The organism is Myxococcus dinghuensis (assembly GCF_024198235.1).
GTDB lineage: Bacteria > Myxococcota > Myxococcia > Myxococcales > Myxococcaceae > Myxococcus > Myxococcus dinghuensis.
In genome coordinates this window covers 115,042-172,712 of record NZ_JAKCFB010000018.1, presented here as the reverse complement: position 1 = coordinate 172,712, position 57,671 = coordinate 115,042, and the positions used below count along the sequence as shown (strand labels likewise).

Below are 57,671 nucleotides of genomic sequence, written 5' to 3'. Positions count from 1 at the left end.
CGGTGCACCTGCCCACGCAGGTCAACACCATCCTCGCGCAGATGTACGAGGCCTGGGACGGCTCCGGCACGCCCCAGGGCGCCAAGGGCGAGGACATCACCCTGGGCGCGCGCATCATCGCGGCGGTGGACAGCTTCCTCGAGCTGACCAAGAACCCCGGCAACGCGCTGGGCAAGGCGCTCCCCAAGGAGCAGGCCCTGGAGCACCTGCGCACGAACGCGGGCGTGCTCTACGACCCCGTGGTGGCGGACCTGGTCATCCAGCTCCAGAGCGGTGAGCTGCTCCGGCACCGGCTGGAGAGCGAGGGCCGCCAGGTGCTCGTCGTGGAGCCGGACGAGACGGCGCGCGGAGAGCTGCTGGAGGCCGTGCTCAAGCAGGGCCTGGTGGCGCACGCGCTGTCCACCCAGGAGGGCGCGAACGACGGCCTGGCCCGCCAGGACTGCGACGTGCTCGTGCTCAGCCTCCGGCTGGGACAGCAGGAGGTGATGGACCTGCTCCAGCAGGCGCGCTCCGCCCCGGAGACGGCGGGCCTGCCCATCGCCGTGGTGGGCGAGCCGGACGGCCCGACCCGCGAGCGGCTGTTGATGGGCGGCGCCACCCAGGTGCTCCCCCCGGGGGACAAGCCCGCCGTGGCCGACGCCGTGCGGACCCTGCTGGAGGACCGGGTGCTGCACAACGGCCCGGGCCGCGTGGTGCGAGGCAGCTTCGACGAGCTGCCGCCGCGCGAGCTGCTGCGCACGCTGGGCGGCGGGAAGAAGAGCGGCCGGCTCCAACTGCGCCAGCACACGCTGGAGGGGTCGCTCCACCTGGAGGGCGGCCGCGTGGTGTTCGCCTCGTTCGGCGGCCACACCGGCGAGCCCGCGCTCCAGGCGCTGCTGAAGCTCAAGCAGGCCGACTTCCAGTACGACCCGGACGCGCTGCTGCTCGACGTGCCGCAGATGGACCAGGACCTCCAGGCCCTGGCCGGCGGCCTCAGCGCAGGTTGAGGTTGAAGAGGGCGGAGGCGTTGGCGGTGGTGACCTCGGTCACCGCCTCCAGCGACACGCCCTTCAGCTCCGCCACCTTCTTCGCCGTCTCCACCACGTGGGACGGCTCGTTCTTCCGGCCCCGGTGCGGCACGGGCGCCAGGTACGGGCTGTCCGTCTCCACCATCAGCCGGTCCAACGGCGCGAAGCGCACCGCGTCCTGGAGCGCCTCCGTCTTCTTGTAGGTGATGACGCCGGACAGCGAGAGGTAGAAGCCCCGGTCCAGGTAGCGCCGCGCGGCCACCGTGTCCCCCGTGAAGCAGTGGATGACGCCGCGGGTGACACCCACCTCGCCGAGGATCTCGTCGCAGTCCTCGTGCGCGTCGCGGACGTGGACGACCAGCGGCTTGCCCAGCTTCACCGCCAGGGCGCACTGGTGCCGGAAGATGCGCGCCTGCGCCTCGCGCGGGGAGTGGTCGTAGTAGTAGTCCAGGCCCGCCTCGCCCACGGCGCGGACCTCCGGGAGGGCGCACGTCGCATCCAGGGTGGCCAGGTCCGCGTCCGTCGCGCGGGCGGCCTCGTGCGGGTGGATGCCCAGGGTGGGCGACAGGAACTCCGGGTGGGCCGCGGCCAACGCCAGCGCGTTGCCCCACTCGCCCGGCCCGTGGAACTGCCCCACGACGATGGCGTGGACGAGGCCGGCGGCCCGGGCCCGCTCCAGCACGGGCGCCACGTCCGCGAAGTCCTTCACTTCCAGGTGGCAGTGCGCGTCCACCAGTCTCATGTCCCCTCCTGAAGCAGCTCGTCCAGCTCCCTGCGGGCCTCGGGTGAGGTGAAGGTGCTCACGGCGGCGCGCACCTGCTCGCGCCCCTCCGGCAGCCCCAAGCGCCACAGCCCATCCGCCGCGTCCAGCCGATCATCCTCTTCCGCCCCCGCGTCCCGCAGGAGCGCGAGCAGCCAGGGTAGCGCCCTCGCGTCGCCCAGGCGCCCCAGGCCGCGAGCCGCCGCGCCCCGGCTGGAGTCGTTCGCGTCCTCGACGATCTCCTTCAGCCGCTCCAACGCGCCGGGGGCCCTCACCTCCCCCAGGAGCTCCACGGCGAGCGCCCGGTCCTGGCTCCACTTCTTGCGCGAGCGCAGGAGCAGGTACTTCGCCCCCTCCGGCTCACCGAGCTTCGCCAGCACGCCGGCCGCCTGCGTCTTGTCGAACGCCGGCAGCAGCCAGCGCCCGAAGAGCCGCTTCACGGCGGGCAGCGCGCGCGCATCCTCCAGCTCCGCCAGGGCGCCGAGCGCCCGGAAGCGGAGCATGTCCGCGTCGAGCGCCTCCACCAGCACGTCGAGCCCCGCGGCGTGGCTGAGCGCGGCGATGCCCCGCGCGGCCTCGAAGCGGACCTCCAGGACCTCGTCCTCCAGCATTCCGGCCAGCGAGCCACGAAGCTCGGGGCGCGCCATGTCCGCCAGCCGGCCGGTGGCCTCCAGCCGCACCAGCGACTCCGCGTCCCTCAGCCGGGAGATGAGCAGCGCCGTCGCCTCCTCGAGGGGAAGCACCACGGTGGCCAGGGCCAGCCCCGCGCGCTTCACGTCCGGCTGCGCGTCCGCCAGCAGCCGGGGGAGGACGTCCGCGAACTCGGGAGCGCGAGAGGGAACCTCGGCCGCGAGGTGGTGAAGCTGATCCGCGGCCTCGGCCCGCAGCCCCGCGCGCTTCTCACGCTCGAGGACCAACAGGGCCCGGTCCCGCTCCGCACGCCAATCCGTCACGTCCAGTCACCTCGATGCCCGAAGCCACGACGCCCCGGGGACTGGGGCGTGAGCCATCCCACGCCCCGCATGCCATGTCTCGTCCACGAGGCCTGCTCCCGCGCCTCGGGAGGAGCGCGCCGCGCCGTGCCAGGAGCCCGGGGCTTCCGGCACGGCGCGCACGAAGGACTACTTCACGTCGCTTCCGGGCGGGACGTCCCCCGGGTCCAGGAGCGACAGGTTCGGGGCGCCCGGCCCCGCCGTCAGGAGCATGCCGCGCGACTCGATGCCCTTGAGCTTGCGGGGCTTGAGGTTCGCCACCACCACCACGTTGCGCCCCACCAGCGACTCGGGCGCGAACGCCTCGGCGATGCCGGAGACGATGGTGCGCGGGCCACCCGCCTCGCCCACGTCCACCGTGAGCTTCAGCAGCTTGTCCGCGCCCTTCACCTTCTCCGCCGCCAGCACCTTGCCGGACTTGAGCTCCACCTTGGCGAAGTCCGCGTATTCGATCTCCACGGGTGCCTCGCCCGCGGGAGCCTGCGCGGCGGCGGGAGCGGCCTCGGCGGCCTTCTTCTCCGCCTTCTCCTTCGGCTCCTTGCCCTCGGCCTTCTTCGGCTCCGGCGCGGCGGCCGCCGGCGGCGTGGCGAGGATGGCGTTGACGCGCTCCTCCTCCAGCCGCGGCAGCAGCGGCTCCGGCGTGCCGATGGGACGGCTGCGATCCAGCAGCGGATACTTCGCCCCCTCCAGCGCCTGGAACGTGAGCGGCGGCGCGCCGAGCTGCGCGAACAGCTTCTCCGACACGCGCGGCGTCACCGGCGCGAGCAGCGCGCCCAGCAGGTACACCACGTCCGCCGCGTCGGACAGGTCCGCGCGCGCGACCTCGGCGTCCTTCTTCACCTGCGCCCACGGCGCCTGCGCCTGGACGAAGGCGTTCGCCGCCGAGGCGATGTCGGTGATGACGCGGATGGCGTTGCGGTACTCGAGCTTCTCGAAGGCCTCGCGGACCTCCGGGACGCGGGCGAGCACGGACTCCACCAGCGCGCGGCCCGGGCCCTCGGCGCGGCCCGGCGCCAGCTTCCCGCCCAGCGGTCCCGCCAGCAGCGACAGGGCCCGGTTGGCCAGGTTGCCCACGTTGTTCACCAGCTCGCCGTTCACGCGCAGCCGGAAGTCCTTGAGGTTGAGGTCGAGGTCCTCCACGCCCGGGCCCAGGTTCGCCGCGTAGAAGTACCGCAGGTAGCTGGGGTCCAGGTTCTGGAGGTAGTCGCGCACCGGCACCATGGTGCCGCGGCTCTTCGACATCTTCTCCCCGTTCACCGTCAGGTGCCCGTGGACCTTGATCTCCGTGGGCACGTGCAGCCCGGCCACGTTCAGCACGGCGGGCCAGAACAGCGCGTGGAAGTAGACGATGTCCTTGCCGATGAAGTGGACGATGCGCGTGTCGCTGTCGACGGACCAGTAGTCCAGCGCGCTCTTCGCCTTGCCCGTCTCCTTCGCCCACTTCTCCGTGGTCGCGATGTAGCCGATGGGCGCGTCCAGCCAGACGTAGAAGTACTTGTCCGTCTCACCCGGGATGGCGAAGCCGAAGTACGGCCCGTCACGGCTGATGTCCCAGTCCGCGAGCCCCTTCTCGAAGAAGCCCTGGAGCTGGGCGGCGAGGCCCGGGTGCAGGAAGCCCGGCTTGCGCAGGAGCGCCTGCAGGAAGTCCGCGTGCCGCGACAGCTTGAAGAACAGGTGGTCGGACGACTTGCGCACCGGCGGGGTGCCACACAGCGCGCAGCGCGGGTCGATGAGGTCGGTGGGGCTGTAGGCCTTGCCGCACTTCTCGCAGACGTCGCCGTACTGGTCCGGCGACTTGCAGTTGGGACACGTGCCCTTGATGAAGCGGTCGGGCAGGAAGCGCTTGTCCTTCTCGCAGTACGTCTGCTCGATGGACCGGCGGTCGATGTCGCCCTTCTCCTTCAACCGCCCGTAGATGAGCTCCGCGTAGTGGCGGTTCTCCGGCGAGTTGGTGGAGTGGAAGGAGTCGAACCGGACGTCCAGGTCGTGGAAGTCCTTCTGGTGCTCTTCCTGGAAGCGGGCGATGAACTGCTCGGGCTTGAGCCCCTGCTTCGCCGCGTTGAGCTCGATGGGGGTGCCGTGCGTGTCGTCCGCGCAGAAGTAGACGACGTCCCTGCCGCACGAGCGGAGGAACCGGACGTAGATGTCGGTCTGGATGTACTCGACGGCGTGGCCGATGTGGATGGGGCCGTTCGCGTACGGAAGCGCGCTGGTGACGAGGATTCTCTCCGCCATGGATTCTCCTGGGGGCGGCGGACATTAGCCGCTCGGGTGGCCGAGGTCATCGACGGCGTGCGGGACACGAGCACGAATGCGCCGCGGAGCCAGGGATGTTATCGACCGGATAGCTATGTGCACCATCGTCATCCTTCGTCAGGTCCACCCTGAATGGCCGCTGGTGCTCGCGGCCAACCGGGACGAGCTGTACGCGCGCCCGGCGACGGGCCCCCAGGTCCTGCTGGAGTCCCCACGCGCCGTCGGGGGACGCGACGTCGAGCGGGGTGGGAGCTGGATGGGTGTCACTAACGGCGGGTTGTTCGTGGGCCTGACGAACCAGCGCGGGGGGCAGGAGCAGCCCCTGGCCGCCCACTCACGGGGCGAGGTGGTCCTCGAGGCCCTGCGTGCGGGGAGCCCGGCGGCCATCGAGCGCTACCTGGACACGCTGTCCGGCGCGGACTTCCGCCCCTTCAACCTCCTCTACGGTGACGCCACGACGCTCCGGGTGGCCTATGCGCGCCCCGGCCGTCGGCTCATCGAGCGGGCGGACGTCCCGCCCGGCATCCACGTCCTGCCGAACGACACGCTCGACTCCACCCTGCTGCCCAAGGTCGAGCGGGCCCGGCTGCTCGCCGCCCAGGTGGCGCACCAGCCCTGGCCCCAACTGACCCAGGGACTGAAGACCCTCCTGGCGGACGACCTGCTGCCCCCCGCGGATCAGGTCCCCGCGTCGTTGGTCGAGGGACTGCCCGACGACTTCGCGCGCAGGCTCCAGGCGCTGTGCATCCACACCCCGGCCTATGGCACCCGCTCGTCGGCCATCGTCGCGCTCGGCCCCGGGCACGTGGGGCACTACCTGGTGTCGGACCGCGCGCCCTGCGAGGGTCCCTGGCGGGACGTCACGGGGCTGCTCCAGGCGCCCACGGCCCGCCCGGCTTGACGGGTGCGCGCTCCACGCTCCCCTTTCGCAGGCGGGACAGGAGATCCGCCAACAGCGCCGCGAACCGGGGATCCTCCGTGGAGGGCACGCCCCTCAGCGCACGGTGCAGCTCGACGAAGACGCGGGCCACCTCCGGGTCCTCGAGCACGGCGCCGCTCCCGGGGATGAGGCCCTCCTCCTGTGACGGGAAGAGCGGCTCCTCACCGTCGAGGCGTGGCCGGGCGGAGGTGCCCAGCAAGGGCGTGGGAACGAGCATGCCGTAGAGCACGCCGGGGCGTCCTCCCTCGGAGTGCAGCGCGTGCAACTCGCCCGGGGGAATGACGACGAGGCTCCCGGGAGGGGCCGTCAGGTGCCAGGCGCCGAAGGACACCTGCTGGACATGCCCCGCGTCCAACGTGAGCTGGAGCTCGTCGTGGACATGCAACGCCTGCGACGTCGACAGCCCGCTGACCCGATACAGCACCAGACCGGGATACGCCACGGGCCGCCAGACCTGCGACGTCGCATACCCCTCCCACTCCGTGACCATGGCCGCGCCGACTCCCCGCCCCCAAACCCACGAGGCCCGGAAGCTAGGGGGCCGCGTCACGCGCTGGAAGGGGCACCGGAACCCAGGGCCGGTGTCCGGTTCCATGCACGGCTCAGCGGGCCGCCGGCTCGCCCACGAGCACCCGTGCCCGTCCGTCCATGGAGAGCGTCACCTCCTCCACCCTCCCGAAACCCGCCCCCCGGGCCACCTCCGCGAGGTGTCGCATCCAGGGGTTGTAGGGCATCCCGTTGTCGGAGCAGCAAGGCACCACGGCGAACGGCAGGTGGTGTCGGGCGGCGTACTCGATGATGACGCGGGTGGCGCCGTCCGGATGCATCCCCACCACGAGCTCCGCCTCGCAGGGCTCGTCCACGGTGAAGATGCGCTGCGCGTAGCGCACCGGCAGGTGCTTGTGCCGCAGGTCGAAGGTGGTGACCTCCCGACCGCGCCGGGTCAACGCCTCGTTGAGGCGCCCTTGTCCGCCCGCGACGTCGAAGACGCGAGGCGCCGGGAAGCGCGTGACGATGAAGTCCGCGAAGAGGTCGAAGCGACGCTTGTCCGCCATACCGGACCCTCCTCTACCCCGAGCGGGGGCGCGTTGCACTCCTCGCGCGCCCCCTCGTACGCCAGGCCCGCCTTCAGGCGCCCGTGCACACCGTCGTCAGGAGCCGCTCGATGACGAGCCGTCCATTGCCGGACGACTTGAGCGCCAGGTCCGCGTCGGCGCACGCCACCAGCGCGCCGAGCAGCTCCCGCCGCTCGTAGCCCGCGGCGGCCTTCATGCTGAAGGTCAGCGCCCACGCGTTGGGCATCTTCCGCCGCGTCCCCTTCAGCTCCGCCTCCAGCCGGGGGAACACGCGGGCCTCCACGTCGCGCGCGGTGCGCGGCGGGGTCCCTCCCGCGTAGCGCATCAGCCACTCGTGGCTCTCCAGCAGCGTGCGGACGATGGAGGCCACCGCGCCCAGGAGCTGGAGCGCGTGCGTGCCCTGCCCCATCGCGTCCTCGGCATAGGAGAGCGCGCCGCGGAAGTCCCGCTTCTGGAGCGCCTCCGACAGCTCGAAGAACTCCTCCTCGCGCGCGTGGTGGACGAGCATGACCACGTCGGAGCGCTCGATGGCGGGCCCCTCCGAGTACGTGGCCAGCTTCTCCAGCTCCGACTGGAGCAGGCGGATGTTGCCGCCGATGCGCTCCTTGAGCTCCTCCAGCGCCCCGGGCCCGAGCTTCTTCTTGAAGGGCGCCAGGAACTCCTTGGCGATGTCGGAGAGGTCCAGGTCCTTGTGGCGCGCGGCCACCTTCCGCTCGACGACGTGACCCTTGTCGTGGGCCAGCTTCACCAGCGGGTTCTTCGCGTCCACCTCCGTGGCCGCCATCACCAGGGCGTGCCCGGCGGGAACGCCCTTCTGGATGAGGTCCAGCAACGCGGAGGCATCCCCCTCCGGCGCGCTGATGCGCTCCTCCTTGCAGAACGCGGCGGCCTCCTTGAGGAAGGCCACGTCCGCCTCCGCGAGGTCGACGTTCAGCTCCTCCTTCCACTGCTCCACCGACGGCGCGCCGGACGCGGACGGATCCAACTGGTCCACGCCCCACCCCGCTCGCGCCGCCAACGCCAGGAGCCGCCGCGCGCCCTCCTTGCGCTTGCCCGCCTTCCACGCCTCGCGCGCCTTGGCGAGCGGATCCCCCCGGCCCTTCTTGGGCGCGAGGAACTCCGGGTCCCTCACCAGCACCACCTTGCGGCCGGGGAACAGGGGCAGCGTGGCCAGCTCCTGCGCCACCTCGCGAGGACTGCCCGCGTCGAGCGTGACGAAGTTGAGCCCCACGGCCGCGTCCGGCACCAGCGCCTTCACCAGCTCGTCGGCGCCCTTGCGGACCAGGAACTCCTCGCCCCACAGGAGGTACAGCGGCGCCACCTTGCCCGCCTTCACCTCCGCCAGCACGTCATCCATCTCCGCGCTCACCGGCCACCCTCCACGAACATCTCGATGAGCATCCGCTCCAGCTGGAGCCGGGGCGCGCCGTTGCGAGCCACCGCCGCGCGCGCCGCCTCCAGCAGCCCGTGGCGACGGTGCAACGCCACCTCCGACGTCCGCCCCGCGACCTCCACCGCCAGGGACTGGAGGTCGCGGTTGGCGAGCGACGCCACCTGCCCCGCCCGCGCCAGCGCCACGTCGCGCGTCCACAGCACCAGCAGCTCCAGCGTCGCCTCCGCGTCCTCGCGCGAACCGCCGTGCTCGTCCGCGAAGCGCAACAGGCCCACCGCGTCCTCGCCCTTGAGCGACTCGAACACCGTGACGACGTCCTTGCGCCGGGACAGCGCCTCCACGTCGAGCGCGAGCGCCCGCCCCAGGCTGCCTCCGGACATGATGGCCGCGAGCGCCGCGGTGTCGGCGTCCAGCTTGCGCTCCACGCGCACCCGCTCCGCCACCAGCTCCACCGACAGCGGCCCGAAGTGCACCTTGCTGCACCGGCTGCGGATGGTGGGCAGCAGCTTGTCCATGGCGCTGGCCACCAGCACCAGCGTGGTCTCCGACGGCGGCTCCTCCAGCGTCTTGAGGAACGCGTTCTGGGCCTGCACGTTCATCGTCTGCGCGGAGGCGATGATGGCCACCTTGCGCTTCGACTCCAGGCCCCGCAGCGCCAGGCGCTCCTGCAGCCCGCGGATCTGCTCCACGCGCAGCTCGCGGCTCGGCGTGCCGGTGAAGTCCGAGCGCCCCGCGAGCCCCCGCGACACGCGCTCCTCGTCCGGCATGACGTAGGTGACGTCCGGGTGGAGGCCGCGGGACACCCGCACGCAACTGGCGCAGGTGCCACAGCCCACGTCGGGCTGCTCGGGACACGTCAGGGCCTGGGCCAGGCCCACGGCCGCCCGCTCCTTGCCCACGCCTTCGGGCCCGGCGAAGAGATACGCGTGGTGGACCGAGCCACTCCGGAGTGCCGCCCGAAGTGAATCAATCGCGCGGGGCTGTCCCAGCACCGATGCGAGCGTCATGGCGCGTGTATCCCCGCTCGCGTGGCACACGTCAACCGCTGCCTTGACCCCCTCTCGGGCGCAAGCCAGAGTCCAGGGCCCTTGCTGCCCTTCCTCCAGAGCAATTTCTCGCTGGCCGTGGGCGCGCTGCTGGTGCTGGTCCTGCTGGGCGCGCGAGCGGCCAGCCACGACGCCGACTTGAAGCGGGACCTCACCGGCGCCCTGCGGCTGATGGTGATGTTCCTCGTCGTGCGCGTGACCGCCTGGGCGCTCCCCGCGACGACGCCCCCTGGGCCCATGAAGGCGCTCCAGGTCGCCTGGATGCTGACGTTCGCCTTCGGCGTCATCCGGGCGGGCGTGGGCTTCGGCCTGAAGCTGGTGCGGCTGCGCTCGTCGTCCGCCGCCACGCCGAAGATCCTCCGCAACGTCATCGACTTCCTGCTGTACACGCTGGCCGCCGTCCCCATCATCCAGACGCAGCTCAACCTGGACCTGACGGGGCTCGTCGCGACGTCGGCGGTGCTGTCGGTGGTCATCGGTCTGGCGCTCCAGGAGACCCTGGGCAACCTCTTCGCCGGCCTGTCGCTGCAGCTCGACAAGCCCTTCGAGGTGGGGGACTTCATCCGCATCGGCGAGCACACCGGGCGGGTGGCGCAGGTCAACTGGCGCTCCATCCGCATCATGACGTTCCGCCGCGAGCTGGTGACGCTGCCCAACTCGATGGTGGCCAAGGAGCAGCTGAAGACGTTCACCCAGGACCGGGAGCCGGTGGGCGTCGACGCTCAGGTCCGCGCCTCCTACGACACGCCGCCCAACGTGATGAAGGCGGCGCTGCTGGACGTGGCGCGCGAGATTCCCCAGGTGCTGGTGGATCCACCTCCCTTCGCGCGGACCATCGCCTTCGACGAATCGTGCGTGCGCTACATGGTCCGCTTCTTCGTGAACGACTTCTCGCTCGCGGACGCGGTGACGGAGGAGCTCTATACGCGGCTGTGGTACCGGCTGCGCCGCGATGGCGTGGAGCCGCCGCTGCCCCAGCGGGTGATGCGCACGCGCGACGAGGGGCCCCGGCCGGAGCTGCCCGTGGACACGGTGCTGCGCCTGCTGCGCGCGGTGGACCTCTTCCAACCCCTGTCCGACGCAGACCTGGAGCGGCTGGGCAAGGAGGTCCACGTGCGCCGCTTCGGCCGCGACGAGCACGTCATCCACGAGGGAGACGAGGGCCGGACCTTCTACGTGCTCGCCTCCGGGGAGGTGAGCGTGCGCGCCGGGAAGACGCAGACGGAGGTCACGCGCCTGGGCCAGGGCGGCTACTTCGGGGAGATGTCGCTGCTCACCGGCGAGCGCCGCTCCGCCACCGTCATCGCCCTGCAGGACTCGCTCCTGCTCGAGGTGGACCGCCCCACCTTCGCGCGCCTGTTCGCGGAGAACCCCGGCCTGGCGCGGCAGCTCTCCGCCCTGCTCGCCCAGCGCCGCACGCAACTGCTCGCGCTCGCCCAGGCCAGCGGAGGCCACGCCGACCCCATCCCCGCCGAGGTGGGGCGCATCCTGGGCCGCCTCCGGCAGATCTTCGGGCTGCACGCCACGCACGACTGACGCCGTCCCCAGCGCCTCCGGGGCCTCCCCCCTGAGGCCCGGTCGGGCCCACCCACCCTACCTGCCAGGGGGTCCGGAAGGAGTGCGCCGCGGCCCCCCTCCCGCCCGAGGGAATGTCAGACCCTTCCGGTAGTCTGTATCCATCCTCGAAGCCGGAAAGGAACGACGCCATGACCACCCCTCGTGAGACCCCCTGCGTGTCCGTCAACAAGCTGGGCCAGTACCTCGTCGGGACGCCGTCGCTGCGCAAGCGCATCATCCTGGGCCAGAAGTACCCGGTGGACCCGCAGTACCTGCGCTACCCCGCCGCCGCCCAGGCCATCACCGAGTACCTGTGCGAAGGCCGGGACGAGGTCATCCTGCGCTACCACCAGCGCCGGCTGCTCAATGCCCGGCCGGAGTCGGATTTCGACGCGCACCGGCTCGCCCTGTGCGCGGAGGCCCTCCAGCGCTGCCTCGTCGCGAGGGACGGGCTCTCCGCCCGCGCGGTGGCCAGCCCGGCCGACCTGGAGCCCCGGCCGATGCAGGTGGCCGGGGTCGCCGTCAACGTGCGGCCGGAGGTCCTGCTGCGCACCGTGGATGGCCAGGGACAGATGCGCTCGGGCCTGCTGAAGCTCTACTTCTCCAAGCACACCCCGCTGGACGAGCGCGCCGGGCAGTACATCGCCACGGTGCTCCAGCGCTTCGCCGAGCAGCGCCTGGAGCAGCGCGGCCCCGTGGACCCGAACCTGGTGGGCGTGTTCGACGTCTTCGCCGGCCGGCTGCACGTCGCGCCCCGCGCCCAGCAGCGGCGGCTCCAGGACGTCCAGCTCGCCTGCGAGGAGATCGCCGAGCGCTGGCACCTGAACTGACGGAGCCGCCCCGCGCGGTGTTCGGATCCGGGACATGGCCTTCCCGCATCCGCGAACGCCCCCCGCCCGGCTCGCGCCCCCGTGCGGCCAACCCGAGGGATTCAGGCGGCTTCGCGGCTGGCACGTCCTTCGCTTGGCCGCCGGGGCATGGATACCCTCCGCCAGGACTTCCGGTACGCGGTGCGCACGCTGCGGCGCACTCCCGGCTTCACGATCGCCGCCGCCTTGACGCTCGCGCTGGCCATCGGGGCGAACACCGTCCTCTTCAGCGCCATCCACGCGATGCTGCTCAAGCCCCTCCCATTCCAGGAGGCGGAGCGGCTGGTCCGGCTGTGGTGCAGGCAGGAGTCCTTCGAATACGCGTCCGTGTCCCCGCCGGAGCTGCTCGGTTGGCGGGAGCACGGGCGCGGCTTCACGCAGTTGGCCGGATTCACGCGCAGGGACCTGAGCCTGACGGGGACGGACACCCCCGAGCGGGTGCGCACGGGCCGCGTCACCCCCAACTTCTTCGCCACGCTGGGGGTGTCGCCCGCGCGGGGCCGGGACTTCGCGGAGGAGGACGCCCAGCCGGGCAACGCCTCCACCGTGGTGGTGGTGAGCCATGGGTTCTGGAAGAGCGCGCTGGGCGGGGCCGAGGACACGCTGGGCCGGCAGGTGGTGCTGGACGGCCGCGACTACACCGTCATCGGCGTGCTGCCGGAGTCCTTCACGTTTCCCGGCATGGCCGAGGACATGGACGTCTGGGTCCCCAACTGGCTGAACCCGGAGGCGCACGGCAATCACTACATGAGCGTGATCGGGCGGCTGGCGCCGGGCATCACCCTGGAGGCGGCCCTGTCGGACCTGCAGGGCGTGGCGCTCGCCATCGCCCGGCCGGACCCGGGCCGCAAGCCGGACACGGTGCGCGTGGAGCAGTTCCAGGAGAACCTCACGGCGAGCTCGCGCCCCGTGCTGTGGACGCTCTGGGCGGCGGTGGGCTTCGTGCTGCTCATCGCCTGCGCCAACGTGGCCAACCTGTTGCTCGTGCGCGCGCTGGCGCGTCAGCGTGACGGGGCCATCCGCGCGGCGCTTGGGGCCAGCCGGGCCCGACGGGTGCGCCAGGCGCTGACGGAGAGCGTGCTCCTGGGGCTGCTGGGCGGCGTGGGCGGCCTGTTCCTGGTGGTGTGGGGGATGGAGCTGGTGCGCGCCCTGCTGCCGCCGGCGATGTTGCGGATGACGCCGCTGGAGCTGAACGTCCCGGCCCTGGCGTTCAGCCTGGTGCTGTCGGTGGGCGCGGGCCTGCTGTTCGGCCTGGCGCCGGCGCTGCACTCGTCGGGCGTGGACGTGCTGCCGCTGCTCAAGCAGTCCGGCAGCGCGGTGGGGGCGCGCTCCAACCACCCGCTGCGCAACGCGCTCGTGGCGGTGCAGCTCGCCCTGGCGCTGGTGCTGCTCGCGGGCACGGTGCTGATGGTGCAGACGCTGCGCAACGTCCAGGGCGTGGAGATGGGCTTCGACGCGGACGGCGTGCTGACCGCGCGGCTGTCGCTGCCGGACACCAAGTACGGCTCGAACGACCAGAAGCGGGCCTTCTTCGAGGAGCTCCTGACGCGGCTGCGCGCGGTGCCGGGCATGGAGGCGGTGGGCATCGTCAACGACGCGCCGCTGGGCGGCACGAACTCCAACGGTGACTTCGAGCTCGAGGGCGCCACCGCCACCGAGGGACTGCGCTTCGTCACCGAGTACCGCGTGGCCTCTCCCGGCTACTTCCCCGCGCTGCGCATCGCGGTGCGCCAGGGCCGGGACTTCGACGCCCGGGACACGGCGAAGAGCGAGCAGGTCATCATCGTCAACGAGACCTTCGCGCGCCGCTTCCTCGGCGGCGGCGAGGTCCTGGGGCGCCGGGTCCGCCTGGGCTGGAGCGACGTGGAGCCGTTCCGGACGGTCGTCGGCGTGGTGGCGGACGTGCGCCACGCGCGGCTCATCGAGCCCGCCCTGGCGGAGGCCTACGCGCCGTATGACCAGCTGCCCATGCAGACCATGTCCCTGCTGATGCGCACCCAGGGCGCGCCGTCCGCGGCGACCGCCGCCGTGCGCGAGGTCCTCCGGGAGGTCGACTCGCAGCAGCCCGTCTTCGACGTCGCGCCGTTCTCCACCCGCGTGGACCGACAGTTGCTGCGGCCCCTGGCGACGGCGCGCCTGCTGGCGGCGTTCGCGCTGCTGGCGGTGGTGCTCGCGGGCGTGGGCGTCTACGGCGTCATGGCCTACGCGGTGGGCCAGCGCACGCGGGAGCTGGGCATCCGCCTGGCCCTGGGCGCGCACCCGCGGCAGCTCCTCCGGCTGGTGCTGGGTCAGGGCCTCAAGCTCACCGCGCTGGGCGTGGGCGTGGGGCTGGTGGCCGCGTTCGGCTGCGTGCGGTTGATGGGATCGTTGCTGTACGGGGTGGACGCCGGGGAACCCTGGGTCTTCGTGGCTGTCGCGGGCGCGCTGGGCTCCATCTCCCTGCTGGCCACGTTGATCCCCGCGCTGCGTGCCAGTCGCGTGTCGCCGGCCACCTCGCTGCGCGCGGATTGACGCGCTCCACGCCCCCGTCCCAGAGCGGTGGCGGCGTCCGGAACGCCCCACCCGCTCCCAGTCAAGCCCGCGCTCCCGGACCCGCCGCGAACCATGGGGTGATTGTGCCCCAGCCCCTCTCCATTGCCCGCCGAAGCGCGCCAGCCGACGACCGTGACGGTTGGCCCTTTGACGCTTGGCGATGGAAGGGTTTAAGAGTTCGCATGCACTTCGACTGGACGTTCCTGGTGCGCGTGAGCGCGCTGGTGTTGCCCGCCATGCTGCTCATGGCGCTCCACGGGGCCGCGCACGCGGCGACACCGGGCGCGCCGACCGCGTTCGAGAAGCTCGCGGGCAAGCGCATCTTCTTCGGGCACCAGTCGGTGGGCGGGAACATCCTCGACGGCGTGAAGCAACTGCCGCCCTCCGGGCAGGCCGTGCCGCCGCGCGTGGTGGAGCTGGTGACGCCGACGGAGTCGCTGGCGCCGGGCACCATCGCCCACGCCATGGTGGGACAGAACGAGAAGCCGGAGACGAAGATCGCCGACTTCGAGCGGCTGATGGACGCGGGGCTGGCGAAGTCGACGGACGTGGCCTTCTTCAAGTTCTGCTACATCGACTTCAACGCCTCCACGGACACGCGCGCCCTGTTCGAGAAGTACCGCGTGGCGATGGAGGGCCTGCGCGCGCGCCACCCGGGCACCACGTTCGTGCACGTCACCGTGCCCCTCACCACCGTGCAGCGCGGCGCCAAGGCGTGGCTGAAGGAGCTGCTGGGCAAGCCGGTGTGGGGCATCCAGGAGAACGTGAAGCGCGAGTCCTTCAACCAGCTGCTGCGCCAGAACTACGGGGGCAAGCAGCCCCTGTTCGACCTGGCGCGGCTGGAGTCGACGACGGCCGAAGGGGTCGAAGAGAAGTACGAGCTCAACGGGCAGGAGTGGCCGGCCATGGTGCCGGCGTATTCGGATGACGGGGGTCACCTCAACGCCGCGGGACAGGCGCGCATCGCGAAGGAGTTCGTGGGCTTCCTGGCGAGCCTCCCGGAGCCGCAGGCGCAGCCTCCCATCCCCGCCGTCCAGGCCCAACCGTGACATGACGACGCCGCACCGTTCACTGTCGCGAGAGTTGGAGGGCCTCTGGGCCCGCTGGAGGCTGCGGCGCTGTCAGCGCATCGGCGCCGCCCCCACCGTGTTGGGACGTGTCTGGATCCACGGTGACGGACAGGTCCAGCTGGGAGATCGGGTCGTGCTGGACGGACGGCTCGCCCCCATCGAGCTGCACGCCATGGCGGCCGACAGCCTCATCGTCCTGGGAGACGACGTCGCCGTGGAAGGCGGCGCCTCCCTGGAGGCCCTGCAATCCATCCGCGTGGGCCCGGGCGCGCGGCTGGGCGCCTTCTGCAAGGTGATGGACAACCAGCACCACCCGCTGCGGGGCAACCGACACGAGCGGCCCCCCTCCGTGCCGCTGGTCATCGAAGCGGGCGTGACGGTGGGCAGCCGTGCCATCCTGCTGCCCGGCACCCAGTTGCAGAAGGGGTGCTCGGTGGCGCCCGGTACCGTCATCTCCCGTCGGATTCCGGCGGGCGTGACGGTGGGTGGCGCGCCAGCGCGAGTGCTGCGTCGGGAGGTGGCGGGATGACGTCGAGAATTCCCTCGGTGGCGTTGCCAGCGGTGCTCGAGCAGTTGCAGGCGCTGCGCAAGGTGGTGCAGCCCCGCGCGCTGCGGGCCATGGCCCTGGCGCGCGCGCGCTGGCTCTTCCGGTCCGTGCAGCTACGCGGCCACAACGTGGCGGCCTACGGCCCCATGGCCGTCCAGAACGACGGCATCATCGCGCTGGGAGACCGGCTCACCTTCGTGGGCGGGATGATGCCCAGCTCGCTCGTCTGTCATCCAGGCGCCCGGCTCACCATCGGCGACGACACCCAGTTCAACTACGGTGTTTCGCTGGAAGCCTGGGAATCGGTGAGCGTGGGCGCCCGTTGCATGTTCGCGTCGTTCGTCCGGCTGGGGGACCGGGATGGCCAGCGCACCGCGCCCATCGTCATCGAGGATGACGTCTGGGTGGCGCACGGCGCCATCATCATGCCGGGGGTCCGCGTGGGGGCGCGCTCGGTGGTCGCCGCCGGCAGCATCGTCACCCAGGACGTACCGCCCGACACGCTGGCCATGGGCAACCCCGCCCGGAACATGAGCCTGGAGCTCGTGGCCCGCGAGACGGGCACGTAGGCGCCCCGGCCCAAGTCTTCCGGTCCGGCACGTCTCTTCGAGGTGTCCGGACTTCGTTTCCGCCTTCCACCGCAATCCCAGACAGGAATCCAGACCGTGAGCATTCGTGACCGCATCCGCACCTTCATCGTCGACACGTTCTTCGTGGACGAGTTCGGCGATGACGACTCCTTCTTGCGCAAGGGCCTCATCGACTCGACGGGGATGATGGAGCTGGTGGCCTTCCTCGAGCAGGAGTTCGGCATGAAGCTGGAGGACAAGGAGCTGGTGCCGGAGAACCTGGACTCGCTGTCGCGCGTGACGGCGTTCGTCGAGCGCAAACAGCAGCAGCGCCTGTCGCAGGCGGGCTGAGAGCGCGCCATGTGTGGCATCGCGGGTTTCACCTATCCGGCGGGCGGAAGCGCCGGGGCCGCGCGGGCCGAGTCCGCCGAGCGGCTGCGCCGGATGACGGCGAGCATCCGCCACCGGGGCCCGGACGCGCAGCGGGCCCTGCTGCTGGACGGCGTGGCCCTGGGCCACACGCGGCTGTCCATCGTCGACCTGGAGGGCGGCCATCAGCCCATGCGGGACGCGGCGACGGGCCTCACCGTGGTGTTCAACGGGGAGATCTTCAACCACGTCGAGCTGCGCGAGCAGCTCGCCGGCCAGTACGCGTTCCGCACCCGCTCCGACACGGAGGTCATCCTCGCGGCCTTCCTCGCGTGGGGCATCGACTGCGTGCGCCGGTTCGAGGGGCAGTGGGCGTTCGCCCTGTGGGACCCGCGTGACGCCACGCTCTGGCTGTCGCGGGACCGGGTGGGCATCTGCCCGCTGTACTACGCGCAGTTGCCCGGCGGGCAGCTCGCGTTCGGCTCGGAGGCGAAGACACTCTTCGCCAGCGGGCTGGTGACGCCCGCGCTCGACGCGAGGGGCCTCAAGCAGACCTTCCAGCTCTGGTCGCCGGTGGCGCCGCGCACCTCGTTCGAGGGGGTGAGCCTGCTGCCCCCGGCGCACTCGGCGCGGTTCCGGGGCGGGAAGCTGGACGTGTTCCGCTACTGGGACCTGGACTTCGGCGTGGAGCCCGTCCCCGCGGACGAGGCGCGCATCCAGGAGGAGCTGGGCGAGGTGCTGGAGCGCGCGGTGCGGCTGCGGCTGCGCGCGGACGTCCCGGTGGCGGCGTACCTGTCGGGCGGGCTCGACTCCAGCCTGCTGTGCGCGCTGGCGCAGGAGCAGTTGGGCGGCACGCTGCGCACCTTCTCCGTGGGCTTCGCGCACGCGCGCTTCGACGAGCGCCAGCACCAGGCCACCGTGGCGGAGCAGCTTCGCACGCAGCACCGCGTGGTGGAGATGAAGGACGGCGACATCGGCACGCTGGTGCCCGGCGTCATCTTCCACGCCGAGCAGGCGATGATGCGCTCCGCGCCGGCGCCCTTCCTGCGGCTGAGCGAGTGGGTGCGGGAGAACGGCATCCGGGTGGTGCTCACCGGAGAGGGCTCGGACGAGATGTTCCTCGGCTACGACCTCTTCAAGGAGACCAAGGTCCGGCAGTTCTGGGCGCGCCACCCCACGTCGAAGTGGCGCCCGCTGCTGCTGCGCCGGCTCTACCCCACCCTGTCGGTGAGCCAGCAGAACGTGGAGTTCCTCCGCGAGTTCTTCGGCCAGGGCATGGACGAGCCCGGCGGGCTGGGCTTCTCGCACCTGGTGCGCTGGTCCAACAGCGGGCGCATCCTCCGCTTCCTCGCGCCGGAGTTCGCCGCGCGCGTGGCGGACGAGGACCCGGTGGCGTCGGTGCTCTCGACGGTGCCGGAGCACGTGGGCCGGTGGCGTCCGCTGGCGCGGGCGCAGTACCTGGAGGCGAAGACGCTGCTGTCGGGCTACCTCCTGTCCGCGCAGGGCGACCGCATGCTGCTGGGCAACGCGGTGGAGGGGCGCTTCCCGTTCCTCGACACGGCGGTGATGGAGCTGGCGGCGCGCATCCCCGAGCGGGTGCGGCTCAAGGGGCTGGACGAGAAGCACGTCCTCAAGCGCTTCGCGCGCGGCAAGGTCCCCGCCTCCATCCTCGAGCGCAACAAGTTCCCCTACCGCGCGCCCATCGCCGGAGCGCTGGTGGGGCCGGAGGCGCCGGCCTGGGCCCGGGAGCTGCTCGCGCCGGAGGCCATCGCGAAGGTGGGCGTCTTCGACGCGAAGAAGGCGGAGCGGCTGGTGGCCAAGCTGCGCGCGCCCAACGCCGCGGAGAGCGAGGCCGACACCATGGCCCTGTTCGCCATGGCCTCCACGCAGTTGCTCGCGCACCACTTCCTGCCCCCGCGTCCGCCGCCCCAGGCGGACGTGGACGCGGTGGTGCTGGAGTCGGCATGAGCGCGCCCGACTCCTCCCCCGCGTGGGTGCTCGGCCACGCCCGGGCGACCCCGGACGCGCCCGCGGTGGACTCCCCGTGGGCCCGCCTCACCTATGGGCAGCTCGCCGAGCGGATGCGCCTGCTCGCGGGCCACCTGCGCGAGGCGGGCGTGTCGCCGGGCGACAAGGTGCTCATCGTCCTGCCGCTGGGCACCGCCGGGGTGGTGGCGAGCCTCGCGGTGCAGTCCCTGGGGGCCTGCGCGGTGGAGCTGGACCGGGAGACGGGCGCCTCGTCCGTGGACGCCATCCTCGCGCAGACGGGCGCGCGGCACGCCTTCCTCTTCGGCCAGGACGCGCGCAAGTGGGCCGGAAAGCCGGGCCTGGCGCGCGTGTACGTGGTGCACGGCTCGAGGCCCCCGGAGCGCATGCTCCAGGTGCTCGCGCCGGCCACCTGTGCCTGGGTGCAGGAGGACGGCGCGCTGGACGGTGACGTGAGGGCGGAGCCCCTGGCCACCCTGCCCGCGACGCCGGCGGACGCGCACGCCGCCATCGTCTACACCTCCGGCAGCACGGGCACGCCCCGGGGCGTCATCCAGACGTTCGGCAACATCGCCGCCAACACGCGCTCCATCGTCGAGTACCTGGGCCTGGGCGCGAGCGACCGGGCGCACCTGGTGCTCCCGCTGCACTACTGCTACGGCAAGAGCGTCCTGCAGACGCACCTGCTCGCGGGCGGCTCGGTGTTCCTGGATCCGCGCTTCATGTATCCGCAGGTGGTGCTGGAGGCGATGGCCGCCGAGGGCAGCACGGGCTTCGCGGGCGTGCCGCTCACCTTCGAGCTGCTGCGCCGGCAGGCCAGCGCGGACACGCTGTCCAAGCTCAAGCTGCGCTACGTCACGCAGGCGGGCGGCGGCATGGCGCCGGAGACGATTCAGTGGACGCGCGAGTCGTTCCGCCCCGCCGAGCTGTACGTCATGTACGGCCAGACGGAGGCCACCGCGCGGCTGAGCTACCTGCCGCCCGCGAGCGCGGAACGGAAGGCGGGCTCCATCGGCGTGGCCATTCCCGGCGTGGAGCTGCGCGTGGTGGGCGAGGACGGCGCGCCCCTGCCGGTGGGCGAGCCGGGCCACCTGGTGGCCCGGGGGCCCAACGTGACGCCGGGCTACCTGGGCGCGCCCGAGGAGACGGCGGCCGTCCTCCGCGGCGGCTGGCTGTGGACGGGGGACCTGGCGTGGCGCGACGCGGACGGCTTCTTCTTCCTGGTGGGCCGCGCGAAGGAGATCCTCAAGGTGGGCGGCCACCGGGTGAGCCCGGCGGAGATGGAGCACCAGCTCGCGCGCCACCGCGCGGTGAAGGAAGTGGCGGTGGTGGGCGTGCCCGACGCGCTGGGCGGCGAGGCGGCCTGCGCGGTGGTGGTCCTCCAGGAGGGCGCCTCCGCGAAGGAGGACGACCTGCGGCGCTTCTGTCGGGAGTCCCTGCCGGCGCACAAGGTGCCCCGGCATGTCGTGTTCACGGAGTCGCTGCCGCGAGGGCCCAGCGGGAAGGTGCTCAAGGCGGAGCTGCGCACCCGGTATTCATCCGTAGGTTCTGTGTCAGGAATTGAAAGGACTCACACCATGACGTTTTCCAAGCAGGTATTGGAGCTGGACTGGGAGGCGAAGGCCGCCGAACTGTCCGAGGGACTGCGCGAGACGGTGCTCAAGAAGCTGAAGAAGCGCGGCATCGTGGTGGCCATCTCCGGCGGCATCGACTCCGCGTGCGTCGCGGCGCTGTCGGTGCGCGCGCTGGGGCCCGAGCGCGTCTTCGGCATCCTCCTGCCGGAGCGCGACTCCAGCGGGTGGAGCTCCCAGTTGGGGCGCAAGCTCTGCGAGAAGCTGGGCATCAAGTACCAGCTCCATGACATCGCCCCCATCCTCGAGGCCGCTGGCTGCTACCGCCAGCGCGACGAGGCGGTGCGCTCGGTGTTCCCGGAGTTCACCCCGGACATGAAGTGGAAGATCGTCATGCACGGCGACCGGCTGAACACGGACGCGGTGAACTTCTTCTACGTCGTGGTGCAGGTGAACGGCGAGGAGCGCCGCTTCCGGCTGTCGCCCCAGGCCTATACGCAGATCGTCGCCGCGACGAACTTCAAGCAGCGCACCCGGAAGATGATGGACTACTTCCACGCGGACCGCCTGAACTTCGCCGTCGCGGGCACGCCCAACCGGCTGGAGTACGACCAGGGCTTCTTCGTGAAGCTGGGTGACGGCGCCGCGGACGTGAAGCCCATCGCCGGCCTCTACAAGACGCAGACGTACAAGCTGGCCAGGCACCTGGGCGTCATCGAGGAGATCACCAGCGGCGAGCCCACCACGGACACCTTCAGCCTCCCGCAGTCGCAGGAGGACTTCTATTTCTCCGTGCACTACTCGCAGCTCGACCTGCTGATGTGGGCCAAGAACCACGGCGTGTCGACGGACGAGGCCTCCCAGGTGATGGGCCTGACGCCCACCCAGGTGCAGCGCGTCTACGACGACATCGACCAGAAGCGCCGCAGCACCGCCTACCTCCACGCGCCCCCGTTGCTCTTGGAGAAGGTCCCCGAGCTGGAGCCGTTCAAGCTGGGCTGATCCACTCCGGGAGGAGTCCCGTTCCATCCGTTCGGGACTTTTCCAGGACAGCTGCGCCCCTTCACCGTGATGCCGGAGCCCTCGCGGCGCCCGTGCTCCGGTGAGGGAGGAGGGCTCCGCGCCCCGTGTTGAACTCCAGGTCGCGGAGCCTCCCGTACCCCAAGAATGCCTTTCAGCAAAAGCCAGCGGGCCCATTAGCCCCACGGCAGGCATTGACGCGCGCGTGACACGTCATTGAGGTGCTGTTGACGTGCATTCAGGCGGAGCCCTGCCAGAGTGCTCACACCTGGGGGATTCACCCCACGAACCAGGGGATGCCGCACCGCATCAGCACGCACCGAGAGGCTTTGACGCAAGCGCACGCCCCCTGACGCGGCGCACCCTCTCGACACGCGCCCTCCTCCGAGGCCGCGTGGAAATTTCGCATGCCTTTGCAAAACCGGGAACTCCCGCGAAATCGCGTCGCGGGCAGGCAACTCTCATTCTCAAGTTTCGACAATCCCGGCATCGGCAGTCCCCACACCCCAAACCCATTCGTTTCCAATCGCGGAGAGTTCATGTCCCCCCGCATTGACGCTCGTCAGCAGACGTACTCGGCCAACAACACCCAGCAGGCGTCGGGCCTGCCGCAGGGCCGCGACGCGCAGATGAACCTGCAGCAGCTCTGGCCGTACATCGAGAAGTACGCGCAGAAGTACGGCGCGGATCCGAAGGTGCTCGCGGGCATCGTCGCGCAGGAGTCGTCCTTCAAGAACCACGGCGTGCACGCGGACGGCACGGGCCACGGGCTCATCGGCCTGGACGACAACGGCCTGCTGCCCTCGTTCGAGAAGTGGTCCGGGATGCAGGTGGGCCGCGGCGCCAACGCGAAGACGATTCCGCCCGAGAAGCAGATGGAGTTCCTCGCCAAGACGATTGGCGACCTGACGAAGAAGCACGGCAGCAGCCTGGCCGCCGCGCGCGAGTGGCACCGTGGCGCGGGCGCGATGAACGACGCGCGCGGCTACGACTACCAGAACAAGATCCAGAACCACATGAACCGCCTGTTCCCGGGAGGCAAGACGCCGAGCGGGACCACGGCCAACGTCCCCGACACCACGGTGACGCCCGGCGACAACAAGCCGGGGCTGGCGCCGGGCAAGAACAAGCCCACCCCCGGGACGGACTCACGCTCGCCGGTGACGGGCAGCGACTATCAAATCCAGAAGGGTGACACGCTCTGGGGCATCGCCTCCAAGCTGAAGAGCCAGGGCATGGAGGGTTCGCACTGGGACATCATCAACCAGATCCGCGAGCTGAACCCGAAGATCACCAACCCGAACCTCATCTACGCGGGTGACAACATCAAGCTGCCGGGCGTGCCGGGCAAGGACCAGAGCTCCTTCACGCCGGGCACCAGCAAGCCGCCCGTGGACCTCAACCCGAGCAAGCCCGGTGGCGTGCAGCAGACGGACGGCGCCACGCCCGTCACGGACGGCGGCCGGGTGGACCCGAGCAAGGTCCCGCAGATCAGCCAGTACAACCCCGCGGGCAAGGCCAACGGCTATACCAACGGCCCGGCGAACTGCGGCCCCACGTCCATGGCGCAGATTGCGCGCGCGGTCGGCTACGGCAAGGACATGACGGACGCGCAGCTCATCAACCACCTGGGCCGGATCGGTGGAACCAGCTCCAACGGCACGGACGTCAACGGCATCGCGAAGATGGCGAAGGCGATGGGCAAGAACGCCGTCACCAAGGGCCCGGGCGCCAACGTGGAGTGGATCGCCGACCAGCTCAAGCAGGGCAAGCTGGTGGTGGCCAACGGCGACTACCACGCCATGCCGCCGCACCAGAACGAGGCCCGCACCTCCGGCCACTACGTCACGGTGGCGGGCATGGACTCCAAGGGCAACTTCATCGTCCGCGACCCGGCGGACGCCAACGTGAAGACCATCACCCCGGAGCAGATGAAGCACTTCCTCCGCTCCAACCCGAACGGCGGCTATCAGATCGCCATCGGCTGATGGGGATGGCCCCTGGTCGTGAGCAGGTTGGACCGAGTTAGTCTCTTGCGGACCGACATCCCCAGGGTGTCGGTCCGTTTGCTTCCACACCCCCGAGGCACCGGATGAGCGACAGCAAGCAGCCGCAGACCTGCATTTCCTGCAAGAAGCCCGAGGGAGGCGACGTGGTGGGCTCCATCTACGTCTCCACCGGCGACAACGGGATGATCGTCCGCTTCTGGATGTGCGACGAGTGCGCCCTGCCGCTGGGCCCCGGGCAGGGTCCCATCGACATGGACGAGCCGACGCCGCCCGCGGAGCAGCACTGAGGTTCCCGCCGGGAGGGAGGGGGCAGGCACGGTGAGTGCGCCCCCGCCCCCTCACGGCGCGGTGGAGGCCGAGGGGCCTGACGGGGTATGGAATACGGCGTCCCAGCTCCCGTCGGAGATGCCATGAACAAGCTCCTCGGCCCCGCAGCCTTCGTCCTCGCCTCGGCCGCGCTCGCGGTCTCCTTCTGGGGCCCCGGTCGCGCGGAGGCCCCCTCCCCCACCGAGCGTCCCGAGCCCGTGGCCGCGGCCCCAGCCAGCCTGGAGGGCGTCGAGCGCCGGATCCAGGCGCTCGAGGACACGACGCTGAGCCTGTCCCGCCGGCTGATGGAGTTGGAGAAGCGGCCGGGTGGCGGGGGGGGTGACTCGGGTGGCGCGCCGCCGGCGCTGGCCGCCGAGGTGCAGCAGCTGCGCGAGGAGGTGCGCGGGCTGGTGGTGGGCGAGACGCTCGGCTCGGCGGGTGGCCGGGAGGCGCTGAAGGACGCGATGCGCTCGGTGCAGGACGAGATGCGCTCCGAGCAGTTCCAGGCGCGGCAGGAGGAGTGGATGCAGGGGCAGGCCCGCGCCCAGGCCCAGCGCGCCGAGCGCGTGAAGAAGTTCGTGAGCGAGGCGAAGCTCAGCTACTCCCAGGAGGCCGAGCTGACGCGCCGGCTGGAGGCGGAGGAGACGTCTCGCAACACCCTGTTCGAGCAGATGCGCACGGGGTCGAAGGATCCGCGTGAGATGCGGCAGACGCTGCGCACGCAGCGCCAGGAGACGGACCAGGCGATCAAGTCCGTCCTCGATGAGAGTCAGCAGGCCAAGTACGACGAGATGCGCCGCGAAGAGATGCGGGGGGGTGGTGGGGGTCGGCCCCGTGGGCCTCGCGAGGGCGGACCGGGCGGGCCGTGATGGCGCCCAGGGCCGTGGTGAAGACGCCGGTACGCTGAGCCCCTGGAAGTGCTGGACCACGCGGGGCGACCAGGGCATTCGCGTGGAACGACGTCTCGGGAGGAGATTGCCAGCCCCGTGAGTCTCGGGGCTGGCATGCTTCGGTGAGCCCTTCGTCTGGAGGCGTGAACCGATGCGACGGCCTGTGAGGATATGCAGTCTTCTGGTCTTGCTCTCGGGGTGCTGGAGCGACCGGGCGTTGACCGAACGGGCCATGGAAGTAGCGGAGTCGCTCGCGAGCCAGTGTCGATACGAGGAAGCCGTGGCGGCACTCCAACGGGCCCCCTTGTCCGGGCGCGAGTCCCCCCGGACCTCCAGAAGCTCCGAGACGCGAAGGGGCGCATCGACGACCTCGTGGCAGCCACGTACGCGAACTGAGGGACGTACTGAGCTGGGAACGGGGTGAAGGAGAAGCAGAGACGCGATGAGCAGACGTCTCGGCCTCGGCCAACCTTTGAGTCAGCGGTCGTTTTCGAGGAGCGCGGAGTGTCATCGTGAGCGACGAGAATCCCCTCCGTATCGCGTCCGAACTCGCCCGGGCAGGAAACCCTGCTCAAGCCGTCGCGTGCCTGGAATCAGCGCTCGCTCGGACCCGAGCGGCTCCAGAGCGGCCCCTCAATGCGTCGATCCTGGCCAGGACAGCGGGACTCCACTGTGAGGGGCTCGGGAGATTCGAGGAGGCGGCTCGCTACTACGAAGAAGCTGCTGCCACCGCGGTTCACGACCCGCTCCCGCTGCTCGCGCTGGGAGAAGTCCGCTGGCGATTGGGTGAATCAGCGATGGCGCAATCGTGCCTGACGAGCGCCGAATCCTTGGCTCGAACCGCCGGTGATGTGGATGTCTTGAAGATGATCGCCACCCTTCGCGCGACATGGACAAGCGAGCACCCATGAACAACCGCTGCAATCGCAACCACCAAGAAAAGCAGTGACACACTACCGAGCCCATGAATCAAACCACATGGCTCGCGACGTGGTTCAGGAATCAATGCAACGGCAACTGGGAACACACTCGGGGAATTTCGATCACAACCATCGACAACCCAGGCTGGCTTGTGACGGTTGATCTACAGGGCACCACTGTCGAGAGTCGCTCTTGGGCCTCCAGAACGACTCGTGATTGCCTGAGTGGTAAACGCATGGCTGGAGGAGGCCTGGTGAGTTGTGGGTGGTGTTGGGGCACTTGCAACCCCGCCGGCTCCCCCTCTGTCATGCCACAACCCGAGAGCCCGACAGGTCGGCCATCCTCTTGCGCTTGAGGACAGGCAGACAGTGATTCAACCCACGGGCCACCCTCCTACGCCATCGCGCACCGCCTCTGTATCACTCTTTGAATGAAGGCCGTGCCGGGCGTGGGTCACACGCAATGCCCGGGCACCCCTTGTGCTCCGAGCAGCTCCCGTCACAGCAGCTGTACTGTCCCGCCGGGCACTGCGCGGCCTCACCCTCGTCCCCGCGCCCCACCGGCCGTCCCGCGCGGGACTCCGAGGAGCCCGCTGGCCTCGTCTCCGACGTGGAAGCCTCGACGTCAGCCTCCGTCGACTGCTCCGCGGACGTCTGCGCCGCATCCCGCCGCGCCTCCTCCGTGGTGCCGCGACAGGCCAGCAGCAACCCGAGCCAGAGCACCCCACACAGACCTCGCGCCATCCGCATCGACATCCCGCACCGTCCCATCCATGAATGAGACACCGCGCCCCATCGCGCGGTGCCCGCAACAACAAAGGGCGGCCCCGGAGACCTCCCGGGACCGCCCTCCTGTTCAACCCGGTGACCTCATCGCGAGGTCACCTTCGAACTAGTTGCGACGACGACGGCGCAGCACCAGGCTCAGCATCATGAGCGCCGGGATGACCGCGCCCGAGGCGCCGCTACCGGCCGCGCTGCAGCCCTGATCCGGCAGGTTCCGGACCGTGACCGACACGTCGACCGTATCCGCGGAGTCGATGCCGTCGCTCACCTTGAGGCGGAACAGCAGCGTCGACTCGGCCTCGACCTCAGGAGCGACGAAGGTCAGCTCGGCCGTGTTCGCGCCCGAGAGCGAGACCACCTGACCGGCCACCTGCACCCACTTGTACGTGAGCTCGTCGCCGTCATCGTCGACGGCCGTGGCCTTCAGCTTCACGTTCGCACCCTCGTGAACCGTGTAGGCCCCGTCGACGTGGACGACAGGCTTGTGGTTCTCGCGGGCCACCGTGATCGTCACGGTGCTCGGCTCGGTGGACACGCCATTGGCCGTGGCCACCAGGCTGAAGACCAGCGTCGTGGACGTGGTCACCGTCGGAGCGGTGAACGTCGGCGTGGCCGTGTCAGCGCCCGTCAGCGTCACCGGCGTGCCGGAGACCTGCGTCCAGGCGTAGGTGATGGCATCGCCGTCCGCGTCGGACGCCGTGCCCGCCAGGGTCACCGTGGCGCCCGGCGCGACCCGCTGGTCCTCACCCGCAGAGGCCGTCGGGGCCTGGTCCACGTTCTTCACCGTGATGACCAGGAGCGACTCCGTGCCCCAGACCTGGTTGTCGTTCACCCAGAGCACGAAGGCGATCTCAGAGTCCTCCGTGACCTCGGGAATCTCGAACGTCGGCTTGGCGCTGAACGGGTCGTCCAGCTCCACCTCGGGACCGGCCACCTGCTCCCACTCGTAGTTGAGCGCGTCGCCATCCGGATCCGTCGAACCCGTGCCGTCGAGGGTGATGGTGCCCGAGCGCTCGTCCACGGTCGTGGGACCGTCGTTCAGCACGCGAGCCAGCGCCGCCGGCGCGCGGTTCACGTTGTTCACCAGGACCTGCGTGTCCTTCGGGTAGCTGGAGGACACGCCATCGTTCACCACCAGGCGGAAGGTGAAGACGGTGGCCGCACGGACGCTCGCGGTGAACGTGGGGTTCGCCGTGTTCGCGCCGTTCAGCGTCACCGCCGGACCGGCGACCTGCGTCCAGGCGTAGGTCAGCGGGCCCGTGCCGTCCGGATCCACGCTGGCACCACCGTTCAGCGTGATGACCGTCGGGGTCAGCACGCCACGGTCGTCCGCCGTGAACTCGTTCACCGTCTGGGCCTCACCCGCGACGGCGATCGGCAGCATGTTGCACGCCGGAGCCGTGCCCGTCCCCGTGAACGTCTCCGCCACGCGAGAGGGGAACGGCTTCGAGTTGGAGATGCCCGTCACCTTGATGTTGTCGACATCCCAGCCGTACGCGCCCACACCGCCATCGGAGGCCATGCGGAAGCGCACGCGCACCTTGCGGCCCGCGAAGACCGTGCCGAAGTTGACGCTCACCGAGGAGAACGCCGGGAAGCCCGCGCTCGACTTGCCGAAGGCCTTCCGACCCCCCAGGTACGGCGTACCCGCGTCCAGCGTCACCAGCGAGGTCTTCGCCAGCGTCGTGCCCTCCGCCTTCCACGTCAGCGCGGTGGCATCGACCCAGGCGCCTTCGTCGACGGAGACCTCGAAGATGCCGCCATCGAAGTACACCCACGCGCCATTGACGATGTCCGCCTCGAAGCTGAAGCGGTGGTCGAAGGACAGGATGAAGTCCTGGCCCGTCACGGTGGAGAACAGCGGCGAGGTCAGCCGCTTGTCCATCTCCTCCGCGGCGCTGGACGCATGCCAGACGCCATTGTCCGCCTTCCACACCGTCTCGTAGTAGTCGAGCGAGGAGGTCCACGGCGAGAACGCCGTGGAGGCCGTCTCCGTATCGGACGACTCCGCGACCTCGTCGTAGTTGACCGCGCCGCGGAACGCGAACTTCGACGTGCCATCCGCCAGCGGATGGGGGAACGTCACGTCCACGCCGAGCGAGGCCAGCGTGTTCGCGGCCGCCGGGGCCTGCTCGAGGCTGACCGGGATGCTCGCGGTCACCGCCTCGCCGCGGCCGAGGGCCGGGAACGAGAGGGTGCTGCCGGAGCCGAACGACGCCACCACGCCAGCGCTCGAGCCGTTGAACGCGGCGTTGGCGGTGAAGCTGCTGATGGCGGCCCCGCCCACGTTGCGGACGGTGACGAGCAGACGGCCCGTCTCACCCGCGTCGAGCACGCCGTCCTTGTCGCAGCCGGCGACGGTGTCATCCACCTTCACGCTGACCACTTCCAGGGTGTTGCCGGTCTGGTAGCTCTCCACCACGCCGACCATGTCGAAGCTCTCGCGGTCCGGAACCTTGGCGCCGAAGCCCGCGCCACGACGCGCGAACGCGGCGACGAACCGCTGGTAGTCCGCGGGGTCGCTCGCGGCGGCCGAAGCCAGGACGGCGTCACGTGCCTCCAGGAACGTGGGCTGGCTGGGCGTCGCCTTGTAGGCGGCGACCAGGTAGCGCTTCATGCGGTCCTGGGCCTCCTGGAACGGGTGCGCGTTCAGCAGGCTCGCGTAGCACTCCCACAGCATCGTGGCCCACACCTCACCGGCGCTGTGGACCTCCGCGTTGTCCAGGCCCGCCTCACCGTAAGCCACCGGATGGGAAGGCAGCGGCGTCCCCAACTGGATGTGCTTGAGGGTCAGGCCGTTCTTGGCCATGTTCGTCGTGTACGGAACGCGGCGGATGCCCCAGTAGTAGCCGTTGTTCTCACGGCCGTCGCTCTGGGTGTAACCCGCCATGCCGTAGACGCCGGACCAGTTGGCGTTGCTCGGCTTGTTGGCGTCGTTCTCGCGGACCGACAGCAACAGGGCGTGGAAGTCACCCCAGCCCTCGCCCATCGAACGGCCCTGGACGTTGGTCAGGCCGGACGCGTTGCCGATGAGGCGGTTGGAGATGTAGTGCCCCCACTCGTGGGCGATGATCTCGTTGTCCAGCGTGCCGTCGCGATCATCGGCCAGGTTGCGGTACATGCGGCCGACGACGGCAGACGTCTTCAGTGCGTCACGGAACTTGTTGCCATCCGCGTACGTCACCATCATCGACGGGACGGTGATGGCCTTGTCGATGTCCGCGTTGCCGCTGGCGGCCATGCCGCCGAACTGGCCGGTCGAGGTGTTGGTGATGATGACGCCCACCGCGCCCGCCTGCTGGGCGTTGTAGACCTTGTACGCGAAGGAGCAGAGGCCGCGCTCGATGAGCGCAATCTTCCCTTCGAAGGGCCGGATACCGACATAGGGGGTCGTTCCCTGGTCGTCCGCGCAGCCGATCCGGTACGCGGTGGTCTGGGCGGTGGTCGACCCCGAGGGAGGCTCCGCGAACTCGGCCTGGGCGTCGAAGCCCCGGGGGCCGAAGCTCGCCGAGCCGTAGTTGTACAGACCCGCGATCGGCGCCGGCGAGGTGACGGTGAACTCCGTCGGGCCGTCGAAGATGTACTGCTGCATGCGGGGACGGCCGCCGTCGGCCGGCGTGGACATGTTGGCGTTGTTGCGACCGCCGGAGTCCTGCGCCTCGGCGCGGATGGCGTCACCCTCGAGGCCGCCGCGTCCGTAGTTGCTCAGCTGGGCGTTGCCCGCCGCCTCGTCGAACCCCGCGTCGTAGAACCAGTCGTGCAGGAAGTTGTTGAGGTAGAACAGGTTGACGACCGCGGCCAGCTTCTGCGTGTTGTTCGCGTCCGGCGCCTGCGCCACGTCGAAGGCGTAGTCGAACGCGCGCCCCGACGGGTTGGTCAACGGCGCCCGGAGGTCGTAGCCCTCCTGGTAGCCGTCACCACCGCCCAGGTCCGCGTAGGCGTCGACGTTGTTGCCCGTCGTCGTCGTCGCGGTGGCCGGGAGCCACGGGTCGTTGCGGCTGAAGGGGAAGTTCTGCAGCGTCACCAGGTTGGACGGGACGTTCAGCGGCGCCTGGTAGCCATCCGGATTGCCGGTGGGGTGCGGCGTGGCCTCCGTGCCCTGGGGACCGTCGTGCGGGATGAACGAGACGGGATCCGCCCACACCCGGTAGGTGAAGGACTCGGACTGGAGCAGGTTGTGCTTGAACAGCAGCGAGCCGTCGCGCGCGCTGATGACGTAGGCCGCGTAGCTGGCCTCGGGGTTGCTCGCCGGGCCCGCGTTGACCTCGACGTAGTACGCCGGGACCAGGCCGTCGGGCAGCGGGAAGAGGACCTTCTTCGCGCGCGGGACCTCGCCGAAGCCGTGCGTGCTCGGCGCGAGGCGGCTGTCCACGGCGAACTTGGCGTAGTCACCCTGCGAGCCGGCCGAAGCGAGCGCGCGCGGGTCGAGCGCGGTGCCCGTCAGCTCCTGGAACGCCTTGGAGATCGCCTGCGGCGCGGAGACGACGAACGCGGACGCCTGGGCGTTCCGCTCATCCTCCGTGTTGCGCGGCTGGAGATAGCCGGAGATGGCCACCAGTTCCTGGTTGGCGTCCATCACCACCCGGACCTCGTTGCGGAACACCTCGATGCCGTTGACGCGCCGGCCGTAGCTGGCGATCACCGCGCCCGCGTTGTCCTTGGGCAGGTGCACGTTGCGCAGCTCCGCGCCGTCAACCTCGGCGCGGCTCAGGCGGTAGATGTCCGCCACGCCACGCAGGTGCTCACGGGCCGCCACGTTCGCGGTGGCGCGCGTCGGGGTGCGCACGGCCTTGTTCCCGACCGCGGCACCGTTCAGCGCGCGCTCGGAGAAGACGAAGGTCGGTACGCCTACGCGACCCTCGACACTGTTGATACGCAGCCCCCGCTGGGATGCAGTCGCGGCGGCGTTCGACAAGGGGCGATTCGCGGGAGCCTGCAGGAAGGCATCGACGCCCGCCTTCGCATAGCCCTGCGGGGACCACATCAGCACGGCGAGTACGGCGCTCGCCGTACCCATCCACAGACGCTTCATGAACTGCAACCCCTTTCGGGTGGAGTTGAGGTGCCCACGCCGACGGACGCCCGTGGCCAGGGCGTCCAGAGGGTATTGAGAATTTTGTTATCAACACAATAGGGCGGGCTCATTTCTCGAAACACGAGAGCCCGCAAACGCGTTGTTTCAGTAATTCACCGACAAGTTATCCGGACAATGCAGCGAATCACTGAAACATGGAATCCCTGCTTCACACATATGAAACACAACCGGTGAAGCAACTGGGGTCGACTGCTCAGCCGAACGGCGGCCGGGCGTTGTGCGCGACGACCAGGACCTCTTCTGGCCGAGCCTCCGCGCGGGCGTAGGACAGCAGGGCGGCCAGGCCGTCCGTGATGCGTGGCTGCGCCAGCTCCAGCATCACGTCGTCGCGGTGGGGATAGAACAGGTCGGCCGCGCCCAGGTTCTGGTCGGCCCAGCTACGCCAGCCCTGGACGATGTGTCCCTTGGCGGGCTGCAGCCCCACGACCTCGTAGCCCTGGGGCGTGAAGGCGCGGTGCAGCCCCACCACCGACGCCCCGGTGCCGAAGCCGCTCACCACCAGACGCACGGAGGGGAAGGCCTCGCGCACGCACTCGCGCAGCTCCGACGCCCAGCCCTCCACGCAGCCGATGAGCGCGCCGTTGGAGAGCTGGCGGGGCCAGCACCAGCCTTGCCGCTCGTAGCCGAGCGCCACCTCCCAGGCCTCCGACAGGCGCCGCACGGTGCGGACCTCGCCCCCGAAGCCGTGGCCCCGCAGGTACTCCGCGCCGGCCGGGTCGGTCAGCGCGAGCACCGGCAGCCCGCGCTCGCGCCCCAGCGCGTCCAGCGCGAGCGAAGACGAGGAGCCGGACAGCTCCACCAGGCCACACGCCCCCTCCGGCACCGTCTCCAGGTAGCGGGAGAACGTCAGGTACTTGAGGCCCCCGGAGGGAAGCTCCCCGCCCCACAGCACCACCGGCCCACCGGGTGACAGCCGCGACAGGGGAAAGCGCATGGGGACCTCCCTCGGGAAAGGACCCGCGTGGACGCCCGGGCCCACGGCCCAAGCTCCGCACCCTCGTTGCCCGTCGGCCAGTGGCGCCCCCCGTCCGCTGTCCGCCCGTGGACCGCAAGCCCGCCCGTCCGCCGCCCGGGGACACTCGCCCCACCCTCCAGGGCAACCGGTTTGGACTCCGGGGGCATCGCGCTGTGCAATAGTCGGCGGCAGCGAAATCACATGCTGCGCCGGCTCCTTCCCACGCTCATCGCCCTGGGGTGCGGACTGCTGGCCCTCGGTTGGGGGCTGGTGAGTCTCCAACGCATCTTCTCGCGCGAGCGCGACGACGCCCGCGCCCAGGTCCGCTCGCGCCGCGAGGCGCTCGCCCACGCCGCCACCGAGGCGCTCCGGCAGACCCTGGCCCGCCGGTTGGCGGATCAGATTTCCGCCATCCACGCCGCCGTGGGCGACCCGCTCGCCCCGGGCGAGGGCTTCTACCTGAGCCTGCGCGGCCACCAGTTCCTACCCCGCCTCACCCGCCCCCTGCCCGGCCAGGAGATGCCCGCACGGGCCACCTACGAGACGCTGGCGGACCACCTCCAGGCGCGGGGCCTGGACCGGTGGGAGGCGCGCCTGGCCCGGCTGCGCGCGGCGGAGGCGTCCCTCGCCGAGGGCGCCGCGACCCGCCGGGCCACGGCCATGGTGGAGGAGCTCTTCCAGCACGTGGCCGCCCACCCCCTCCCCCCCGAGGAGGAGCTGCCCTTCCTGCTGCTCGTGATGGAGCGGCTGCAGCGGGGGGCGGAGACGCCCGCGCTCGTCCGGGCGCTCCTGCGCGAGGGCTTCCCCGAGGAGTTCGGCGGCATGCCCCGCTTCTCCGGGCTCCAGCGCGAGCTCCTGCAGCAGCGCTCCCTCTTCACGCAGGCGGACTTCGCGTTCCTCCAGGCGCGCCTCGTCGTGGTGAGCAACGCCCTGGGCGAGCCCAGCCGCGACTTCCTGGAGCGCGGTGACGAGGTGGGCGCGGGCATGCTGGTGATGCCGGGAGGGCTCCAGGAGCCCACCCTGGTGGGCGAGCAGTGGTACGTGGAGCACCGGGGCGAGGTCATCTACGGCGTCGCGGTGGACATCCCCGCGATGCTGCGCCCCATCGCGGACGACATGCGCGCGCGGCGCCTCTTCGGCGCCGACGGGAGCGTCCGGCTCGCGGGAGGCCAGGCCGTGCTGCCCCTCCAGGCCCTGGAGGTGCGCGTGGACCTGCCGGAGTGGAGCCGCGCCGAGGCGGACATCGAAGCGCGCTACGGGCTCAAGACGCTGCTGGTGGCCGTGTGCGGCGCGCTGGCCGTGGCCATCGTCGCGCTGGCCGTGGTGTCCCAGCAGCGCAAGTACCGCTTCCTGGAGCTCAAGAGCGACTTCGTGGCCACCGTCTCCCACGAGCTGCGCACGCCCCTGGCCTCCATCCGGCTGCTGGGCGAGACGCTGGAGCGCAAGGTGGCGCACGTCCCGGAGGTGCGCGACTACCCGGCCCGCATCGTCCAGGCCGCGGACGGCCTGCACTTCCTGGTGGAGAACCTCCTGTCGTTCAACCGCATCGACAAGGGGCGCTGGACGCTGCGTCCCTCGCGCGTGCGGCTGGAGGAGCTCATCAACCCGCTCCGCGACGACCTCGCCTCCGCGACGTCCGCGCCGGTGGAGCTGGCCACCGACCTGGGCGACACGGAGCTGGAGGCGGACCCTTCCCTGCTGCGCCTCTTGTTCTCCAACCTGGGCCGCAACGCGTGCGCGTACAACCGGCGCACCCCGGTGCGCATCAGCGTCAGCGCCCAGGTCTACGAGGGCCACGGCTGCACCGTGCTCTTCCAGGACAACGGCGTGGGCATCCCCGAGTCCGAATGGGAGAACGTCTTCCTCGACTTCTACCGGGTGACGCCTCCTGGACAGGAGGTCCACGGCAGTGGCCTGGGACTGGCGCTGTGCCAGAAAATCATGAAGCTGCACCATGGCGACATCCAGGTGGCCACCTCCACGCCCGAGGGCACCACCTTCGCGCTGACCTTCCCCGAGCCGCGTCGATGACCTCCTCTCCTCCTCCCCCCTCCACCCGCCCCGCCATCCTCATCGTCGAGGACGACGCCCACCTGCGCATCGGCCTGCGCGACAACCTGCTCGACGAGGGCTACGTCGTGGCGGAGGCGTCCAACACGCGCGAGGCGGAGGGCCTGCTGGCCCAGCGCCCGTACGACCTGCTCATCCTCGACGTCATGCTGCCCGGTGAGGACGGCTACGCCTTCTGCAGGCGGCTGCGCGCCCAGGGCCTCAAGAGCCTGGTGATGATGCTGACGGCGCGCTCGCTCGAGGACGACATCGTCCGGGGCTTCGAGGCGGGGGCGCAGGACTACCTCACCAAGCCCTACCGGCTGCGGGAGCTGCTGGCGCGCGTGGGCGCCCTGGTGCGCCGGGCCGGCGTGACGCCCGCGCAGGTGGTGACGTTCGGCGGCTACTCGCTCGACCAGGGCCGGCGCACGGTGAGCACGCCGGACGCAAGCAACGTGGACCTGACCCGGACGGAGTTCGACCTGCTGGCCTTCCTGCTGCGCCACCGCGAGCGGGCGCTGCCCCGGGGAGAAATCCTCGACGCCGTGTGGGGCCGCGACGTGGTGGTGGACCCGCGCACGGTGGACAACTTCGTCTCCAACCTGAAGAAGAAGCTCGGGTGGACGAGCACCTCCGGCTTCACCATCCACACCATCCGCGGGGTGGGCTACCGGATGGAGGTCTCGTCCCCATGACACAACCATGACGAACAGATGGAGGGCCCACGGCCATCCCGCACCGCCGACTCCGTAGTGTGGCCTTGCGTGGATGGACGGCCCTTCCGGCCTTGCCTCCACGCCGATGCGTCACCGCGCAGGCGCGGTGGAGAGGAGGCCATCCGTATGTTCAAGTCGGTCATCGAGCGGCAGCGAGCGGGACGAGTGGGTACGGGCATCTGGGTGTCGGCGGCCATCCACGCGGGGCTGTTCGCCGCGGTGCTGTTCATCTCCGGGCGCCCCCAGGAAGTGGACGAGGAGCCAGACAAGACGCCCGTCCTCACCCTCTACCGTCCGCCCGGCCCCACCATCCAGAAGGGCACGCAGCACACCGTGCAGCCCCGGCAGGCCGCGCAGCCGACGGTGCGCCCCAAGGCGAAGAAGCAGGTCATCCCCTCCCAGGTCCGGCCCATGCCCATGGACCCGACGCCGGTGGAGCAGGATCCGCCCGATGCCGTGGCCTCCACGGACGTGGACCCGAACGCGCCCCCGGGTGACGGCCCCATCGGACATCCGGATGGCGACCCGCTCAGCACCAGTCCCATCGGCCTGCCGCCGGGCGTCGTCGGACTCCCGGAGCCCACGGGTGAGGACGTCATCCCCTTCCCCTCCGGCCTCCGGCCTCCGGAGCTCCTGCGCCAGAGCATCCCCCTCGAGTACACCGAGCAGGCCCGCATGGCGCGGGTGGAAGGCACGATGCTCGCCAAGTGCGTCATCACCCGCGAGGGCCAGGTGCGCGACTGCCGCATCCTCAAGGGCATGGCCCACATGGATGAGGCCGTCGTCGAGTCCCTGGAGAGCCGCCGCTACACCCCGGTCTACTTCCAGGGCAGCCCGGTGAGCGTGTCCTACGTCTTCACCATCCGCCTCAAGCTGCCCCGCTGAGGTGTCAGCGCCTCACAGGTCGATGTCGTCCGCGGAAGCCACGGGGACCAGGACGTGCTTGAGCACGTACGCCTTGAGCTCCTGTCGGACGGCATCGTCCAGGGTGAGCATCACCTGGGGGTGGATGCGAGCCCCCACCTCGAAGAGCACCGCGTTGCTCAGCATCCCGTCGCGGGTGATGGCGGCCAGCCGCGCCAGCGTCGGGTCCAGGTTGTCCGTCTTGCCTCCGCTGCGCTGGTTCTCGTGGACGATGAGCGCCGAGCCCAGGCACTCCAGCTCCTCGACCGTCGTGTAGTGCTCGTTCGTCGAGCCCGTCATCTCCTGACGATGCGAGGGCTCTCCCAGCCAGAGCGCCTTGCAGTTGGCGAAGGCGAGCCAGGACGGGTCGTGGTCCGGGTCGAACTGGACGCTGATGACGTTGCCCGCGCGCTCGGCGTAGCCCCGGGGGACGATGGCGTCCTCGCGGATGACGAGGCCGAGCTCGGAGTTGGTCCGGAAGAACTGACGGATGATGGGGTAGCGCGGGTTGAGCACCAGGCACCACGCCCACGAATCCAGCGCCTCCTTGTAGCGCCCCAGGCGCGCGAGCGCGTTGCCCTGGAAGAACCACGTGCGGTGGTCATCCGGGTTGAGGCTCAGCGCCTTGCGGTAGAACTTGAGGGCGGTGACGCTGTCCCCGGAGAAGAAGGCGGCGTCCCCCCGGAAGTTCCAGGCCACGTAGCAATCGGGGCAGACGGTCGTGGCCTTCTCGTACAGCTTCGCGGCGTCGTCGTAGCGCCGGGCCTGGAAGAGGGGCTCGGCCTCTTGCAGCAGGGCCTGGGCCTCCGGGTGGACGGGCCACTCGATGATGGACTTCACGCCGTCATGCTCCAGGACCTTGGGCGCCTCGCGCGCCGGCACCTGCTGGGGCCACAGCTTCTCCGCCCAGCCACCCGGCGGGGAGTCCCGACCTTCGACCTGGTACGCGGTCTCCGAGTCCTCCAGCCGCTTCAGGATCTGCTGCGGATCGAGGAACGGCGGATGCTCCGGCGCCGCGCGCTCGAGCGCCGACGCGGGCTGAGGCTTCGGCCCGGAGGCACAGGCTGCGACGAGCGCGAGGCCGGAGACGACGAGCAAGCGGTGCACGGGGGCCTTTCGGTGGGAGGACCGCCCCAGTCTACGCGCCTGTCGCGCGAAGCTCGCCCTCTGTCGACCAGGACCGGAGCCGCGCGCACCGGCCGCTCCTGTTTTCCGTGGGATAGCCCCCTGCGCCACGCTGTCCGCCGCTCCACGCTCGCGAATCGAGGGCTCGCGGCCCCGGCTCGAACAGGCTACGTGCCACGCGAGAGAGGGAGCGCTGCGTGTACGACGGGGTCGTGGTGGGCGCGGGATTCGGCGGGCTGGCCACGGCGTTGGAGCTGGCGCGTCGGGGCGCGCGGGTCGCCCTGTGCGAGACCCTGAGCTATCCCGGTGGGTGTGCCAGCACCTTCCAGCGTGACGGCCATGCGTTCGAGGCCGGTGCGACGCTGTTCTCCGGCTTCGAGCCCCATCAGCTCTTCGGCCGCTGGATTCGAGAGCATGGACTGGACGTCACGGTCGACTGGCTCGACCCCGTGGTGGAGCTGCGCGCACCCGGGCTGCGACTGCCCGTCACGCGCGACCGCGAGCGGTTCATCGACTCGCTGTGCGCGCTGCCCTCCGCTCCGGCCTCCTCGGTACGACGCCTGTTCGCGCTCCAGCGCCGGGTCGCGGACGCGCTCTGGCCCCTGTTCGACGAACCAGACCTGCTCCCGCCCCTGGGGCCGCGCGCGCTGCTTCGACATGCGGCACGACTGCGCGCCTACGCGCCCCTCGCGCGCTGGGTCGGACGACCGCTGGGCGCGGTGCTGGAGCACCTGGGCCTCCTGGGCTTCGCGCCGCTGCGCATGTACCTGGACGCGCTCTGTCAAATCACCGTGCAGTGTTCCGCGATGGAGGCGGAGGCGCCCTTCGCGCTCGCGGCCATGGACTACTTCTGGCGAGGCACGGGGCACCTCCGCGGTGGCATCGGACGGCTCGCGACGGCACTCGCGCAGGCGGTGGAGGACCAGGGGGGTGCCGTGTTCATGGCCACGCGCGTGAAGTCGCTCACGCCGATTCCAGGGGGGTGGCGCGTGGAGACCCGCCGCGGAGAGCTGCGCGCCCGGCACGTCGTGGCGAACGTGCTCCCCCAGGCGCTCATGCGGCTGGCGGGGCTGGACCCCGCCCGACATGCCCGCCTCGCCGCGATGGGTGGACGCGTCGCCCAGGGCTGGGGCGCGGTGATGCTGTACCTCGTGGTCAGGCCGCCCTCCGGGCATGGCGCCGCGAGCCACCTGGAGCTGGTGCAAGAGCCCGGCGCGCCCTTCGTCGAAGGCAACCACGTCTTCATGTCCATCAGTGGAGAGGCGGACGTGGGCCGCGCGCCACCAGGCCTTCGCACCGCCACGGTGTCCACCCACGTCCCCCTGGGGACGCTGTCGCGGATGACGCCCGAGGAGAAGGCCCGCCACGTCAGCGCCATCCAAGCGCGGATGCGCGAGGGCCTGGAGCGGCTCGCGCCCGAGTGGATGGAATCCCCCGTCCACGCGATGACCGCGTCGCCTCGCACCTTCGAGCGCTTCACCCGCCGGGATGACGGAGCGGTGGGCGGGATTCCACGTCGGGCGGGCCTCGTCCACTACCGCGACCTCGGCCCCCGCGAAGTGCTGGAGGGGTTGTGGCTCGTGGGGGACTCCGTCTTCCCGGGACAGAGCACCCTGGCGACCGCCGTGGGCGGAGCACGACTGGCCGCGCGCATCGCGTCGAGACTGTGAGCGAGCCTTCCGCGCCTACTCGTCCAGCAGGTCCGACCAGAAATCCACCAACCGGTAGACGTCCAGGGTCTGGGCCTTCTTGTCCAGCTCCGCGTGGGTGATGAGCGGCGTGGAGAGCTGATGCACCGTCGTGTGGGGACGCAGTGCCTCGGCCAGCAACACGGACTCCTCGGCGGGTATCACCGTGTCCCCCGCCCCGTGGAGCAGATAGACGGGCGAGGTCGGCGCGGGCGAACGAGCGGGCGACATCGACGGGTCGGCGGCGAAGGCCTTCACATGCGGCAGGAGGAGCGGGCCCAGCGCCGCCACGTCCCGCGTGTTGACGTAGCCCAGCAGCGTGGCCGCCGGCTCCGGCAGTCGCGATTGCAGCGTCCGGGCCCTGGCGAAGGTCTCCTCGGCCAGCCGGGCATCCGTCAGCGTCAGGTGGGAGGCGCGCAGGAAGGTCCGGATGCCCTCGCGCAACGGCTCCACCTGCTCGGGAGGAACCAGACGGTCCGCGACGTTGAGCAGGATGACCACCACGCCGTAGTCATGCGGCGTCAGGTGGCGCCCATCGGGCAGCATCCCGGTGCACAGGAACGTCAACACCCGGGGCAGGTCGCCATGGCCTCCGAAGGACAGCGCGGACGCCACCTTGTCCTTCAGCGCGGGACGGCCCGCCGCGACGACCGACAGGCCCCCCGAGAAGCTGATGCCGAACAGGTCCACCTTGCCGTCCGGGGCGAGGGCCGGCTGGCGGGAAGTCCACAGCGCCGCGTCCTCGATGATGTCCGGCAGCCTGGGGGTGATTTCGTAACGCAGCAGATCCGGCGGCTCCGGGGTGATGACGGGCTGCCCGCCCGTGGCCAGGTCCGAGGCCAGCTTCACCAGCCGGGGCTCGTCGATACCGTCCGCGTGGACTCCCGACGTCAACACCACCGCGCGGCCTCGCGGCACCCGGGGCAGGTACTGGCGGGCGCGCACCTCGCCATGGCGCGTGGGGATTCGCAGCTCGCTCACGTCGTAGGGCCCGGTGCGCCACCCCGCGACGAAGCCGGGGACCTGGGACTGCATGCCGGCGGCGCGCACGACGAAGGACAGCCCCCGCAGGAGGTCGGTCCCCCACACGCCCACCACCGCCAGCACGACGACCAGCCCGAGGGCCAGCCCCCGCCGTGTCGCACGCGTCATTGGAACAGGTGCTCCACGAACGTGCACAGGCGCTCGCGCTCGAAGGGCTTCTCCAACAGCCCCCGCGAGTGCCGCCCCACGAACTCGCGCGCCTGGGCGGTGAAGGCGCCGCCCGTCATCATCCCGGTCCGCAGCACCAGCTCCGGCGCCAGCCGCTCCAGCTCCATCACGAAGTCCATCCCGCTCATGCCGGGCATCATCAAATCACAGAGGATGGCGTCGAACCGCTCGCCCTGGGTGAGCAGGCGCAGCGCCTCGCGCGCGTCCTGCACCACGTGGACCTCGTACACGTCCCGCACCAACCGGCTCACCGAGTTGCCCACGCTGGGCTCGTCGTCGATGAGCAGGAGCCTGCGACGCCGCGAGGCCGGCACGGGTTCGCGGAACACCTGCTGCTCGGGCGCGGCCACCGTGCCCACCGCCAGCGCGGGCAGCACCACGCGGAAGACGCTGCCCCACTCCGGCGCGCTGGAGACCTCGATGCGTCCCCCCATCGCCTGCACCAACGTGAGACAGATGGACAGGCCCAGCCCGGTCCCCTCTCCCACCGGACGCGTGGTGTAGAAGGGGTCGAAGATGCGCCGTTGCACCTCGGGCGCCATGCCGTGCCCGTTGTCGGCGACCTCCAGCTCCACCTGGCCCGAGCGGCCCGTGCGCAGGCTCACCCGGACGCGGTTCTCGTCGGCGGGCCGCTCGGGCAGGGCCTGCAGCGCGTTGACCAGCAGGTTGAGCACCACCTGCCCCAGTCGCACCTCGTTGCCATGGACCGGCGGCACCTGCTCCAGCGTGCACGACACCCGCGCGCGATGCGTCAGCTCGTTGCGAACCAGGCGCAGCGCTCCCTCCACCGCGCGCACCACGTCCACCGGACCATGCCGCTCCTCGTCCCCCCGCGCGAACGTGCGCAGGTCCCGGACGATGGCGCGCACGCGTCCCGCCCCATCCAACGCCTCGGCCACCACCTCGCGCAGCTCCGGCAACTGCTCCTCCGCCAGCGCGGCCTGCGACAAGAGGTCGCTGACGTACGCCAGGTTGGAGCTGACGTAGGCCAACGGGTTGTTGATCTCGTGCGCGACCCCCGCCGCCAGCGTCCCCACGGAGGCCATGCGCTCGGCCAGGAGCAGTTGTGACTCCAGCCGCTTGCGGTCGGTGATGTCCCGGATGAGGCCCACGAGATAGGGCTCCCCGGAGCCTTGGAAGGAGGCCTTCTTCGTCACCAGCACGCGGGACAGCCCGGTCCGGTCCGTGAGGGTCTCCTCGCTCTCGTCGGAGAGGCCGGAGCGGAACACCTCCTCGTCGTTGCGCCAGAAGCGGTCCGCCTCGTGGGCCTCGACGAACTCGTAGTCGGAGCGCCCCAGCAGCTCCTCCGCCGGATGCCCCATCACGCGGCAGAAGGCGCTGTTGACCGCCACCCAGCGGTGCCGCCGGTCCTTGATGAACAGCGGCTCCGGGACCGCGTCCAGCGCGCTGCGCAGGAAGTCCGTCGTGCGCCGCAGGGCCCGCAGGTCCTCCTCGGGACTGCTCGCGTCCAGCCGCCTGCGCCAGGCCGCCAGCCGCGCGCCCCAGTGACTCCCCGGCGGCGCGAGGCACTCGTCCGCGCCAGCCTCCGCCAACGCCTCCGTCTCCACGGACGCGCGCGAGGTCAGCACGACGAGGTGCGTACGCGAGGGGACCCGGAGCTGGTGCAGTCGCCGCACGTGGGCCACGGCCTCCTCCAACGGGCCCCCCACGTCCCAGCCGACGAGCAGCCCCTCCTCCACCGGCGCGGGAATCACGTCCGCGTCCGGAACGCACAGGACATGACAGGCGCGCCCCACGCCCGACTCGCGAACCCCACGCTCCACCACTTCCGCCACCGCGGGCGGCACCGCCACCAGTGTTGCGAGCACCGCGTCACACTCCTCGACTCCGGAGAGCTTCGATGTCCCCCTCGGAGAGAACGTGGGACATGCCATCGGATTGCAGCGTCCCGCGACGCAAGGGTCAACGGCGTCCCTTGCCAGACACTCCGCTTCCCCTCGGTCGCGAGGCCTGGGAGACCCGCCGGGTCGAGCCCGCCACCACACCCGGCCCAACCTGGCAGGAGGGCAGGAGCGGACAACGCGAGCAGTTCTCCGGCACCGGCCGTGCGGGACAGGCCCCACTCATTCCGTAGTGGCAGAGCGCGAAGTCGTAACGGACGGGGTCGGCTGCATCGAGTGCCCGTAACGACGCCGTCACCTCTTCGGCGGTCCTCCAGGTCAGGTCGGTGCGACGTGTCAGACCCAGGTGCCCCGCGATGCGGCCGATATGGGTGTCCAGGGGGATCATCAGCGAGGCGGGCGCCACGCGCTTCCAGATGCCGAAGTCCACCGCGTCCGGGCCACGGACCATCCACCGCAGGAAGAGGTTCAGCCGCTTGGCGGCGCCGGGGCCCAGGGGTGAGGGCAACAGGTGGTGCAGCCCCCGCTCCGGCCCCATCGCCGCGCGGAGTGGTGCCATGGGCACGTCCCGCAGGGCGGCGGTGAAGGCCCCCAGCGCGCCGTGGAGCGAGCCCTCGGACTGCAACCCGCGGACGAAGAGCGCCTCCAGCGAGCCGTGCTCCTTCAGCGCGCGGCCCATGCCCAGGAGGAGCACCGCCACGTCGGTGCCCACGTTGAAGCGATAGACGAAGCCCGTGAGCAACGCCTTGGCGCCCCGGACGTCGAGCGTCCGGACGAAGGCCGCGGGCGAGGGCCCCATGCGAGACAGCAGCGAGTCCACCTTCGGGCGGAACAGGTCGGCGCGGCCATAGGCCAGGGCCGCGGCGAGCAGCGCGCTCACCTCGATGTCGCGCGGGTCGGTGTAGCGGTGGGGGAACTCCACCGGGTCGAACCCGATGCGGGCCCGGGCATCCGTGGAGGCGAGGAACGCATCGAGCCGGGGACGCAGGCGCTCGGCGGCCTGAGGGCTCAAGCCAGCGTGGGTCTTCAGGCGGCGTGGCACGGCGGGGGCTCCCACATGCTCCTGCAACGACGGCCCACCGCCCGCGCTTCCCGAGCGCGCCTGCTTCCGGGGAGTCCACGCCCCCGCCCGAAGCCAGGCGGGGGCGCGGCGCGTGACTACTACGGCTGGACCGCGAAGACGATGTCGTCGTGGTCGTCGTACGCGCCCAGGCCGCACGGAGCGGCGGAGCCGCTGTAGCGGAAGCGCCCACGCAGGGCCTGGAGCGTGCCCGCCGGCAGCGTGTACGTGGTCGAGAACGTCTTCGCCCCCGTCACGGTGTTGGACAGGGGGGGCAGCGCAACCCAGACCGGGCTGTTCGCATTCGCCGCGTAGTACAGCTCCAGCTTCTCCATGCGCGGCGCCTGGCTCCAGACCGACACGTCGACCTTCACCACTTCGCCAGCCGCGAACGGATTGCCGCTCACGGTGGAGAGCTTGATGCGATCGAGCGACAACTCGATGTGGTACCTGCCATTCAGGCCATCTGCGCACGAGTTGTTGATGGTGTTGGGTGCATTCGCCTCGGGCCCGAGGGTCGCGCGACCATCGAGCAGCGTGGTGGAGTCACACGCGTTGCCCACGTTCGCGCAGCGCGGAACCTTGAGGGCCGGGTCATAGACGGCGTTGGTGGTCGCATTGGCGGACGTCACGCTCACCGTGTCGCTGGTGGCGGAGTTGCCGATGAGGTCGAACGCCCGGGCCACCACGGCGTGGACGCCGTTGGTCGTGGCCGCGGAGTTCCAGTTCGCCGTGTACGGGGCCGCGGTGGCGGTGCCCACCACCACGCCGTCCACGAGGAACTCCACCCGGGCGACGCCGGTGTTGTCGGCGGCGGTGGCGGTCAGCGTCACCACGCCGGACACGTTGGATCCGCCCACCGGCGCGGTGAGCGACACGGTGGGAGGGACCGCGTCGGCCAGCGTCGCCGTGCCGCCGGCCAGTTCGGCCAGATACGCACCCGCGACCTTTGCGAACTTGAGCGCGTGCGTCGCGTTGTTGCCGCTGACGGACAGGACGTCGCCGGAGGTGTGGATGGTGGGGTTGTACTGGCTCATCAGCGACTCGAAGGGAATCGACGCCGGATAGCCTGCGCTGTTCCAGGACGCGTGGTCCGAGCAGCCGTAGCCGCAAACCGAGTTCGTCCAGGTGATGGGCGAGAGATAGGTCGTGATGAGGTTGCCGATGAACGCGTTCTGCGCGGCGTTGGTGAAGTCCGTCATGAGGGCCACGTCCTTGGTCGAGCCCTTGTAGTTGGTCATGTCGAGCTGCATCACGCCGATGACGTTGGCGCCCGCGTTCTTGTGCGCGTTGGCGATCTCCTTGGAGCCGAGCAGACCCGCCTCCTCGCCGGCGTAGGCCATGAACTTCACCGTCTTGGCCGGGTGGTAGTTCGCGCCCAGCGCCACGCGGATGACCTCGGTGAGGGTGGCGATGCCGGACGCGTCGTCGTCCGCGCCGGGGGCGGTGCTCCCGTTGGAGATGGAGTCGAGGTGGCCACCCAGCACGACGATCTCCGAAGGCGCGTCCGTCCCCTGGATGGTGAGGATGACGGACGGCTGGGCCCAACCCGCGTGGGTGAACAACTGCACGGACACGTCACCGCGGCCCACCGCGAGCGACTCCCAGTGGGACTTCAGCCAGTTCGCCGCCGCGACACCCGTCGAGGACTGGTAGTGGCGGGTGGTGTAGCTGGACAGGTGGGTGATGGTCGCCAGGATGTTCGACTCCGTCATCCCGCCGACGAGCGTGTTGACGACCGGGGCGTTGTCGAGCGTGTAGTCCGCGGCCAGCGACGGCGCGAGCTGCGGCTCCGCGTTGGCGGACAGCTCCGACAGGGCCTCCGCCTCCGAGTCGTGCGCCACGAAGCCGCCGCAGCGATGCAGCTTCTCGTGGATCACCTGCGAGACGAGCGCGAGGTCGGACTCGAGCAGCTTCAACGCGACGACGTCCCCCTTCCGCGCGGCCACTGTCGGAACGGCGCCTCCCTTGACGATGAAGGCGGCGCTCACTTCCGACAGGGCGTCGGTGCCGATGGTGATCCACACCTCCCTGTCCTCGGCCGGAGCCTTCGCGTACGCCGAGACACAACCGAGCATCAACACCAACGAAGCCAACCGCTTGATGTGCATGGGCCCCTCCTCCTTTGCGGGGAGGACTGCTTCTCTAGAGAACGACCAACGGGGGACGATTCGCGATAGAGCCGCGAATGTTGACTACTCTGCGAAAAGGCCACCGTTGGGTCAATCTTCAAAGCAGCATCAATACAAAAAACCCGTATCACGAGCGAGCGTTGGAACTGCGGGGTGCGGCTAGCGTGTCAGCTCCCGTACGGCATGCCCCAGTTCTGGGAGGATGAGAGCGTCCAGGGCGAGACGGACCGCCTGGGGCGAGCCCGGAAGGGCGAAGAGGATCATCCCCTGGTAGGTGCCCGCGGTTGCCCGAGACATCATCGCGGGGCTGCCGATCTGCTGGTAGGACAGCATCCGGAACAGCTCACCGAAGCCAGGCAGTTCCTTCTCGAACAGGGCGCGCAGCGTCTCCACGGTGCAGTCACGTCGCCCGATGCCGGTGCCCCCGGTGAAGAGGATGGTGCGGGCGCCCGCGGCCTGGGCCTGGGCGATGGCCTCCCGGATGGCCTCCGGGTCGTCCTTCACCACCACCTGACCGACGAGGGTGTGGCCCGCGGCCTCCAACCCCGAGCGGAGCACCCGGCCGCTCTCGTCACTCCGGGCGTCCCGGCTGTCCGAGCACGTCACCACGAACGCGCCGACGTGGACGGGAGCGCGGGCCTTGTGCTCGTGGGCCACCGCGCCGGCGTCATGTGGGTGGGGGTGGTGATGAGCGTGCTCGGGGTGGTGATGCCCGGGGTCATGGTCGTGATGACCGTGGTCGTGTTCGTGGCTGTGCGGCCCGTGGCCGTGGTCGTGCTCGTGGCCGTGCGGCCCGTGCCCGTGGTCGTGCTCGTGGCCGTGCGGCCCGTGCCCGTGGTCATGGGGGTGCGAATGGCCGTGGCCATCGCCGTGGTCGTGTCCTTCGTGTGCCATGGGGTACTCCGGTCGCGCCGGGCGCGTCAGGGGGTGTCGGGCAGGTCGACGAGGAGGACTCCGTCCTGGACCTCGACGTCCACTGTCGCCTGGTCGTCACAGACGCCGGGGGACGTCTCGTTCCGGCCGGTGTCCATGTCGAAACCGACCTCGTGGCACGGGCAGACGACGGTGTTGCCCTCGATGCGGCCACCGGACAGCAGGCACCCGGCGTGATTGCACCAGTCATCAAGGCCCTTGTATCGGCCGTGGATCTTGGCGATGCAGACGTTGCGCTTGCCGACTTCGTAGCCGCGCATTTCCCTTTCGGCGAAGTCCGCCGGACCGAGCTTGATCTTCGTCATCGCCGCCCTTTTCCCACAACGCGCAGCAGGCTGCACCCCCGTTCCCAGGGCATTACCTTCCGCCGAGTGAGCGCCGCCGTGAACCCCGCCATCGTCGACAAGAACACCATCGCCCAGGTCCTCCGGGACATCTCCCTCCTGCTCCAGCTCCAGGGAGAGAACGCCTTCCGCTCCCGTGCCTACGACCAGGGCGCGGACCGCATCCTCGGGCTGACGCAGGATCTGGGGCCGCTCGTCGCGGAGGGCCGGCTGGAGAGCCTGCCGGGAATCGGCCCCGCGCTCGCCGAGAAGATCACCGAGCTGGTGACCACCGGACGCATGCGCTACTTCGACGAGCTGCGGGCGAAGTTCCCGCCGGGCCTGCTCGAGCTGATGCGCCTGCCGGACCTGGGGCCGCGCAAGGTGGGCGCGCTGTGGCGCGAGCTGGGCGTGGGGAGCGTCGACGCGTTGGAGCAGGCGTGCCGCGAGCAGCGCGTGCGCCAGTTGAAGGGCTTCGGAGAGAAGAGCGAGGCGAAGATCCTCGAGGGAATCGCCCTGTATCGGCGCGCGCGCGGGGAGCGCAAGCTGCTGGGTGACGCGCTCCCGGTGGCCGAGGCCCTGCTGGAGCGGGTGCGCGCCTCGCCGGGCGTGGTGCGCGCCAGCCTGGGCGGCAGCGTGCGGCGCCGGGCGGAGACGGTGGCGGACGTGGACATCATCGCCTCCGCGGCGGACCCGGGCCCCGTGCTGGACGCGCTCGCCACCGCGCCGGGCGTGGCCGCCGTGCTGGGCAAGGGCGACAGCAAGTGCTCCGTGCGGCTGACGGAGGGCGACCTCCAGGTGGACCTGCGGGTGCTGCCGGACGAGGACTTCGCCACCGCCCTGCACCACTTCACCGGCTCCAAGGCCCACCACATCCGCCTGCGCGGCATGGGCCACGAGCGGGGGCTCAAGATCTCCGAGTGGGGCGTCCACCGGGACGACGGCTCCAAGGTGTCGGTGAAGGACGAGGCCGCCCTCTACGCCCTGCTGGACATGCAGTACGTCCCGCCGGAGCTGCGCGAGGACAACGGCGAGGTGGAGGCCGCGCTCGCGAGCCAGTTGCCCACCGACCTCGTCACCCTGGAGGACGTCCAGGGCGCGGTCCACGCGCACACCACCTGGTCGGACGGGCGCAACTCGCTGGAGGAGATGGCCCGGGCGGCGAAGGAGCTGGGGCTGAAGTACCTCACCATCACCGAGCACAGCGAGGCGGCCATCTACGCCGGTGGGCTCAAGGTGGATGACCTCCAGCGCCAGTGGGAGGAGATCGACCGCGTCAACGAGGCGGTGCCCGGCGTGCGCCTGCTCAAGGGCATCGAGGTGGACATCCTCGAGTCCGGGGCGCTCGACTACGACGACCGGGTGCTGGAGCGGTTGGAGGTCGTCATCGCCTCCGTCCACGTGCGCCACTCCATGGACGAGGAGCAGATGACGCAGCGGGTGCTCACCGCCCTGGACAACCCCTTCCTGCACATCCTCGGACACCCCACCGGGCGGCTCATCCAGAGCCGGGAGCCGTACCCCCTGCGCATGGAGGCCGTGCTGGAGCGCGCCGCGGAGCGCGGCGTGGCGGTGGAGATCAACGGCAAGCCCGCGCGCCTGGACATCAAGGCCGAGTACGTCCGGAAGGCGACGCGGCTCGGCGTGAGGCTCGTGGTGAGCTGTGACGCGCACCGCCGGGAGGACCTGGGCAACCTCGCCTTCGCCGTGGCCACCGCGCGGCGTGGCTGGGCGCGCCGGCAGGACGTGTTGAACACGCTACCGGCGGACCGCTTCCTCGCGGCGCTGCGCGCCAGGCGGTGATAGGGTGCGGCGGTCGCCGATGTCCCGCCCCACCCGCCTCCTCGCCCTGCTGCTCGTCGCCACCCTGCCCGCCCTCGCCGCGGAGCCGGGGCGGCCGTCGCGCGCCGACCTGCGGCGGGTGATGGAGCAGCACACGCGCTCCGTGGTCCAGGTCAGCGGCCCGCGTCGCTCGGGCACCGGCGTCTTCGTGGGCGCGGCCGGTCAGGTGCTCACCTCCGTGGACCCCGTGGGCGAGGAGTACGTCGGCCTCCAGGCCGCCACCGTGGTGCACGGGGAGCAGCGCCTCCCGGCCCGGGTGGTGCTCGCCAACGTGGCGCTCCGGGTGGCCGTGGTGGCCGCGCCGGACGGCGCCTACCCCGCCGTCCCCGTGCGCCTGCTCAAGGAGGGGGACAGCCTGGCCGGGCGCTGGGTGGTGGGCGTGATTCCCGCCAGCAGGCGCCAGCCGGCCACCCCCGTGACGGCGCAGGCCACGCGCGCCCCGGCGCCCTTCTTCGACGTCCCCCTCGCCCTGCCCCCCGGCAGCCCCGTCTTCGACGCCGAGGGCCGGCTGCTGGCGGTGGTGGTGCAACGCACCCGGGGCGGCTGCCGGGTGCTCCCCATGAGCGAGGTGAAGGTGCGCCTTCCCTCCGCGGACGAGACATGACCCCGACGGTGGCAACTGCCTGGCGGCCGAGCGCCGTGCAGGAAGCGGTGGGCCTGTGGGCGGCGGGCTTCGCGGGCATCGTCGCCGCGTTCCTCGCCTTCGGCGGAACCAGCGTCCCCAAGCTCGTGGCCACGGTGGGCTTCCTCTACCTGCCGCTCATCCCCATGCGCTGGCGCGACGAGGACTACCGCGACTACGGGCTCAGCCTGCGCGCCTGGCGCGAGGACGTGCGCCTGTTCCTGGTGCTCGCGGCCATCGTCGGTCCGCTCTTCTTCCTCGCCTTCGCGGGCTTCACCCAGGTCCTGCCGCACCTGCCAGAGCCCCTGTCGCGCTTCGTGACGCCCCTGAGCGGCGAGACCCACTTCCACCTCCGGCTGCCGCCCCGCTTCGGCGAGTGGGTCGTGGATCAGCTCTTCGTCGTCGCCCTGCCGGAGGAGTTCTTCTACCGGGGCTATCTCCAGGCCCGCCTGCGCGATGCCTGGCCCCAGGGACGCAAGGTGCTGGGCGCGCGGCTGGGGCCCGCCTTCTGGGTGACGGCGCTCCTCTTCGCCCTGGGGCACCTGGCCATCTTCCAGGCCTGGCGGCTGTCGGTCTTCTTCCCCGCCCTGCTCTTCGGCTGGATGCGGGAGCGCACCGGCACCGTCGTCGGCGCCGCCCTGTTCCACGCCGCCTGCAACCTCTTCGTGCGCGTGCTCGAGGTCTCCTTCTTCGGAGGCCCCTGAGGCCCCTGCGCCCCCCTGAGCCCCGTGGGCCGCTGATCCACGGCCCAGCCAGGGAAACACCGGTTTGTCCGCCACCTGGGCTGGAAAAATCCGGCGAAAATCCGTCGAAATAATCGGAAAGGCCTCCAGGCTCCCAGAGGAAGGGACGCACTGCCGGAGCGCCCTCGGGCCACTCCCCGTCCCTGAAAACAGCCGAAAACACTGAAACACAGGCAATTTTGAGCGGGTTAAGCAGGAATGGCCCGCCGCGGCATCAACATCCGAAACTCCAGTGACACGGGCGCGACAATTCAGCATCCCCCGCAGTCAATGAGCGTCTGATGACCATCCGTCGAGTCGACACCAAGCCTGTGTCCGTCCGTCCGGCCAACACGGCTGACACCCAGAAGAAGAACACCGCCAAGACTGCGCCCCTGTCCGTGAAGGACGGCTTCGGCCCCGCGGCGCGCACCTCCGAGCTGGCCCGGGCGGAGAAGACGCTGACGCAGGTTCCGGTGAACGCCGGCCGCCTGGCCCTGACGACGCCCGCCGCGCAGCAGGCGATCCAGACGTCGCTGAACCACCTCAACCCGCTCAAGGGCGCGCAGACGCTGCTGCCCCAGGCCGCGACGTTCGCCGCGACCAGCGTGGAGCGCGACAACATCGGCATGACGCACGTCCGCCTGAACCGCGTCCACGAGGGCGTGAAGGTGTTCGGCGAGCAGGTCGTCACCCACCTGGACAAGGACGGCAAGGTCTCCAGCGTCAGCGGCGACCAGTCCACGATTCCCGCGGGCCTGGGCCGTGAGCAGCCCAAGCTGAACCCGCAGGCCGCCATCGACATCGCGCGCAAGGACTTCGGCCAGAAGCCGGACCGTCAGCCGACGGCCGAGCGGGTCATCTACCAGGACAAGGCCGGCGAGTACCACTCCGCCTACCGCGTCGAGGTCACCAACCTGACGCAGGTGGATGAGACGCACCGTCCGCGCAAGCAGAACTACCTGGTCGACGCGAACACCGGGAAGATCTTCGAGTCGTACAACCAGATCGACGGCTTCTTCGGCTCCAACAAGAAGCTGGGCCGCGCCGCGGACATCACCGCGACGAACACCACCCCCGCGGAGATCAAGGACAAGAGCACCGTCACGTCCAAGGTCTCCATCGACCAGGACGTCGAGGTGGAGAAGCTGAAGCTCGACCTGGACATCAACCACACGTTCAAGGGCGACCTGAAGGTCACCGTGACCAGCCCCTCGGGCAAGAGCGCCGTGGTGCACAACCGCACGGGCGGCAGCACGGACGACATCAAGGGTTCGTTCGACCTGAGCCAGTTCGCGGGCGAGAAGGCCAAGGGCGAGTGGACGCTCACCGTCGAGGACATGGCCAAGCTCGACACCGGCAAGCTGAACAGCTGGAGCCTCACGGTCACCCCGAAGGAGGTCAAGCCCCCCGAGGAGCCGAAGCCGGACACGGGCAAGATCGACGACACGTCGCTGTACAGCGGCAAGGTGGACCTGAAGACCACGCAGAAGGCGGACGGCAAGTACGTGCTCGAGGACTCCACGCGCGGCAAGGGCGTGAACACCTACGACGCGATGAACAAGTCGACGGCCTCCGGCAAGACGCAGCTGACGGACGACAACGACATCTGGGGCGAGGCCACCGACGGCGCCCGCACGAAGGCGGCGGTCGACGCGCACTACGGCGCGGCGATGACCTACGACTTCATGAAGAACGTCCTCGGCCGTGACTCCATCGACGGCGCCGGCGAGGCCCTGAACTCCTACGTCCACGTGCGCACCAACTACGTGAACGCGTTCTGGGACGGCGAGAAGATGAGCTACGGCGACGGCGACGGCGTGGACTCCGGTCCGCTGACCGCGCTGGACATCGCGGGCCACGAGATCGCCCACGGCCTCACCGAGCGCACCGCCGGCCTCATCTACAGCGGCGAGTCCGGTGGTCTGAACGAGGCGTTCAGCGACATCATGGGCGCGGGCGTGGAGTGGTACGCCTCCACCCAGAACCCGTCCGTGAAGTTCAACTGGACGGTGGGCGAGACGGCCTGGACGCCGACGAACGGCGATAACGAGGACGGCCTGCGCTACATGGACGACCCGACCAAGGACGGGTACTCCATCGACAACTACAAGAACTACCCGAAGCAGACCGAGGTCCACGGCTCCAGCGGCATCGCGAACAACGCGTTCTACCTGCTGGCCAACGGCGGCACGAACCGCACCTCGAAGATCGAGGTCAAGGACGGCATCGGCATGGACAAGGGCCTGAAGATCTACTACCGCGCCCTGGCCCACTACATGACGCCGAAGACCACGTTCGCCCAGGCCCGCGAGGCGACCGTCAAGGCCGCCACCGACCTGTACGGCGCGGACTCGACCGAGGTGAAGAAGGTGAAGGAGAGCTGGACCGCCGTCGGCGTGAACTAGCGCCGACCCGAGCGCGGAGGGTGGGGCCCGAATTCCTCGCCCTCCGGCTCGAGTCTCCAGTCTCTTGATTGCAGTCGCGAGGCCCTGGTGCTTCCGCCCATCCACCGGCGGAGGATGTCCAGGGCCTCGGTGCGTTCGGGCTCCGGAAGGAGGCCCACGCGCGCGCCGTGGTTGCCCCCGGGCACCGTGAACAGGAACGAGTCGCGCGCGCCTCCGAGCACGTAGGGCGCGGCGCTCCACGGGTCGTTCCCCCCGTAGACGAACATCAGCCGCTCGCCCTGCCGGGACACCCAGTCCTGCACGTCCGGCATGGCCTCCGGACGGAACACGGGCGCCGTGCCACGCGGGACGTACACCTGGGGGACGTCCGTGCCCGGGTGGCGCAGCAGATCGCCCAGGTGCGCCTCGAACGGGCGCGGATAGCCCAGCTCCAGCGTCGCCTGGAAGTAGTACGGGCCATAGGCGTCCACGTCCGCGTCCGCGAACGAGGACAGGCCCACCAGGCCGTCCAGCGCCTCGAGCAGCTGCGCGTCGGTGGCGGACGCGTCGGGCAGCGCGTCGCAGCGCGAGGCGTCGTCGTACTGCCAGAAGTAGAAGTTGTGCTCGATGACGGCGTGCTCCAGCGCGCGCTCGGCGCCCAGGTGCTCGAACGACAAGCCCTGGCGGGCCACCAGCGCGTCGACCAGGGGGCGCAAGGTGTCGCGCCGCTCCAGCACCGCGCGCTGGAACGCCTTCAGCCGCGCCCGGCACGCGGGGGTCCCCACCGTGTCCAGGAAGTCGACGAAGCGCGCGTCGTCCCAGCGGGCGATGGGCGCGACGTACGCCAGCGTGGCGTCCACGTCGTCCGGATGGAAGCGGCGGAAGAACACCATCGTCTCGCCGCCCTTGCTCGCGCCCGTCGACACCCAGCTCCCCGGATACAACGGCTTGAATGACTCGACGACGCGGTGGAAGTCGTCGGCGGACTGCCGGATGGTGAGCAGGTCCCAATCCGCGGGCTCGGGACGACTGGGGCCGAAGAAGCGGTGCTCGACGGAGAGCTGGTTGGCGCCGAGCAGCTGCGTGGGCTCGCGCCGCGAGGGCTCCGTGGAGACGAAGTAGCCGCCGGTGTAGAGCACCATGGGCGCGGCGCTGGAGACGTGGAGCAGCGTCAGCCGCTGGCGGAACCGGAGCCCCTCCGGCCGCGCGTGGTCCGCGGGCTGGTCGAACTCCATGACGAAGAAGCGCGACCCCTCCGGGAGGTGGGCGCCGACGGGCTCCTCCCGGACGGTGAGCCCGGGGATGGAGGACAGCGACGTGAGGAGGTCCTCGTCTTTGGGGGCCGCGTCCTCGCCACAGCCCGCCAGCAGCAGCGGCAACAACGCGCGGGCCAGCCACCCACCACGGACACGAGGCGCGGGGGACATGACGTGAGGCTCAGGCAGGCTCGGAGGCGGGGCTCGCCCCGGCGGACGCCAGCGAGAGCGGCGTCTCCGCGGGCAGCCCGTCCATGAGGAGCATCATCGTGTGCGCGCTGACGTGGCGGAGCGCCTTCGCCGCGGCGTACTCGGGTGAGGACCACCAGGCGCGGGCCTGCTCGGTGGACGGGAACTCGATGATGACGAAGCGCGGGGGCTGCCACGTCCCCTCGAGCGCCTCCGTCGCGCCGCCGCGCACCAGGTAGCGCCCGCCGTAGCGGGCGACGGAGGGCGGCGCGAGCTGCTTGTAGCGCGCGTAGGTCTGCACGTCATGCACCGCGACCTCGAAGACGACATAGGCAGGCATGCGCGCGCTCCCGAGGTGGAAACGGAGATCAGAACACGAACGGGAAGCGCACCGGCCCCCCCTGCTCCTGGTGCTTGGGGAAGACCCAGGAGCGAACCTTCCCTTCGATGCAGCGCGCGAACGCGGTGCCCTTCAGCGTGGCCGTCTCCGTGACGACCTCGCCCACCTCGCCGCTGGGGAGGATGGACCAGCGCACCACCACGCGCTCCCCCTCCATCACCGGCCGTGGCTTGACGTCCGCGCACCGGGTGACCTCGCCCTTGTTGGCGAGCACCACCTCGAAGACGTCCGACTGGGTGAGCGTCTCGCGCGGGTTGCGGATGGGCGCCACCGGCGGGATGTAGACGGCTCGCGGCGCCTCTCGCGTCGTCGCGCCGCCCACCGGGCCCGACAACTCCCGGTCGTAGTCCTCGTCCAGGCCCAGGTCGTCGCCATCGTCCGTCGCGGGCTTCGGCTTCGCGGGCGCGGGCGCCGGCGCGGGCGTCGGCGCCACGGGGCGCGCCTGCGACGTCAGCGGGACCTCGCCCAGGCGGGACGTCGCGGCCAAGGCGCGGGGAGGTGCCTCCACCTCACGCTCGACCCGGGCCTGCGAGGCCTTGGAGCCAGCGGCCACGGCCAACCCCGTCCCCGCCCCCGAGAGCACCGGCAAGGCGCCGCCGCGCTCCACCTTCGCCACCCCCGTCAGCGCGGGCCGGACGTCGGTCGCGGCCCCGGTGGCGGTGCCCACCGCCCCGGTCGAGGACGTCCCCGCCAGCGCGGCCTGCGCGACACCGCCCTCCGCGGAGGTCCCCGCCCCATCCGTCGCGCCGCCCGAAACGACGACCGGCGGCTCCACGGGAGGCGTCACCGGAGGCGCGGGAGGCGCCACGACGACGGGCTCCGGCTGGACGGGCGCGGGAGGCTCCGCCACGGGCCTGGCCGCCTGGGAGCTCATCGAAGCGCGCATGCGCCCCATCAGCGCGGACGCGCCCTCCCAGCCGCCCCACAGCCCCAGGACGAGCGCCACCGTCACCCCGCCCGCCACGCCACCCGCCAGGGTGAACCACCAGCCCCCGCGCCAGCGCACCTCGACGCGCTCCGCGACGGCCTCCATCGGCGAGGGAGACGACAGCACCGGGTGGGTGCCCGCGGGCTCCACGGGCTTGGTCGCCGCCCAGGTCGCGCCCGCCTCGAGCGACGTCGCCATGGGCAGCGCCGCCTCGGGAATCACGACCGTCTCTCCCGCCGCCAGCGACAACAAGCCCTCCGCGCCCCGGGGCGCGAAGTCCGGGGCGGCGGCCAGCTCCGACAGGGCCAGGTCCACCGCCGCGTTCAGGTCCTGGGGAAGCGGCACGAGCGCCTGCGTCAGCTCCGGCACCTGGCTCAGCGGCAACCAGTTCTGGAAGCCCTCGCGCCAGCAGAGCGAGTCCGGCCCCAGCTCTCCGCGCTCCCACGGCGCCTTCAGCGCCTCCGCGTCGAACGGCCCCGCCGGCTGCCCCGCCAACGACACGAACCACGCATGCTTCACGGCCGGCGCCGCGACGGGCGCCTCCACCGCGGGAGACTCCGCCGCCGCCGTCTCCACCAGCGCCGCGGACACGAGGGAGCGCCGCACGCCCTTGTGCAGCCGCTCACCGTGCACGTCCGCGCGCTCGCGGCCTTGTGACGCGGCGGGGACGTGGAGGTTCTTGTCCGTGCGCAGCTTGCCGACGAAGACGTCCAGCTCCGCCTCGGACACGCCGCCGAGCACGGGGGTGCCTTCGCCTTCCGGCGTCGCGGCGCTCACCGGGCGACCACCCGGGTAAGCCTTGCCATCCCCTGAGTCCCCGACCATGCGCAAGCTCCTAGCATCCACCCCGCCCTTCACCATCCGAACCCCAACAATGGAATGCCGACGGGCGATTTCGTCAACGGAGAGTCTCTGCGCGAAGGTGACCAGGGTCCACACCTGAAACAGAGGCTCAGCGGAATTGTCCGCCAGGACTCCGACATGGCAGGCGGTGTATCGCCCATTCACATACAACTGCCGCCGAAAACCTCCAGCACCCCCTGCTCAGAGCCCCTTTTCGAGGACGAGGAACGTGGGCGACGCGAAGCCCTCGTGCGTCCCCCACGTGACGAAGAAGTAACCCAGCCGGGCGTACAGGTCGTGGTGGTCCTTCAGCGCGAGCCGGACCGACAACCGCACGCGGGAGCGGCCCTCCCGCAGGGCCCGCGCCTCCACCGCGTGGATCAGCGCGCGGGCCGCGCCCCGTCCCCGGAACGCGGGCAGCACCGAGAGCCGGTCCAGGTACACATGGTCGTCCCGGACGTGGAAGAAGACGCAGCCCACCGGCCCGTCGCCGGCCTCCGCCACGAAGGCGCCGCCGTCGCGCAGCTCCCGCGCCACCGCTTCGGCCGTCTTGCCGTGCGCGCTGGAGGGGGGCTCCAGGCGCCCCCGGTACTCCTCGAAGGACTCGCGCAGCAGCCGGGCGAGCAGCTCGGCATCGGCCGCCGTGGCCTCGCGAAGCACGACGGGGAGGGAGGCGGACCTGGACGTCATGCCCGCGTTGTACCTACTCCTTCAGCGCGGCGGTGAACTGGGTCAGCGTCTTCTTCGCGTCCCCCAGCACCATCATCGTGTTGGAGCGGACGAAGAGCTCGTTCTCGATGCCGGCGAAGCCCGTGTTGAGCGAGCGCTTGAGCACCACGCACGTCTTCGCCATGTCCGCCGCGAGGATGGGCATCCCGTAGATGGGGCTGCTCTGGTTCGAGCGCGCGGCCGGGTTGACGACGTCGTTGGCGCCCACCACCAGCGCGACGTCCGTCGCGGAGAAGTCGTCGTTGATGACGTCCAGGTCGAAGAGGTGGTCGTAGGGGACGTTCGCCTCCGCGAGCAGCACGTTCATGTGGCCGGGCATGCGTCCGGCCACCGGGTGGATGGCGTAGCGGACCTCGCACCCGTGGGTCTGCAGCACGTTGGCCAGGTCGCGCACCGCGTGCTGGGCCTGGGACACCGCCATGCCGTAGCCGGGGACGACGATGACGGAGCGGGCGGCGCGCAGCACCTCCGCCGCCTCCTCCACGCTGCCCACGTTGGGCGCGGGCCCGGCCGGCGCCGCGCCCTCGGTGACGGCCTTCACCTCCGGCGCCGCGCCGAACGCGCCGAACAGCACGTTGGAGAACGAGCGGTTCATCGCCTTGGACATCATCATCCCCAGCAGGAAGCCGGAGAAGCCGTCCAGCGCGCCGCAGATGATGAGGACGTTGTTGCCCAGCGCGAAGCCCGTGGCCGCCGCCGCCAGGCCCGCGTACGAGTTGAGGAGGCAGATGACCACCGGCATGTCCGCGCCGCCGATGGGCAGCACCAGCAGCACGCCCAGCAACACGCCCAGCGTCGCCACCACGTAGAAGGCCCACGCCGCGTCCGGCTGGTAGACGAGCAGGCCGATCAAGCCCAGGGTGCCGGCGATCATCGCCATGTTGGAGGCGTTCTGCCCCGCGTAGGTGACGGGGCGCCCGGTGATGAAGCCCTGGAGCTTGCCGAAGGCCATGAGGCTGCCGGTGAAGGTCAGCGCGCCCAGCGCGACCTCCAGCCCCGTGGCGGTGATCTGCAGCGTGCTCATCCGCGCGCCGCCATGCTCCAGGTACTCGACGACGCCGACCAGCCCCACCGCGAGGCCGCCGAAGGCGTGCGACAGCGCGATGCGCTCGGGCATCTTGGTCATGGGAATCCACAAGCCCATGCCCGTGCCCACCGCCGAGCCGATGAGGAGCGCGCCGACGATCCACTCCCACCGCACGATGACGCCCGACACGCCCACGCCGTAG

The 57,671-nt window shown here is 70.8% G+C and carries 46 protein-coding genes (2 of these 46 only partly in view); 24 read left to right on the top strand and 22 right to left on the bottom strand.

The window, feature by feature from the left end; all coding sequences use genetic code 11:
• A protein-coding gene (locus LZ198_RS23650) for an HD domain-containing phosphohydrolase (protein ID WP_253974294.1) crosses the window boundary here: on the top strand, positions 1 to 986 show its 3' portion. Its footprint begins 970 nt before the window's first position; 986 of the gene's 1,956 nt are visible here — the last part of the coding sequence; its start codon lies off the left edge, out of view; it ends in the stop codon at positions 984 to 986.
• On the opposite strand, the gene LZ198_RS23645 is transcribed toward LZ198_RS23650, so the two are convergent.
• From LZ198_RS23645 to metG, 3 genes are all read right to left on the bottom strand, one after another.
• On the bottom strand, positions 973 to 1,749 hold the full coding sequence (locus LZ198_RS23645; RefSeq protein ID WP_253974293.1) for a TatD family hydrolase: 777 nt from the start codon (positions 1,747 to 1,749) through the stop codon (positions 973 to 975). The two genes, LZ198_RS23650 and LZ198_RS23645, sit on opposite strands and share 14 nt — an antisense overlap.
• Entirely contained in the window at positions 1,746 to 2,720 is a 975-nt protein-coding gene (locus LZ198_RS23640; protein WP_253974292.1) for a HEAT repeat domain-containing protein, read from the bottom strand. Before LZ198_RS23640 ends, LZ198_RS23645 begins: the two co-directional genes overlap by 4 nt.
• Positions 2,721 to 2,888: 168 nt before the next feature.
• The gene (gene metG, locus LZ198_RS23635; protein WP_253974291.1) at positions 2,889 to 4,994 is read right to left on the bottom strand and encodes a methionine--tRNA ligase; all 2,106 of its coding nucleotides are present in this window, start codon (positions 4,992 to 4,994) and stop codon (positions 2,889 to 2,891) included.
• Positions 4,995 to 5,109: 115 nt separating this feature from the next.
• Between metG and LZ198_RS23630 the strand changes: the two genes are divergently transcribed.
• Positions 5,110 to 5,916, top strand: a complete 807-nt coding sequence (locus LZ198_RS23630; RefSeq protein WP_253974290.1) for an NRDE family protein — start codon at positions 5,110 to 5,112, stop codon at positions 5,914 to 5,916.
• Here LZ198_RS23630 and LZ198_RS23625 read toward each other — a convergent pair.
• The 4 genes from LZ198_RS23625 to holB all read right to left on the bottom strand — a co-directional run bounded on the left by LZ198_RS23625 (position 5,876) and on the right by holB (position 9,431).
• Positions 5,876 to 6,445 carry an AraC family ligand binding domain-containing protein gene (locus tag LZ198_RS23625; protein ID WP_253974289.1) on the bottom strand — a complete coding sequence of 190 codons (570 nt, stop codon included), beginning with the start codon at positions 6,443 to 6,445 and terminating at the stop codon, positions 5,876 to 5,878. The genes LZ198_RS23630 and LZ198_RS23625 overlap by 41 nt on opposite strands.
• Positions 6,446 to 6,557: 112 nt before the next feature.
• Positions 6,558 to 7,010, bottom strand: a complete 453-nt coding sequence (locus LZ198_RS23620) for a hypothetical protein (RefSeq protein WP_253974288.1) — start codon at positions 7,008 to 7,010, stop codon at positions 6,558 to 6,560.
• A gap of 73 nt (positions 7,011 to 7,083) precedes the next feature.
• Positions 7,084 to 8,400 carry a DNA polymerase III subunit delta gene (gene holA / locus LZ198_RS23615; protein ID WP_253974287.1) on the bottom strand — a complete coding sequence of 439 codons (1,317 nt, stop codon included), beginning with the start codon at positions 8,398 to 8,400 and terminating at the stop codon, positions 7,084 to 7,086.
• A complete protein-coding gene (gene holB, locus LZ198_RS23610) occupies positions 8,397 to 9,431 on the bottom strand; it encodes a DNA polymerase III subunit delta' (protein ID WP_253974286.1) in 1,035 nt (344 codons plus the stop codon). Before holB ends, holA begins: the two co-directional genes overlap by 4 nt.
• Positions 9,432 to 9,512: 81 nt before the next feature.
• Between holB and LZ198_RS23605 the strand changes: the two genes are divergently transcribed.
• From LZ198_RS23605 to LZ198_RS43675, 14 genes are all read left to right on the top strand, one after another.
• Positions 9,513 to 11,006 (top strand): mechanosensitive ion channel family protein, encoded by a 1,494-nt coding sequence (locus tag LZ198_RS23605; RefSeq protein ID WP_253974285.1) that lies wholly within the window; start codon positions 9,513 to 9,515, stop codon positions 11,004 to 11,006.
• 170 nt (positions 11,007 to 11,176) lie between these two features.
• On the top strand, positions 11,177 to 11,857 hold the full coding sequence (locus LZ198_RS23600) for a hypothetical protein (protein WP_253974284.1): 681 nt from the start codon (positions 11,177 to 11,179) through the stop codon (positions 11,855 to 11,857).
• A 147-nt stretch (positions 11,858 to 12,004) separates the two neighbouring features.
• Positions 12,005 to 14,407 carry an ABC transporter permease gene (locus tag LZ198_RS23595; RefSeq protein WP_253974283.1) on the top strand — a complete coding sequence of 801 codons (2,403 nt, stop codon included), beginning with the start codon at positions 12,005 to 12,007 and terminating at the stop codon, positions 14,405 to 14,407.
• A gap of 203 nt (positions 14,408 to 14,610) precedes the next feature.
• Positions 14,611 to 15,477 carry an SGNH/GDSL hydrolase family protein gene (locus LZ198_RS23590; protein ID WP_253974282.1) on the top strand — a complete coding sequence of 289 codons (867 nt, stop codon included), beginning with the start codon at positions 14,611 to 14,613 and terminating at the stop codon, positions 15,475 to 15,477.
• Between the two features lies 1 nt (position 15,478).
• The gene (locus tag LZ198_RS23585; RefSeq protein ID WP_253974281.1) at positions 15,479 to 16,027 is read left to right on the top strand and encodes an acyltransferase; all 549 of its coding nucleotides are present in this window, start codon (positions 15,479 to 15,481) and stop codon (positions 16,025 to 16,027) included.
• Entirely contained in the window at positions 16,024 to 16,614 is a 591-nt protein-coding gene (locus LZ198_RS23580) for an acyltransferase (RefSeq protein ID WP_253974280.1), read from the top strand. The genes LZ198_RS23585 and LZ198_RS23580 overlap by 4 nt, the downstream gene beginning before the upstream one ends.
• A gap of 96 nt (positions 16,615 to 16,710) precedes the next feature.
• Positions 16,711 to 16,965, top strand: coding sequence for an acyl carrier protein (locus LZ198_RS23575; RefSeq protein ID WP_253974279.1), 255 nt, complete (start codon positions 16,711 to 16,713; stop codon positions 16,963 to 16,965).
• 9 nt (positions 16,966 to 16,974) lie between these two features.
• Complete coding sequence (gene asnB, locus LZ198_RS23570) at positions 16,975 to 18,951, top strand: asparagine synthase (glutamine-hydrolyzing) (RefSeq protein ID WP_253974278.1); 1,977 nt, start codon at positions 16,975 to 16,977, stop codon at positions 18,949 to 18,951.
• The gene (gene nadE / locus LZ198_RS23565) at positions 18,948 to 21,542 is read left to right on the top strand and encodes an NAD(+) synthase (protein WP_253974277.1); all 2,595 of its coding nucleotides are present in this window, start codon (positions 18,948 to 18,950) and stop codon (positions 21,540 to 21,542) included. The genes asnB and nadE overlap by 4 nt, the downstream gene beginning before the upstream one ends.
• 557 nt (positions 21,543 to 22,099) lie before the next feature.
• Positions 22,100 to 23,548 (top strand): C39 family peptidase, encoded by a 1,449-nt coding sequence (locus LZ198_RS23560; protein WP_253974276.1) that lies wholly within the window; start codon positions 22,100 to 22,102, stop codon positions 23,546 to 23,548.
• 104 nt (positions 23,549 to 23,652) lie between these two features.
• Entirely contained in the window at positions 23,653 to 23,856 is a 204-nt protein-coding gene (locus LZ198_RS23555) for a hypothetical protein (protein ID WP_253974275.1), read from the top strand.
• Positions 23,857 to 23,979: 123 nt separating this feature from the next.
• Positions 23,980 to 24,744 (top strand): hypothetical protein, encoded by a 765-nt coding sequence (locus LZ198_RS23550; protein ID WP_253974274.1) that lies wholly within the window; start codon positions 23,980 to 23,982, stop codon positions 24,742 to 24,744.
• Positions 24,745 to 25,277: 533 nt separating this feature from the next.
• Positions 25,278 to 25,676: a tetratricopeptide repeat protein gene (locus tag LZ198_RS43680; protein ID WP_407667456.1), complete on the top strand. Its 399-nt coding sequence runs from the start codon at positions 25,278 to 25,280 to the stop codon at positions 25,674 to 25,676.
• A gap of 53 nt (positions 25,677 to 25,729) precedes the next feature.
• Positions 25,730 to 26,041 carry an Imm53 family immunity protein gene (locus LZ198_RS43675; protein WP_407667455.1) on the top strand — a complete coding sequence of 104 codons (312 nt, stop codon included), beginning with the start codon at positions 25,730 to 25,732 and terminating at the stop codon, positions 26,039 to 26,041.
• A 536-nt stretch (positions 26,042 to 26,577) separates the two neighbouring features.
• On the opposite strand, the gene LZ198_RS23545 is transcribed toward LZ198_RS43675, so the two are convergent.
• Entirely contained in the window at positions 26,578 to 31,503 is a 4,926-nt protein-coding gene (locus LZ198_RS23545; protein ID WP_253974273.1) for a myxosortase-dependent M36 family metallopeptidase, read from the bottom strand.
• 256 nt (positions 31,504 to 31,759) lie between these two features.
• Positions 31,760 to 32,500, bottom strand: coding sequence for a hypothetical protein (locus LZ198_RS23540; protein ID WP_253974272.1), 741 nt, complete (start codon positions 32,498 to 32,500; stop codon positions 31,760 to 31,762).
• Between the two features lie 222 nt (positions 32,501 to 32,722).
• On the opposite strand from LZ198_RS23540, the gene LZ198_RS23535 reads away from it, so the two are divergent.
• The 3 genes from LZ198_RS23535 to LZ198_RS23525 all read left to right on the top strand — a co-directional run bounded on the left by LZ198_RS23535 (position 32,723) and on the right by LZ198_RS23525 (position 36,171).
• Entirely contained in the window at positions 32,723 to 34,552 is a 1,830-nt protein-coding gene (locus tag LZ198_RS23535) for a sensor histidine kinase (RefSeq protein ID WP_253974271.1), read from the top strand.
• On the top strand, positions 34,549 to 35,265 hold the full coding sequence (locus tag LZ198_RS23530; protein ID WP_253974270.1) for a response regulator transcription factor: 717 nt from the start codon (positions 34,549 to 34,551) through the stop codon (positions 35,263 to 35,265). Before LZ198_RS23535 ends, LZ198_RS23530 begins: the two co-directional genes overlap by 4 nt.
• A 147-nt stretch (positions 35,266 to 35,412) precedes the next feature.
• On the top strand, positions 35,413 to 36,171 hold the full coding sequence (locus tag LZ198_RS23525) for an energy transducer TonB (protein ID WP_253974269.1): 759 nt from the start codon (positions 35,413 to 35,415) through the stop codon (positions 36,169 to 36,171).
• A gap of 12 nt (positions 36,172 to 36,183) precedes the next feature.
• Here LZ198_RS23525 and LZ198_RS23520 read toward each other — a convergent pair whose 3' ends face one another.
• Complete coding sequence (locus LZ198_RS23520; protein WP_253974268.1) at positions 36,184 to 37,296, bottom strand: tetratricopeptide repeat protein; 1,113 nt, start codon at positions 37,294 to 37,296, stop codon at positions 36,184 to 36,186.
• A 215-nt stretch (positions 37,297 to 37,511) separates the two neighbouring features.
• Here LZ198_RS23520 and LZ198_RS23515 point away from each other — a divergent pair, with 215 nt between their 5' ends.
• On the top strand, positions 37,512 to 38,984 hold the full coding sequence (locus LZ198_RS23515; RefSeq protein ID WP_253974267.1) for a phytoene desaturase family protein: 1,473 nt from the start codon (positions 37,512 to 37,514) through the stop codon (positions 38,982 to 38,984).
• A gap of 15 nt (positions 38,985 to 38,999) precedes the next feature.
• Here LZ198_RS23515 and LZ198_RS23510 read toward each other — a convergent pair whose 3' ends face one another.
• The 7 genes from LZ198_RS23510 to LZ198_RS23480 form a co-directional block, all read right to left on the bottom strand.
• Positions 39,000 to 40,154: a dienelactone hydrolase family protein gene (locus LZ198_RS23510; RefSeq protein ID WP_253974266.1), complete on the bottom strand. Its 1,155-nt coding sequence runs from the start codon at positions 40,152 to 40,154 to the stop codon at positions 39,000 to 39,002.
• On the bottom strand, positions 40,151 to 42,043 hold the full coding sequence (locus LZ198_RS23505; protein ID WP_253974265.1) for an ATP-binding protein: 1,893 nt from the start codon (positions 42,041 to 42,043) through the stop codon (positions 40,151 to 40,153). The genes LZ198_RS23510 and LZ198_RS23505 overlap by 4 nt, the downstream gene beginning before the upstream one ends.
• A gap of 94 nt (positions 42,044 to 42,137) precedes the next feature.
• Positions 42,138 to 43,088: a TIGR02757 family protein gene (locus LZ198_RS23500; protein ID WP_253974264.1), complete on the bottom strand. Its 951-nt coding sequence runs from the start codon at positions 43,086 to 43,088 to the stop codon at positions 42,138 to 42,140.
• Positions 43,089 to 43,237: 149 nt separating this feature from the next.
• Positions 43,238 to 45,247 (bottom strand): M20/M25/M40 family metallo-hydrolase, encoded by a 2,010-nt coding sequence (locus LZ198_RS23495; protein WP_253974263.1) that lies wholly within the window; start codon positions 45,245 to 45,247, stop codon positions 43,238 to 43,240.
• A 180-nt stretch (positions 45,248 to 45,427) separates the two neighbouring features.
• Positions 45,428 to 45,925, bottom strand: a complete 498-nt coding sequence (locus LZ198_RS23490; protein WP_253974262.1) for a MogA/MoaB family molybdenum cofactor biosynthesis protein — start codon at positions 45,923 to 45,925, stop codon at positions 45,428 to 45,430.
• On the bottom strand, positions 45,871 to 46,134 hold the full coding sequence (locus LZ198_RS23485) for a hypothetical protein (RefSeq protein WP_253974261.1): 264 nt from the start codon (positions 46,132 to 46,134) through the stop codon (positions 45,871 to 45,873). Before LZ198_RS23485 ends, LZ198_RS23490 begins: the two co-directional genes overlap by 55 nt.
• A gap of 54 nt (positions 46,135 to 46,188) precedes the next feature.
• Positions 46,189 to 46,506 carry a Rieske (2Fe-2S) protein gene (locus LZ198_RS23480; protein WP_253974260.1) on the bottom strand — a complete coding sequence of 106 codons (318 nt, stop codon included), beginning with the start codon at positions 46,504 to 46,506 and terminating at the stop codon, positions 46,189 to 46,191.
• 78 nt (positions 46,507 to 46,584) lie between these two features.
• On the opposite strand from LZ198_RS23480, the gene polX reads away from it, so the two are divergent.
• The 4 genes from polX to LZ198_RS23460 all read left to right on the top strand — a co-directional run bounded on the left by polX (position 46,585) and on the right by LZ198_RS23460 (position 52,118).
• Positions 46,585 to 48,327, top strand: a complete 1,743-nt coding sequence (polX, locus tag LZ198_RS23475) for a DNA polymerase/3'-5' exonuclease PolX (protein ID WP_253974259.1) — start codon at positions 46,585 to 46,587, stop codon at positions 48,325 to 48,327.
• A gap of 19 nt (positions 48,328 to 48,346) precedes the next feature.
• Positions 48,347 to 48,970: an MXAN_2756 family trypsin-like serine endoprotease gene (locus LZ198_RS23470; protein WP_253974258.1), complete on the top strand. Its 624-nt coding sequence runs from the start codon at positions 48,347 to 48,349 to the stop codon at positions 48,968 to 48,970.
• On the top strand, positions 48,967 to 49,692 hold the full coding sequence (mrtX, locus tag LZ198_RS23465; RefSeq protein WP_253974257.1) for a myxosortase MrtX: 726 nt from the start codon (positions 48,967 to 48,969) through the stop codon (positions 49,690 to 49,692). The genes LZ198_RS23470 and mrtX overlap by 4 nt, the downstream gene beginning before the upstream one ends.
• 320 nt (positions 49,693 to 50,012) lie before the next feature.
• The gene (locus tag LZ198_RS23460) at positions 50,013 to 52,118 is read left to right on the top strand and encodes a M4 family metallopeptidase (protein ID WP_253974256.1); all 2,106 of its coding nucleotides are present in this window, start codon (positions 50,013 to 50,015) and stop codon (positions 52,116 to 52,118) included.
• Here LZ198_RS23460 and LZ198_RS23455 read toward each other — a convergent pair.
• The 5 genes from LZ198_RS23455 to LZ198_RS23435 form a co-directional block, all read right to left on the bottom strand.
• Entirely contained in the window at positions 52,115 to 53,524 is a 1,410-nt protein-coding gene (locus tag LZ198_RS23455) for a S28 family serine protease (RefSeq protein WP_253974255.1), read from the bottom strand. The genes LZ198_RS23460 and LZ198_RS23455 overlap by 4 nt on opposite strands.
• 10 nt (positions 53,525 to 53,534) lie before the next feature.
• The gene (locus LZ198_RS23450; protein WP_253974254.1) at positions 53,535 to 53,882 is read right to left on the bottom strand and encodes a DUF1330 domain-containing protein; all 348 of its coding nucleotides are present in this window, start codon (positions 53,880 to 53,882) and stop codon (positions 53,535 to 53,537) included.
• 28 nt (positions 53,883 to 53,910) lie between these two features.
• Positions 53,911 to 55,695, bottom strand: a complete 1,785-nt coding sequence (locus tag LZ198_RS23445; protein ID WP_253974253.1) for a GYF domain-containing protein — start codon at positions 55,693 to 55,695, stop codon at positions 53,911 to 53,913.
• 219 nt (positions 55,696 to 55,914) lie between these two features.
• Positions 55,915 to 56,403, bottom strand: a complete 489-nt coding sequence (locus LZ198_RS23440) for a GNAT family N-acetyltransferase (protein WP_253974252.1) — start codon at positions 56,401 to 56,403, stop codon at positions 55,915 to 55,917.
• Positions 56,404 to 56,416: 13 nt separating this feature from the next.
• A protein-coding gene (locus tag LZ198_RS23435; RefSeq protein ID WP_253974251.1) for an NAD(P)(+) transhydrogenase (Re/Si-specific) subunit beta crosses the window boundary here: on the bottom strand, positions 56,417 to 57,671 show its 3' portion. 161 nt of this gene lie beyond the right edge of the window; 1,255 of the gene's 1,416 nt are visible here — the last part of the coding sequence; its start codon lies off the right edge, out of view — the gene reads right to left on this strand; its stop codon occupies positions 56,417 to 56,419.

Coding starts and splice junctions, on each gene's coding strand:
- nadE (WP_253974277.1), top strand. CDS start 18,948: ATGAGCGCGCCCGACTCCTCCCCCGCGTGGGTGCTCGGCCACGCCCGG.
- LZ198_RS23555 (WP_253974275.1), top strand. CDS start 23,653: ATGAGCGACAGCAAGCAGCCGCAGACCTGCATTTCCTGCAAGAAGCCC.
- LZ198_RS43675 (WP_407667455.1), top strand. CDS start 25,730: ATGAATCAAACCACATGGCTCGCGACGTGGTTCAGGAATCAATGCAAC.
- metG (WP_253974291.1), bottom strand. CDS start 4,994: ATGGCGGAGAGAATCCTCGTCACCAGCGCGCTTCCGTACGCGAACGGC.
- LZ198_RS23585 (WP_253974281.1), top strand. CDS start 15,479: ATGACGACGCCGCACCGTTCACTGTCGCGAGAGTTGGAGGGCCTCTGG.
- LZ198_RS23580 (WP_253974280.1), top strand. CDS start 16,024: ATGACGTCGAGAATTCCCTCGGTGGCGTTGCCAGCGGTGCTCGAGCAG.
- LZ198_RS23525 (WP_253974269.1), top strand. CDS start 35,413: ATGTTCAAGTCGGTCATCGAGCGGCAGCGAGCGGGACGAGTGGGTACG.
- LZ198_RS23455 (WP_253974255.1), bottom strand. CDS start 53,524: ATGTCCCCCGCGCCTCGTGTCCGTGGTGGGTGGCTGGCCCGCGCGTTG.
- LZ198_RS23480 (WP_253974260.1), bottom strand. CDS start 46,506: ATGACGAAGATCAAGCTCGGTCCGGCGGACTTCGCCGAAAGGGAAATG.
- LZ198_RS23485 (WP_253974261.1), bottom strand. CDS start 46,134: ATGGCCACGGCCATTCGCACCCCCATGACCACGGGCACGGGCCGCACG.
- LZ198_RS23590 (WP_253974282.1), top strand. CDS start 14,611: ATGCACTTCGACTGGACGTTCCTGGTGCGCGTGAGCGCGCTGGTGTTG.
- asnB (WP_253974278.1), top strand. CDS start 16,975: ATGTGTGGCATCGCGGGTTTCACCTATCCGGCGGGCGGAAGCGCCGGG.
- LZ198_RS23550 (WP_253974274.1), top strand. CDS start 23,980: ATGAACAAGCTCCTCGGCCCCGCAGCCTTCGTCCTCGCCTCGGCCGCG.
- LZ198_RS23535 (WP_253974271.1), top strand. CDS start 32,723: ATGCTGCGCCGGCTCCTTCCCACGCTCATCGCCCTGGGGTGCGGACTG.
- LZ198_RS23530 (WP_253974270.1), top strand. CDS start 34,549: ATGACCTCCTCTCCTCCTCCCCCCTCCACCCGCCCCGCCATCCTCATC.
- LZ198_RS23545 (WP_253974273.1), bottom strand. CDS start 31,503: ATGAAGCGTCTGTGGATGGGTACGGCGAGCGCCGTACTCGCCGTGCTG.
- LZ198_RS23445 (WP_253974253.1), bottom strand. CDS start 55,695: ATGGTCGGGGACTCAGGGGATGGCAAGGCTTACCCGGGTGGTCGCCCG.
- LZ198_RS23625 (WP_253974289.1), bottom strand. CDS start 6,445: ATGGTCACGGAGTGGGAGGGGTATGCGACGTCGCAGGTCTGGCGGCCC.
- LZ198_RS23595 (WP_253974283.1), top strand. CDS start 12,005: ATGGATACCCTCCGCCAGGACTTCCGGTACGCGGTGCGCACGCTGCGG.
- LZ198_RS23450 (WP_253974254.1), bottom strand. CDS start 53,882: ATGCCTGCCTATGTCGTCTTCGAGGTCGCGGTGCATGACGTGCAGACC.
- holB (WP_253974286.1), bottom strand. CDS start 9,431: ATGACGCTCGCATCGGTGCTGGGACAGCCCCGCGCGATTGATTCACTT.
- LZ198_RS23600 (WP_253974284.1), top strand. CDS start 11,177: ATGACCACCCCTCGTGAGACCCCCTGCGTGTCCGTCAACAAGCTGGGC.
- LZ198_RS23440 (WP_253974252.1), bottom strand. CDS start 56,403: ATGACGTCCAGGTCCGCCTCCCTCCCCGTCGTGCTTCGCGAGGCCACG.
- LZ198_RS23470 (WP_253974258.1), top strand. CDS start 48,347: ATGTCCCGCCCCACCCGCCTCCTCGCCCTGCTGCTCGTCGCCACCCTG.
- LZ198_RS23495 (WP_253974263.1), bottom strand. CDS start 45,247: ATGCACATCAAGCGGTTGGCTTCGTTGGTGTTGATGCTCGGTTGTGTC.
- LZ198_RS23630 (WP_253974290.1), top strand. CDS start 5,110: ATGTGCACCATCGTCATCCTTCGTCAGGTCCACCCTGAATGGCCGCTG.
- LZ198_RS23510 (WP_253974266.1), bottom strand. CDS start 40,154: ATGACGCGTGCGACACGGCGGGGGCTGGCCCTCGGGCTGGTCGTCGTG.
- mrtX (WP_253974257.1), top strand. CDS start 48,967: ATGACCCCGACGGTGGCAACTGCCTGGCGGCCGAGCGCCGTGCAGGAA.
- LZ198_RS23560 (WP_253974276.1), top strand. CDS start 22,100: ATGTCCCCCCGCATTGACGCTCGTCAGCAGACGTACTCGGCCAACAAC.
- LZ198_RS23540 (WP_253974272.1), bottom strand. CDS start 32,500: ATGCGCTTTCCCCTGTCGCGGCTGTCACCCGGTGGGCCGGTGGTGCTG.
- LZ198_RS23620 (WP_253974288.1), bottom strand. CDS start 7,010: ATGGCGGACAAGCGTCGCTTCGACCTCTTCGCGGACTTCATCGTCACG.
- LZ198_RS23460 (WP_253974256.1), top strand. CDS start 50,013: ATGACCATCCGTCGAGTCGACACCAAGCCTGTGTCCGTCCGTCCGGCC.
- LZ198_RS23645 (WP_253974293.1), bottom strand. CDS start 1,749: ATGAGACTGGTGGACGCGCACTGCCACCTGGAAGTGAAGGACTTCGCG.